Raw genomic sequence first — 57,671 nt, 5'->3', positions numbered from 1 at the left:
ATGGGCCCTGGCGATCCAAGAGGCATGAATGCACGGATTTGGGCCGTAAACTGTGCAACGCCAGCATCTTTCGTGCCGACTGCCTGTGTTTATGGAAGGGCTGGAAGATCTTTTGGACGAAGAGCTTGTCTGATCACGCACAGGAACTCAACCCGCTAAGCCAAAGCAGGGACTGGATCGCCAGCGGGCGCGTCTCGACACATCCTTTTCATTGTCGCCCACAGATCCGTCGGCACGGAGCGTTCTCGGCTGGCCGCATGATTGGCATCGGCAAAGATTGCGACAGCGCGACAATGACAGCAGACCGTGAAAGTGCACTCAATGTGGGGTTGCGATCGGGAGTGTCACACGAAATGACGCGCCGCCGCTCGCGCTCTCGCCGACCGTCACCGAGCCATTATGGCGAGCGACGATCTGCTTGACCAGATTAAGGCCTAGACCAACGCCGCGATCGGTTAATTGCACACGATGGAACGGTTCGAAAATGCGCTCACGCTCCCCGTCCGGAACCCCTGGGCCCTCGTCGGATACTTCGATGAGGCCTGGACCGCTTGTTTTGACCCAGATTGTTCCCCGTCTCCCAGCATGCTGGATTGCGTTCTGAACGAGGTTTGTTAACACCCGTTGCAGAGCACCTTCGTCTCCCATGACATGCGAACGGTTGTCCCTTGCGAGCAAAGCCAGTTGGTATCCGCCGGCGATGGCGATCGGCGCGAGATCCGCGACTACTGTTTCGCATAAGCTGGTTAGATCGACCGGCTTAAACGTCGTCGTCGTCTTATCAATGCGCTGCAGATCAAGCAGTTGCTCGGAGAGGGCGGATATCCGCGCTGCATCGGCGAGCACGCGGCTTCGGAAATCGCTTTCCGGCATGCCCTCGATCCGGGTCTGCAGGATTGCAACAGGGGTTCTCAACTCATGCGCTGCATCTAGAATAAATCTTTGCTGTCGCTCATAGCCTTCATCCAGGCGCCGCAATGCTCTGTTGATTGCTTCTACAAGGGGGCGAACTTCAGCCGGAACGCCCTGATCGGACAAGCGCCTGCCGCGACTGTCGATATCGATCAGTTCCGCCTGTGCCGCCACATTTGATATGTCGGCAAAACCACGCTTGACGATGAACGGAATGGCAAACACCGTAATCAGCGCAAGCACGCCCAGAATGGGAATAGTGAGAAGGTTTGAAAGGACGACCACGACAAATGTCATGCTCAACAAATTCCCTTTGCCCATCACCGTCAAATTTCCGGCATTGCTTTTAACGTTTCGGATGACGGCGGAGAGAAAATAGGAATTCAGATTGTCGCGAATATCAGCGAAAGTGATGCGATCAAGAATGTCGCCAAAATTCTTGTAAAGCGCGGGCACCGGGCCATATTGCACCACTTCCCCCTTGTCACTGCGGGCAACGAACCAAAGATCAGGCGCAGAGGCACGCATAGCCACAAGCTCCGACGTCTCGACGATCGCAAGGTTTCCGGTATCGTCTCGGGTGATGGCCCGGGCGGCGATTTCGGTGATTTCAGGATCAACCAGGGCGCCGCCATCCTTCGCACCTATGAGATAGGCTACGAAGGCGACCACGAAGAGCACCAGAAAACCCGCCTGAAACAGCAGCAATTGCCAAATCAACCGTCGACGCAAGGAGTTGCGTTGAAGCCGGATCATTGCAGCGCTCGCAACAGATAACCGACCCCTCGGATACCGTGGATCTCGACGCCCGCCTTTGCCTCGCTCAGTTTCTTTCGCAAACGGCAAATATGAGAATCCAATGCATTGGACTGGATTTCGTCATCGAAGCTGTAAACGGCTTCTTCAAGAACACGTCTGAGCACAGTTCTTCCCTGCCGTCGCATCAGCGTTTCCAAGACCAGCAATTCGCGCCGTGGCAAGTCCAGGATTTGACCCTGAACGCGCGCCTCTCGATCGCCAGGCAAATAGAGCAGAGCGCCGACTCTGAGAACCAATGGAGCGATCACCGGTGGTCTTCGCAGAAGCGCGCGCAAACGCGCCACCAGTTCTTCAACAGCGAATGGTTTTCCCAGATAGTCGTCAGCGCCCTGATCCAAACCGTCTACCCGTTCCTCCATCGCACTGCGGGCGGTCACCACGATGACCGGAATATTGAAAGACTTCTTGCGGAGATAGTGTAAAAGATTCAAGCCATCATCATTGGCCAACTGACGATCAAGCACAATTGCATCATGGACATGGTCATCCACCGCGTTCTCGGCGCTCTCCAAATTGGTGACGTGATCCACAACCATATCGTAGCGCGACAAAGCCACGCGGAGCGCTTCCGCCATCTGTATTTCATCTTCGACCAGCAACAGACGCACGCAACAGTCCTCAATCGTTTCTCTTCTACGGTTTGCTCGGTGTGGATTGCAGGAAGATTACGACCTTTTATTGCTTATGTTACAGATCGGTGTCGCGGTCAGTTCGGCGTTTCTTTGGCCAGCCCCGCGTTCGCTGGAGTGCTGGGTTGGGCCACTGACTTGCGGCGACAATCGGGCCCAAACATATCTTGTCCGGGCACCGTCCTGGCACTATTTATGATGGGAGATAGCTGACTGTCACACCGCGCTGGCGAAAATAAGCCTGAAGAAGTTTGCGGCCCGAACGATTATTCTGGACCAGTTTGTCGGGATCGAGAACAACTTCTTTCATGCCTGCCAGCGCCAAAGCAGCCTTCAAACCGGCTATATGGAGATCAATATCCACATTATCCGCCGCAAGTGATTCATAAACCCGCTGTGTTGCTTGTTCAATCGCGCTGTCGGTCATGATCAATTTCCCTGTCCTTGTCTTGAATTCAATCTCTGGTCGGGGTCATTACCCTGCCGAGATATGTGATAGTGGTCGACCGTAAATCTGTGTGCGCCTCAACAGACTGACGCTTGAACCTGTTAGGGCAAAGCCGTCCGGTCAGCAATGCTCGTTTTATGAAGCGGAACACATCAGGTTGCTACCGATCAAATTAACCGGAGCGAAAACAAATAAAGTGAACAACAGTTCTGACAAACAGCCAGCGGTGCGTTGCCATTGAGTTTGACATTTGCACCACCGCATTGCGACGGTTTCTGTCTACGTCTTTATCTGGCGCTTAGGTTCCTGGTCGTCCTCATAAACCGATCCATTAGAAAGAAATAGACGCGCTGTAGCCGGTCGTAGCAAGGCTCTTTAGCGACGTCGCGCAGGAAGCGGCGCATTCAGTCAGATAATCTTCGGACAAGTTGTCATATTCTGCAGGCGCTCGCCGGGATTGAAAGCAGCGGCTATGTTTCTTTCAACTTCCGCTCTTTTCTTCATCCGCGCTTGCTTGTCGGCGGCAAGCCAGCGCGCCAGTAAAATCCAGTCACCACGGCAGAGGTCGAGGGAGTATTTGGCTTCTGACCACTTGCGACTGCTGCTGATCCTTGCACTGGTGTCGATCAAAGACTCACCAAACAGAACACGGTCGAATATGCTATCCTTATCGCGAAGGGCCTGGATAAAAAAGTGAAGCCGGCGGCCATTGAAATTGATGCGGCCCTTCGTTTTGGAACGTGGACCGTAATATACGCAGCAACGCCTGTGGCACACCCAGGCTATTTCTTCTTCGACAGTTCAACCCGGGAACAGGTGTTCAAAGATGTCTGGGGTGGCTTGGCTGACGACGGAGACGGACCTATTGTGATAAAATGGGTGCGCAAACTGGGGTGCGAACAAGGAAATTGCTGCGTGCTTTTCGCATGTCGTGATTGGTGACTGATGTTTTGCGTCGATCTATTTTGAGGCGCGTTGAGATAGCGCGCGTCAGGTTTGACAACCGGTAGGCAGCCACCGCGCTTTCGGCGTTTTAGCTGCGGATCCTGCATTGGTCACCGAGGTCGCTCGCATCAGCCCTGTGGCTCTTGCAGTTTCAACTACAGCAAGTCACTGTAGATTGCTGTTATCCAGACCACGTCGAAGAAGAGCCATACCACCCCCAGCCATAAAATTGTGCGGCTGTCATCGGACCGCATGGCCACACGCGCGACGTGTCGATCAGAACAAAAATGTATATCCAGAAATGCCAGTTTTTAATCTCCCTTAGGCGCAAATTCCCACCACCAAAAATGAACTGCCCTAAGTAGCAAAGCAATCGACCAGACGATCTGCGCGTGCATCCGATCGGTTTTCAGGGGCTGCTGAAGCCTTTTGGAGAGACCGGAAAGAACGCGGGTTATGGACAGGCCGAGGATGAGGCTAACCAATATCCGCAGATGACCGTACGCATCCATTTCAAAGCTCCGTGATCGCTCAATTATTCGCTGCAGGTTACGCTGAAAGCCGCTGGCTTTTCAAAGTGCGGACGCCATCCCTGTGCCCCGCTTGAAACGTGGCCAAGTCACGCTCGAATTTGAACGACATTGTTCACCTTGTTCCAGGCAGGAGGCGTCGATCGTTTGCGAAATCGCATCACAGGAGCTGCTCGCTGAGAAGCGCTTCGAGCCAATCGGCGAAGACCTGAAGTCGTCTCGAAATGTGCTGGCGATGCGGGTAAAGGAACGTCATCGGCAGGTCGTCCGCACGGTGCTCTGGCATCACCTCCACCAGTTCACCGGTTTCTAAATGCTCTTTAACATCGTAAGCCGGAATCTGGATCAGTCCAATACCGGCAAGACAGCAGGCAATATAAGCTTCGGCGCTGTTGACCGTCACTCGACTGCGCAACGCGGCAGTGCGAAGGTCACCATCCTCCACCCACTCCCATTGCTCGATGCGGCCGCTGGACGGGGACGCATAGTTTACTGCCCAGTGATTGCCAAGCTCCTCTGGTGATTTTGGTGTTCCGTGCTTGTCGATATAAGCGCGGCTTGCGACGTTGATCAGCCGCAACTTGCCGATCTGCCTGGCGATCAACCCCGAATCTGAAAGCGGCCCGACACGAAGCACACAGTCAACGCCATCCTGTACAAGGTCGACGGCGCGATCGGTGACACCGAGTTCGATGTCGATTTGGGGATAGTATTCCAGAAAGCCGGGCAAGGCGGGCGCGATGACCAGTCGACCGATGCGCCCCGGCACGTCTATTCGCAACCTCCCGGAGGGTTTTGCCGAAGTCTGCCGGAACAAGTTTTCTGCGTCCTCGACATCGGCGATGACCCGTCCACAGCGCTCATAAAAGGCAGCGCCGTCTTGTGTGAGGGACACCCTACGCGTCGTGCGATGAAGCAGCCGTGCTCCGACACGCGCCTCCAGTTCGATAATGGCGGCAGATACAGAGGATCTGGGAATGCCCAGAGTGGCGGCTGCTTTTGTAAAACTCGCGCATTCGACGACGCGTGTGAAGATGCAAAACAGATCAATGCGGTCCAATCGGTTATACCCCCTATTAGCCTGATTTCCTGACAAGTGATGTCAGAATGATCGTCTTTATCAAAAAATTCCAGACGATTAGCTTTCTTTGTAAGCGACCGCCATTTCGGTCGTAAAACCGGCAAAGGAGGCGAACCATGACCGACCACAGCATCAAGGGAAAAACCGTCATCATCGCGGGCGGAGGGAAAAACCTTGGCGGGCTGATTGCCCGGGATTTGGCCAATTCTGGCGCGAAGGCCATTGCGATCCACTATAACAGCTCCTCCTCCCAAGTCGACGCCGATGCGACGATGGCTGCCGTTAAGGCTGCCGGAGCCGAAGCAGTCGCATTTCAGGCAGACCTGACAACGGCCGGAGCAGTCGAGAAGCTGTTCGCCGACGCTATCGCCGTGATTGGCAAACCAGACATCGCCATCAACACGGTCGGCAAGGTCCTGAAGAAACCTATCCTCGACATCGACGAAGCCGAATATGACAAGATGACCGCGGTCAACGCCAAGACCGCCTTCTTCTTTATCAAGGAAGCGGGAAGGCATCTAAATGACAACGGCAAGATTTGCACGCTGGTGACGTCGCTGCTTGGCGCCTTTACGCCATTCTATGCTGCCTATGCGGGTACCAAAGCACCGGTTGAGCATTTCACGCGCGCGGCGTCGAAGGAGTTCGGCGAGCGAGGCATCTCGGTAACGGCGATTGGTCCGGGACCGATGGACACACCGTTCTTCTATCCGGCCGAAGGCGAGGATGCGGTTGCCTATCACAAGACGGCAGCTGCACTCTCAAGCTTCTCCAAGACCGGCCTCACCGATATAGAGGATATCGTTCCTTACATTCGCTTCATGGTTTCGGAAGGTTGGTGGATGACCGGCCAAACCATACTGGTCAACGGCGGCTACACCACCAAGTGAAAATGCGCTCCGGCAATCGCGAGGCCGCCGGGCCTCGCCAGGACCAATCCGTTCGCACCGGTGTTCGACGTGCGGTGCCAGCATTTCCTGTGCGATGGAAGCAATCGCAACGCGTGCCTATCGGTCAGCCGACCAAATGCCGCCACTTCTCACCGAACACAGGGATGTACTTTTCGACACGAACGGAACGCCGGTCTATACTTCCCATGGCGAGCTGGATATCGTCCTTTCAACGCAACCAAAGACATGGAAACAGCCCCAGTGCGTTTTTTAAAAGGGAGATCCATTCATGCATATGGCGATGGTAATCGCCGGCGGCTTTGTCCTGCTCGGCCTGTTTCTCCTGTTTGGCCGGCTATGGGGCGAGCCCGATCTCGCCATAGCGGCTAAGCTCTTCATCCCGGCGTGGCTCGTCGTCTCGCTTGTAAACATGTGGGTGGGCGTGGCGAAGGCCGGTTATTCGGTGCGTGACGAATTGCCAATCCTGGCGGCTGTCTTTCTCGCGCCGGCGGCGATTGCCGGCGTCATCATCTGGCGTTTGGCGCGGTGAGGAGCAACCATGTCTGACCACGCTTCTTACCATCATCCGCTGCTTCGCCGGCGCGACGGCCACCATGCCAAGGTCAGCTACGCCGAGTTGTTCTTCGATCTCGTCTATGTCTTCGCGGTTACGCAACTCAGTCATGAGCTTCTCAATGATCTGACGCCGGCCGGCGTGATTCAGGCGTTGATCCTGTGGTTCGCGGTCTGGCTCGGCTGGCAATATACTTGCTGGGTCACCAACTGGTTCGACCCGGAGACCCCGCGCATCCGCTCGTTGCTGTTCGCGGTCATGCTGGCGGGTCTCGTCATGGCTTCGGCCATTCCAAGCGCCTTCGACGAACGCGGGCTGGTCTTCGCGCTCGCTTATGTCGCGATTCAGGTCGGGCGAACAGCCTATATCGTCTTCGAACTCGGCAAGTCTCATCCGCTCGCAGCCAATTATCGCCGCATGCTCGGATGGCTTACGATTGCGGCTCTGTTCTGGATCACCGGTGCGTTTTTTGAAGGCTGGACCCGCGCATGTTTATGGGCAATCGCGGTCCTTTGCGAATATGTTTCGCCAATGTTCGGGTTTGCGCTTCCCGGTCTCGGTCGCTCCAAAACCAGCGATTGGACCATCGATGGTGGCCATCTCGCCGAGCGGTGTCAGCTTTTCGTGATTGTCGCGCTGGGCGAGACGGTGCTCGCCACGGGAGCGACGCTGGCCAAAGCGGAAAGCTGGAACGCAGCCATCCTCTCCGCGCTGCTCGCCACCTTCCTCGGCACGCTCGCGATGTGGTGGCTCTATTTCGGAACGTCGAGCGAGGACGCGACCGAGACCATCACCCACGCGGACGATCCGGGACGCATCGGTGCTTATTTCCACTATCTCCACGCAATTCTTATCGCCGGCATTATCGCCACCGCCGTCGGTAACGACCTCGTGCTCGCTCACCCACACGACCCGGTGAAGGGGACATATGCGCTCGTCTTGGCCGCCGGCCCGGCGATCTACTTGCTCGGCAGCGCCATCTACAAGAAGATCGTCTACAGCGTCGTGCCCATATCCCACATCGCCGGGGTGGTTCTCCTTGCTGCGCTTGTTCCCCTCGCACACCACTTGGATTTGCTCAGCATGGGGTGGCTGACAACAATCGCCATGCTGGCAGTGAGCGTTTGGGAGGGGCGTCTGCTGCGCAAGCACCGCGTGGGTCGGTTCACGCGTCACCCAGTGCAATGAGAGGAAAAGCAACAAGAAGCTGTCGATGGAGAGGGCAGGGGCGGAGGTGGCTGGATATATCTGGGGCATGGGCCCGCACGCCTTTCCCCTTCTGCTCCAGCAGCCGGGAAAAGAAGCCATGCGTGCCAGGCTCCGGCTATCGTGCTTTCGCACGCGCCAAATCTGGGAGTTCATTCATCTCTGGGTCCCGAGCGCCATTGCTCGCGGCGTTGAGAACGGCCTTAACCGAAGCCGTGGCGATGTCGTCGTCGATGCCGATCCCGAACACCTTGCGACCATCACGAGTTCGGCATTCAAGATAGGCGACCGCTTGCGAGTCTGTGCCGCATTTCAGGGCATGTTCGTGATAGTCGAGGACGTCCAGCGCAACGCCACAACCGTCCTCAAGCGCCGAGACCGCACTTGAGATCAGGCCATTCCCGCGACCCGTGACCGCAAACTCGCGCCCCTTGTGGCGGATGCGACCAACAAAGACGCGCTGTTTCCCGGCGTTGCGCGGGTTTCCACCCCGATAACCGACCAGTTCGAACGGTTGCGGACCGGTCAAATTGTAAGCTTTTTCGAAGATCGACCAGATCATAGCCGCGGTGATTTCCTTGCCGGTGCTATCAGCGAATTCCTGGACACGCCGGCTGAGATCGATCTGTAGCGACCGGGGCAGTTTCAGACCCTTGTCATGCTCGACCAGCCAGGCGATCCCCCCTTGCCGGACTGGCTATTGACACGAATGACGGCCTCATATGTCTCTCCTATATCCGCCGGATCGACTGGCAGATAGGGCATCTCCCAAATACCATCATTTCGCTGCCCATGGGCAGCGAAACCCTTGCGGATTGCATCCTGATGCGACCCGGAAAAGGCCGTGTGCACCAGCTCACCCGCATAGGGATGACGCGGGTGCACTGGCAGTCCATTGCAATGCTCGACTGTCTTCACCACACCGCGGATCGCGGGAAAATAGAGCTTCGGATCGATCCCTTGCGTATAGAAATTCATTGCCAACGTCACCAGGTCAACGTTGCCGGTCCGCTCGCCGTTGCCGAACAGACAGCCCTCGACACGATCGGCTCCAGCCAGCAATGCCTGCTCAGCGGCAGCCACGGCGGTGCCGCGGTCATTGTGCGGATGGACGCTAATCACCACGGCGTCACGGCGCGAGAGAGTGCGGCAGAACCACTCGATCTGATCGGCATAAACGTTGGGCGACGCCACCTCAACAGTCGCCGGCAGGTTGAGGATCGCCGGTCGCTCGGGCGTCGGCTGCCAAACGTCAAGCACACGTTCACAAATTTCGAGCGCGAAATCAGGCTCGGTAAAGCAGAACGTCTCGGGCGAATATTGAAAGGTCCAGTCGGTGCCGGGCCGTCTCAGGCTCTCCTCCAGCATCGCAGTGACGCCGGTAACGGCCAGATCCACGATCTCATGCCGCTCCATCCCAAAGACAACCCGTCGGAACAACGGCGCCGTTGCGTTATAGAGATGGACGATCGCTTGTTTCGCGCCATCCAGGGAGGCGAACGTACGGGCAATCAGATCCTTCCGCGATTGGGTAAGGACCTGGATCCTCACGTCATCGGGTATCCGCGCGTCTTCGATCAGAGCGCGGACGAAGTCAAATTCGGTCTGCGATGCCGATGGGAACGCGATCTCGATTTCCTTGAAGCCGATGGCGAGCAGCATGTCGTAAAAGCGCAGCTTGCGTTCGACGTCCATGGGATCGGCAAGCGCCTGATTGCCGTCGCGCAGATCGGTGGACAGCCATCGGGGCGCTTTCGTGAGGTGGTTGGACGGCCACGTCCGATCCAGCAATTCGATGGGCGATACGAAAGGACGATATTTGGTTCCGGGATTGGTCAACATGGCGTGATCCATTTCAGTGCGATGCAGGAGGATTCGACACGGCAGAATACGATCGTCGGGAAGCCGTCAGGCCCGACGACCGCCGGTAAGTCGCAGCACACGGGAAATCACCGCACAAGGAAGCGTGCGGGCCACGCGCGCAAAGATCACGTCAAAGACCATAGATTGCGGCTCTTCGATGCGGCCAAGCAGACGGTTGCGGGTGAACACCTGACGAAGGACTTTCTGTTGTTGGATGACCTAGCCTAGTGATCCCACAGATGATATTCTAGCGCCGGATGATCAATAATCATCGCAAAAGGATCAAAATTTGAGGAACGGCATAACCATCACGAACGAGATCGCCGTCATTTCGCACGACGAACATCGATTTTCGGGGCCCAAGCACAGCCACGCGGAGGCTCAGCTTCTCTATGCAGTCAGCGGGGTTATATCGATCACAACCGGTGAGGGCACTTGGGTCGTCCCGCCCAGCCGGGCCGTCTGGCTTCCACCCGGGTTGGAGCACGAAACCTCTAGCCATGCGGGTGTACAATTCCGCTCACTTCTGATTGACACAAGCGAAATGCAGGGGCTCCCTGACGAATGCGTTGTCGTGGCAATCACACCGCTCCTCCGGGAATTGATCCTGAAGCTTGCCAGCCTTGCCGATAACCCGGCAAGTCGTGACAGGACGAACGCCGTCGTCAGGTTGCTCCTGATGGAACTTTCCTTTCAATCCGCGCAGCCACTCAGTTTGCCGACGCCGAAGCATTCCCAGCTTGCGCAACTGTGCGAGCAATTCCGCAATGATGTGGCAGAAAACCTCTCCATTGAAGATGCCGCAGCTCGGATTCACATGAGCAGAGCGACCTTTATGCGGCTGTTTAAGCGTGAAACCGGCATGGGTTTCGGGCATTGGCGCCAACAAGCCCGGCTGCTCGATGCGTTGACGATGCTGGCTGAAGGAAAGAGTATCCTGGATGTCGCTTTTGAGTGCGGTTATAGCAGCCCGAGCGCCTTTTCCGCCATGTTCCGCCGGTCACTCGGATGCTCGCCCAGCGCTTATTTCTAACGGTACTCCTACGCGCGTCTGCTCGTCACTTTATTGAGCGCAGGGGTTGCGCTTCTGCATCCGGGGTTTCGCTATCTGAAAGCAGAGTGTCCGCTTTCCTTGAACAATCCCGGCGCCGGTAAGCGTACAAAGCCTCCGAGGAAGGAACCCGCCGACCACAGGTTGCGGCTATGGAGATTCTATTGACGGCTGATGGGAGCGTTGACGCGCCCGCAGCCAGAATGGATAACTATGCCCACGGTCGGTCTCTTCCTCGTTTTCGATCAGAGCCGGACGGTGAGGTCACACCCCGCATTGGTTATTCCGAGAGCACAAAACCGAAGTCAGCTCCCAAGTTATGTCAGGGCAATGGCATTATAAACGAGATCGCTTCTGGTTCGCGTCCAACCAAGACCGCGAAGCGTGTGACGCGAGGTCAGCTTTGCGCGCAATTGCCGTCATCTGGCCCCTAATCGCCTTTGCCTCCAGGCTGAGCAACCTCAGTCCTGTGAGCTTCGCGACGCCTAGAGGGGCTGAACGAGCCAAATTAGAGAGACACCAACTCGCACCAAAATTCGCTCTACTGGAAGCCATCACTGCCGAACAGTGACAAAGGCAATGTTCCAGAGACGATACTGAAGAGACCATTTCAGAAGCCCAAAAGACACGCGAAGGTTATCCTCGCAATATTGGAGGAGCCCCGAATAGCAGAACAATGAGGGCTATGCTCATCGAGGAGGCCGAGATTACTGCCAGACTGATTGGCGCGAGGTGCTCGCCGCCGAGCAAATTGACCAGGCGACTGGCTACCTGAGATGGTCCAAATATCGCGCAAATAAAAGCTGCAGAACCTGAAAGACCGAGCGCACCCAGCATCGGCACCATATGGACCAGAATGGCGGTCGCAATGAGAGCCTGTAAAGAGAATGCTACGAGGACCAGCACCAATCCCTTGCGTTTTTGATGGGCTGGCAGATCACCTGAAAAGGCGGTTGTGACTGTTCCATTCGTTGATCGCTTCCGACCACTCTTTGCAATAGAACGCGCGAGCAAAAGGTGTACCGGCACGCAGAGAAACAAGTGGAGGCAAGCCAACAGTAAATAGGTCTGTTGCCAGGTGAGCCAATGCTAAAGGGTTATTGTAATGGGCCAGAAAATTGTCGAGGCAAAGCCTGCAATCCGTGTCAGATAGAGGATGCTACGCTGGGCAACATTTGGCGCTAATTGCCCAATAATGCGAAGGCAGCTCCATATTGGACGAGGTTCGCGGCGATTTCGATGATCGTCAGCGTGCCAGTAAACACCAAAACACTTGAAGAAAACGAACACAGTATGAGAGCGACTGTGGCCAGTATCGAACCTATCGTCATCATGCGACCTGCACCGTACTGATCAATGCATTTGGCTAACCAGGGAGCCAGGAATCCTCCTGCCAGCAGGGCAACTGACAGCGCTCCGAAAATCCATTCGTTTTAAACGGAGAAGTCCCGCGCCATGGACGGTCCGAGAAGGCTCAAGGAAACCGATATTCTGCGTCAGTCCGAGTCCAGCAATGGCCACAATGGGAAGTCGTTCAACGCTCATATTGATTTCAACGAAACACGCTTTTCGACTTTGGCCGCTTCTTCCTTGCGCTCGCTATAACGGTCTGTGAGATGATCCGAGATGCCACGCGTCAGAAGTGTAAACTTCATTAGTTCTTCCATCACATCGACCACGCGATCATAAAATGATGAGGGTTTCATCCGTCCAGCGTCATCAAATTCCTGCCATGCTTTTGCGACGGATGACTGGTTTGGAATGGTGATCATTCGCATCCAGCGCCCAAGAATGCGCATCTGATTGACCGCGTTGAAGCTCTGCGATCCGCCTGATACCTGCATCAATGCCAGAGTTCGGCCCTGCGTCGGACGAATTGCTCCACCCGGCAAAGGAATCCAGTCGATCTGCGATTTCATGACAGCGGTCATGGCTCCATGCCGTTCAGGACTGGTCCAGACTTGCCCTTCTGACCAAAGCATTGCCTCACGCAATTCTTGTACCTTCGGATGCTCTGCTGAACCGTCGTCTGGCAAAGGAAGGCCATTGGCATGAAAGATACGCGTTTCGGCACCCATCGCATCGAGAAGGCGCTGCGCTTCCAGCGTCAGAAACCGACTATAGGAACGGTCACGAAGTGAGCCATAGAGCAAAAGGACACGAGGCTTTTGCTTTGGAAAGTCAGCGCGTAGTGCATCCAGGTTGGGCAATGCGAAGGAATTCTGATCGAGGTTCGGCAGGTCCATGTCAGCGCGACTTTCTTTCATAGGTGATGACTTCTCCGTCCTCTTTGGTGAATGACGACACCGGGTTTTCCAGAATGTTGAGAACCAGTTCTGACGGACGGCACAGTTTGGTGCCAAGTGGCGTTTCCACGATAGGACGATTGATCAGGATAGGATGCGCCATCATGAAGTCGACGAGTTCATCATCGGTCCAGTTGAGATCGGACAATCCCAACTCGGCATAGGGTGTGCCTTTCTCGCGAAGGAGTTGGCGAGGCGTCATCTGCATTGCTCGAAGCAGTTTGACCAGTTGTTCTCGCGAAGGCGGATGTTGCACATATTCGATGACGAGAGGCTCTTCGCCGCTGACACGGATCAAGGCCAATGTGTTGCGAGACGTGCCACAATTCGGATTGTGATAGATCGTAACTGACATCAGAGTTTTCCTGTTTCGGTGACTGGCTTTTGATTGGCGCCGCGTTCGTACCAGCCCTTGGACCGGTTCACGATCCAGACGACCGAGAGCATGACCGGCACTTCAACAAGAACGCCAACCACTGTTGCGAGCGCCGCGCCAGATGAGAAGCCGAAAAGGCTGATTGCGGCTGCTACTGCCAGTTCGAAGAAGTTTGAAGCACCAATCAAAGCCGAGGGACCGGCGACGCAATGTTGCTCGCCTGAAATGCGATTCAACAGATAAGCGAGGCCAGAGTTGAAATAGACCTGGATGAGGATCGGGACGGCCAGCATCGCAATGATCATGGGCTGTGCGATGATCTGCTCTCCTTGAAATCCGAATAGCAGAACAAGTGTCGCCAAAAGCGCAATCAGAGACAGCGGCTGAAGCGTTCTGAGCATTGCGTCGAAAGCTCGTTCTCCACCGCTGGCGAGAATGCTTCTGCGCAGGAATTGCGCGATAATCACCGGAATGACGATATAGAGGACAACCGACAGAACGAGTGTTGCCCACGGGACAGTAATCGCAGACAGTCCGAGCAGTAGCCCGACGACAGGGGCAAATGCCACAACCATGATCGCATCGTTCAGTGCGACCTGGGATAGCGTGAAATGCGGATCACCCTTGGTCAGGTTCGACCAGACAAACACCATTGCCGTGCAAGGGGCGGTCGCCAGAATAATCAGCCCAGCGATGTAGGAATCGATCTGGCCTGAAGGCAGATAAGGGCGAAACAGCCAGCCGATAAATAGCCAACCGAGAAGCGCCATAGAGAATGGTTTGACGGCCCAATTGATAAAGAGCGTGACGCCAATGCCACGCCAGTGCTCCGTGACCTGTCTCAAGGCGCTGAAATCGATCTTCAACAACATCGGAATGATCATGAGCCAGATGAGAATGGCGACCGGAATGTTGACCTTGGCGATTTCAGCCGAGCCTATGGCGTGAAACACCGTCGGAAAGAAATGACCAAGAGCTACGCCAGAGACAATGCAAAGAGCCACCCAGACAGTCAGATAACGTTCGAAACTGGACATCAATCCTTCTCCACTATCGTGATTTCCTGGCCCAATATTGAACGTGCAAGGTTGTCCGTGCCCCAGAAGAGCACGCTATAGATCCGATCTCTCATTTTATCAGTCCGTTTGGTGGAAGTCTGGATTCAGGCCCTATGTTATTGTGTCGCCGCGTTCGGTTCGCAACAGGGCGCCAGGCTTTGTAGGAGGGGAGCGCAGAGTTCAGCACTTCCGCCACAGCAGTCCTTGATCATAAAAAGTGTCAGCTCGCGAAACCGGTCGAGATCAGCTCGATAGATAATCGAACGGCTCTGACGTTCGCTGCTGACGAGACCTGCGCGAGACAATGTCGCCAGGTGCGCAGACATCGTGTTCTGCGGAACATCCAGCATGCGCGCCAATGCACCGGCGGGAATCCCCGCAGGTTCGTGTTTCACCAACAGCCGAAATGTATCCAATCGCGTCGGTTGGGCCAAAGCGGCAAAAGCCGTAATCGCTTCATCGTTTTCCATATATCCAGAATAATGGATGCAAAGGGACTGTCAAGAGGCGAAATGTCTTGATTACATTGTCGCTGGTCCGTGTTCATTTTTGGCCGGAAGCTAAGGCAAATTACTTAAACTCTCTGTTTGTTGATTTGAAGATTGACCGAAATGCCCTTGCCGTCGTCGGGGATAGCCGTGGCGATATTCCTATGCTCAATCTTGCCTGCCGAAGCTATTTCGCAGGCGAGCATCTGCCGTCCGAATTGAGCCATGCGAAACATTGGCGTGACGCAAGCATCGAAGCCATCGTCTCAGATATGCCCGACTAATTTACACATGGGCTGTTCCCTTCGCGCCGCGGGTTGCCATCGCCCGCCGGGACAGCGGGCGTCTGGAACCGGCACTTAGCCGTCTGCCGGGATTGCGCGCAATTCCATTCCTTCCGATGCTGCGGATGAAAACCTGAAAGCGGACTTTCCACGGCGACGCAATCGCGATGCAAATGAGAAGAGAAATCGCATCGATGAGGCGGAAATCCCCCCGCTGTTAACGAGGGGAATATCAGAGCACAGCAAGAATTCACTCGTGATTACTTGTAGGCGGAAACGACAATCTCAATCAACGTATCGCCACCCAGATCCGCAACGCCAACGGTTGCTCGGGTTGGCAACAGTGATGGATCGATCCAATCCTTCCAGACCTTATCCATTTCGGGCTTCTTGCTAAGATCCGTTACGAAGATGGTGACCGCTAACAGCTTGCTCTTGTCCGTGCCCGCCTGTGCCAGGTAGCTGTCGAGCTTGGCGAGGATTTCGCGGGTCTGACCAGCCATGTCCAGGCTTTCGTCATCACAGGTGGTTCCACCAACATAGACGATGCCGTTGTGCTCGACGGCGCGATGCATAATCGGCGTTTGGATGAAACGCTCAGCCATAATTTAATCCTTTCAAATGGTTGAGGAATTTTCCGGTTGCTCGCCGGTCACTGCAAAAACCGCTTCGGGGGTTTGAGGGAGTGCCGCGATTTCGCTCAGTGACACCGGTTTGACCGGAGCGCGAAGACGATAGTAGCCGACGGCTTCCGGCGCACGGTTTTGCACCTCGGCTAGGATTTCCGTAACGGTAGAACTGCATAGACGACCCTGACAAGGTCCCATACCGCAGCGAAACATAGTTTTAAGCTGGTTGGGGCCGGCAATATTCAAAGCCGCCGCGTCGCGGATCGTTCCTGCGGTCACTTCTTCGCAACGACAGACAATTGTATCCATATCCGTCGGCGCGCGGAACGCCTGTGCCGGTTGATAAAGCGCATCAATAAAGGACCTGCCGCGTTCGAAACGTCGCGCTTGTGCATGCAGCTCTGCAATTTTTGACGTCAACGGTGCAGCCAATGTGACAAAAAGATCCTGACAGGCCGCAAGTGCTGCGATACGGCCACTGTGTTCAGCAACCAATGCACCACCGATACCGCCACCGTCTCCGGCGATATAGATGCTGGGAACAGACGAACGGCCGCTGTCCTCAAGCTGTGGTTGAAAGCATTTCTGAGTGTCGTTCCAGACAAGCGCGCAGCCGGAGGCATTGGCGAGGTTATTGTTCGGGATTACACCCTGGTGCAGGAATACACTATCGACAGCAATGCGGTGCGTCTGGCCTCTTGCCGAAAAGCAGATTGCTTCGGCTTCCTCGCTTCCTTCTATGGCGATGTTGTTCACACCGGAATAAACGGGCAGCGATTTGTGGATCTTTAAAATGAGCGAGAGCCCTTTCAAGGCATAGGGCGAGAAAAGAAACGAAAGCAGGTTCGGCGCCGCTTTCGCATAATTTGCGCCAGGCGTCGTATCGATCAATGCTTCAACCTTGCCTCCCGCTTGCAAGAGTTGCGCGGCGAACATATAGAGCAGCGGGCCGGACCCAGCCAGAACGACACGTCCAGCAGGAACGAGACCGGAAGCCTTCAGTGCAATCTGCGCCGCACCAACCGTCATCACACCCGGCAATGTCCAACCCCGGACAGGCATCGGTCGCTCCATCGCACCGGTCGCGAAGATCACGCGGCGCGCAGAGACAATCCCGCTCTTGCCCCCCAGCGATACGTGCAGATCGACACGGTTGCTGTTGTCGCCATCCTGTGGTTCCACACTCCAGACAAGCGCCTGCGGCACGTAGGTGACATTGCTGGCGATGAAAGCTTTCAGGAGGTCTTTGCCCCGCCAGTACTCGGCACCCAGAAATGGCCTGCCGGTACTCGTGTTGTGTTGGATGCCGCGGTAAATTTGGCCGCCGGCGGCAGGGTTTTCGTCAAACAGGACCACGCTTGCGCCTACGGCGCTTGCCTCAGCGGCTGCCGACATGCCTGCCGGTCCCGCACCGATGATGGCGAGATCGTAAAACGCATCGAGTGCATGAATATCGGAAATTCTTTCAAGCATGCTCGTCACGCTTCCAGCCGACGTGCGCCGGACTGGGAGGAGATGATCATCCCGTCCGCTACTGGCGTCATGCAGGCTTGGCGGTTTTGCACACCATCGATGGTCACCAGACACTCAAAACAAATACCCATCAGGCAATAGGGTGCTCTGGGCTGACCGCCCACGACGCTGTATCTCAGCCGGTTGACACCCTCACCAAGCAGCGCCGCAGCGACAGTTGCATTGGCAGGCACCGTGAAGGTGTGCGTATCGAATGTGATCGTCACTGTATCCTCCGGTGTTTCAGTTTTATGGAACATTTCAGGAGACATGAAACCTCCGACCGGAGAACGCATCGCCAGCAAGTTGTTTGGCATCCGTCGCTATTTCTTGCGCTACGATCAAGGCATGACTGGCTGCGAGCGTGACGCCAGAATGGCACATAATCGCGTAAGCGCCCGGGTGGCTCTCGGATTGTTGGTAAACAGGCAGACCGTCCGGTGTCTTAACCCGAAACCCGGCCCAACTGCGAATGACATTGACATCGGCCAGATGCGGGAACGTCCGCACGGCCCTCTTGGCCAGAACCGCGCTGATATCCTGTTTGGTGGTGATCCGATCTGTATGCGTTTCGTGACTGTCGCCGATCATGACGCCGCCTTCATCCGCCTGCCGAAGGGTTGCAGATGTATAGGGAAAGAACGGCGCGCATTTTTCCGTGACAAGGATTTGACCTTTGCTGCGCACGACTGGGGCATGAAGACCGACAGTCTTGGCAAGCTCTGCATTGCCGTTGCCAGCGGCGAGAACGACGCGCTCGGCGAAGACCTCACCCCATGTGCCCCGCAGGAGAAAACCGCCGTTTTGCGGCACAATCGATCCGACTTCACAATGCGGCTCGTAAGCAGCGCCGAGTTTAATGATGCCTTCATGCAATGCGCGAAATAGGCGCAGCGAATTCACATCACCGTCCATCGGCGAATAGATGGAACCGATCACATCCCGACCGATGCAAGGAATCATTCTTGCGGTTTCCAGATTGTCGAGTATCGCATGTTCAGGGGCGTCATTGCCCAGATCCCGCGCCACCCTATCGACGTCGACCGCAAACATTTCAAGCTCGTGCTCGTCGAGGCAAAAGGTGAAAGCGCCGGTCTGCTTCAACGCTACATCAAGTCTGGTGACATCGCGTAACTCCTCTGCAAAAGCCGGCCAAAGCCGCGCAGACTGCATTGTCCAACGGGCATAGTGTGGGGAGCCTAAACCTTTGCCCTGTACCCAGATGAGTGCGAAATTGGCACGCGATGCGCGCAAAGACAGGTCTTCTCCATCGAGAAGCATTGGACGCCAGCCGGACCGTGCGAGACCCCAGGCAATGGCAGCGCCCACCAATCCCGCTCCGACAATGACTATGCTCTGATCCGGCAATCTGCGCATTCGTAAATTCAATCTTTTGTCACAGTGTCATGTGGGGGCCTGGCGAGGCTCAGGCCCCATGGTTTGGGCTCAATTTTGCGGGCTTACGTCGACCTTGAACCACTTTTCGGAAAGCTTCTTTACAGTTCCATCGGCAATCGCTGCCTCAATGGCTGTATCGAAGCGGCCCTTCAGGGCAGTATCGTCCTTTCTCAAGCCGACGCCGATCATGCCAAAGACCTTGCCGGAAAACAGCGGGCCAGCCAGCTTGGCGCCTTTCATGTCGTCCTTTTCGAGCGCAGCAGCCAGAACAGTGGCGTTAGCGACAACCGCATCGACGCGACCGCTCGTCAGGTCGAAGTTATGTTCTTCGGAAGTCTTGTACTCACGGACATCCGCACCATCCTTGAAATATTGTTCCATGAAGGCCGAAGCGGTCGTGGACCCCTGAACGCCGACCGTCTTGCCGTTGATCCGCCGGGCAATTTCCGCGAGTAGTGGCTTGGCCGCATCAGAATCGACATTTATCGGCTTTCCGTCTTCCGGAAGATCACCAATGCTGCTGTCTTCCATGACAGCGAAGGAATTGATGGCTGCCGCGTAGGGCGACGAAAACGCGATCACTTCCTCACGCTTGGGTGTGATGCTCATGCCGGCCATAATCGCGTCATACTTGCCCGCCGTCAGGGACGGGATGATGCCGTCCCAGTTCTGAGCGGTGATGTCGCAGTTCGCTTTCATGCGCTCGCAGAGGTCCCTGGCGAGATCGATCTCGAAACCTTCCAGCACACCGTTCGGTCCGGAAAAATTCCATGGCGCATAAGCACCTTCGGTCGCGATGCGCACAACATCTTCTGCTTGGGCGCTCGGCGCCACGACGAGAAGGCTAAGAACGGAAAGGACGTATTTCAGTTTCATATGTTCACCTCTGTTGGAGAACCGATTGATCGGTTCATTTGTTTTATTTGGAAATGAATTGCCGGAATTTTTGGCTTTTGGGGTTGCCAAAAACCTCGTCAGGCGTGCCTTCTTCTTCAATCACACCTTGACGCAGAAACACCACACGGCTTGAAACATCGCGGGCAAAAGCCATTTCATGGGTAACGACCAGCATGGTACGGCCCTCTGCGGCGAGATCGCGCATGACCTTCAGCACCTCTGCCACCAACTCGGGGTCGAGCGCGGAGGTAGGTTCGTCGAACAGCATGATTTTCGGTCGCATCGCAAGGGCGCGGGCAATCGCTGCGCGCTGTTGCTGCCCCCCCGAAAGATGTGCGGGGTAGAAGTTGCGCTTATCGGCAATGCCAACACGCTCCAGCAGCGCTTCGGCCTCAGCAACACACTCCCGGGGGCTGCGCTTCTGCACATGAACAGGTGCTTCGATCAGATTCTCGAGGATGGTCAGATGCGACCAAAGGTTGAACGACTGAAAAACCATAGTCGCCTGACCGCGCAGTCGCTGAACCTGCTTCCTATCAGTTGGACGAGGAATGTGTCCCGGCTTTTGGTCGAGTTTGTACGCCTCACCATGAATAGCCACACTGCCTGCATCCGGCACTTCGAGCATGTTGATGCAACGCAGCAACGTGGATTTCCCAGAGCCCGATGCACCCAGAATGGAAATGACTTCACCTTGATGGGCCTGCAGCGAAACAGAGTGCAGAACCTTGTGCGCGCCATAGCATTTCTCGAGATCGTTGATCTCGACCGCAGGCGATTCCATATGATGCATCATGAGTTTACTCCGGCGGCATCCAAGATGGCAGGCTGACGCTGGGCCGCCGATAGGCGGAATTCCAGCAGTTTGAAGATTCTGGTGATGACGAAATTCATGAGGAGATAGATTGCCCCGGCGCAGATAAAGACCTCGACCGGGCGATAAGTGGCGGAAATCAGCTTGGCCGCCAGACCTGTGACTTCCATCATGGTGATGGTTGATGCCAGCGCTGTGGACTTGACCATCAAGATGACTTCGTTCGAATAAGCGGGCAGCATCTGTCTGAGAGCCTGCGGGACCAGAATGCGATGGATGAGGGCAAAACCGCTCATGCCGTAAGCGCGCGCCGCTTCAACCTGCCCGGTTGCGACCGAGAGAACACCACCACGAATGATCTCTGCGCTATAGGCGGCCGTATTGAGGGCGAGAGCCAGCACTGCGCACCAATAGGGCTCGCGTAGAAATGGCCAGAGAAAGCTCCTGCGCAGATCGGGAAACTGGCTGAGGCCGTAATAGAGAATATAGAGTTGCACCAGCAGCGGTGTGCCGCGAAACACGAAGATGTACCCCCGCGCAATGAGGTCTAAGAACAGGCTGTCGGAAAGGCGCATCGTTGCCAGGATCGTTGCCAGCACGGCGCCACTGATAACCGATAGCGCCACCAGTTGAAGCGTCAGCGGGATACCGCGACAGAGCTGAACGAAACTGTCGAACATAAACGGGAGGTCGAGAAAACTCATACGGCCCTCCGGATGCCACGCATGGCGCGTTTTTCGGCTCTCTTGAACAACAGGCCAGATGTGAAAGTGATGACCAGATAAAGCATTCCAGCAGTGAGAAAGAATGTGAACGGCTTGCGCGTTGATCCAGCGCCGATTTGTGCCTGGCGCATCAACTCAACCAATCCAACGACCGATATGAGGGCGGATTCCTTTAAAACGAGCTGCCACACATTGCCGATGCCTGGGATGGCAAAGCGTGCCGCCTGCGGAACCATGATACGGCGGAACAGCAAATGTGATGGCATTCCATAGGCTTTGGCAGCTTCGATCTCGCCTTTGGGGAGTGCTAGGACTGCGCCGCGATAGACTTCGGCCTGATAAGCGCCTGATACGACGCCTATGGCCAGCGCACCGGTGATGAAAATAGGTGCGCTGACAAAACCTTGCGCGCCAAACAATGCACCAACCTGACTTAACAAAGCGCTGCTGCCGAAATAGAATAGATAAATGATCAGTAGGTCCGGGATGCCGCGCAGCACTGTGGAATAGCCATCAGCTGCAATTCTGAGAATACGCTGTGATGAAAATGACGCAGCGGTGGCCATCATACCAAACACCGCGCCAGCCGCGAAACCGCAGAATGCGACTGCAAGCGTCATGCCGGCGGCGCGGAGCATGTCGTAACCCCAGCCATCCTTAGAAAAGCCCATGAGATCCAGATATGCGCTGACCGCACTCACTTGAATTGTCCCCTTTTTATGTCCGCTGCTTTCATCGCGACGGTACGATTATGGGAACGGTTTGACAGCAGGGCTCAATACAGTCAAATTCGAAATTAAGCCTAGAGCATAACCAAATATTATGGTGAACCATGAACCTCCGTCAGGTCGAAGCATTCCGAACTGTCATGCTCACCGGGAAAATGACCGCTGCAGCAGAATTAATGTCGATCACCCAACCCGCCGTAAGCCGACTGATCCGCGATTTCGAAATCGACACGAAACTCAAACTCTTCAACCGGCGCGGAAATCAGTTGATCCCCACACAGGCTGCGATGACGTTGTTACAGGAAGTGGAGCGCGCTTATGTCGGTCTTAATCGCATACGGAGTTTCGCCGACGAGATTAGTCGTCAGAACGCAGGCATGTTGCGTATCGCGGCCATGCCTGCGCTCGCAAATGGGATCATGCCGCGCTTCCTTGCGCGCTTCCTCAAGCCCCGGCCCAATATTCACGCTTCCCTGAACGGCATTTCATCCGCTCTGGTTGTGGAGGCTGTTGCATCAGGGCAGGCCGACATCGGATTTGCCGACGGCCCGCTGGACAGACCCGGTTTCGATATCGAAACGCGCGCTATAGCGGCGGTCGTTGCTGTCCCGGTAGGGCATCGGCTAGCAAATTATCCGGACGTTTCTCCTGACGATCTCGCGGACGAACGCATGATCACACTTGAACCGGGATCGCTTTTTGCTATGCGGGTTGAAGTCGCGCTTGCGCGTATACCACGCTCGGCAACCATTGAGACCCGTCTTTCGCACACAGCGCTGACACTCGTTGCCGAAGGTGCCGGTATAACAATCATCGATCCATCCTCGGCTACGGATTTTCGTGGGCGCGGTGTGGTGATACGACCATTTAATAGCTTCGTTGATGCAGGGTTTCTGGTCATTCGTCGTAGCAACGGCCCTGACAACAGCCTGGCGCAACGGTTCATCGATGAGTTCTGGGCCTATCATGAGATGCTGCTGGCGCATGAATGAACGGTTCATGACATTTCCGTCGGTGTGCGGGTGTCCTCTATTTGTGCACCTCAAATAATTGCGGGCTAAGCAGCGGACATATTCGAGTAGGTCCATGGACCAATGAGCGACACGGAGGCCGAAAGGCAGGAAAAAGATCTGTTGCTTGAATATGAACTCGACGCACCGCCGGAGAAGGTCTGGCGGGCCGTCAATATTCCCGCCTTTCAGGACAAAAGGTCACCTAAGCAGGATTTGGCCGAGACCGAGCCTGTCTCCACGGCACAGGGCGAGGAAGGCAGCTACAGGATGTGGGATGATGAGCCGCCTTTCCTTGAAAGCATCGTCACGTTTGAGGTCAGGCCCGATGCCAAGGGTTGCACGATATTCAGGATCGTGCACGGGATGGCGGTTTCGAGAGTGCAGACCTCAATCGTTGGCGAGAGCGTGGCGTGGGCGCCATGATGCTCGTTTGGTTCGTCGCAGCATCGCTCGGTGGCTTTGTGGTGACGTTTGGAAAAAAGATATGGGCGGCCATCGTCGGATAAATCAATTCTGCAAATATTTGCAGGGGCAATTAAATCCGCGAAACGAGGGCTTCTCCAATCTTATCAAACTTGTAATTATCCCAAAACAGCGCTTCGATTATTGAATAATGCACGTCCCCGGCCAAGCGCGGCATGATCTGTCGTCGCAGCCAGCAATCGCAGTGGCAAATACGATTAAGCATATGACAGTCGTTATTGCTTTCATGTGACTTGCCCCTTGATCACTTCCCGCGCTGCCCCAGCATAGATCTGCTTCAGGGGTTGAGCGCGTCGCCATCATTACACCCAATAAAATGCCCCGGGCGTCTCCCAACGTCACGGGGCAGCGCACGTGGTTGCGACCCATCTTCCTCCACGGTGCGCGTCAAATATTGTACCAAAAAGTCCGGTGTTGAAAAGTCAGATATTACTTATCCGGATCGACACCCGCATAACCTTTCGCCATTCCCACTGCTACGACCTTGATAGCGTTCGCTACCTCACCTTCTTTCGAGCCTGCTGACTTTGCGCTTTCAATCAGGTCGCGAATGCCGGGAGCGTTCTTCCCCGCAATTGCGGCTGCCGGGACTGCTTGGGAAATTCCGCTCTTGGATACAAATCGTCGATCCAGTTGAGACCACGAACCGTAAATTAGTCCCAGAAGCTCTCCACTAAATCAGATTAAGTCCATTGGGCACCCATACGTATTTTGTGGACCTGCATAAGCGCCGATGAGAACGGCCGACGCTCGGCTCGGTCTCTACGATCAGATCTCGCGGAGACTCTCAGTTTCCAGGTGGGGCACCGCGTGTTTCGAGCGGGTCGGTTTGGCGTGCTGCTGCACGAAATATTGCGCTGGCGTCCTTCCAAGCGCCTTCTTAAACATAGTTATGAAAGCGTTGACCGATTCATAGCCGAGTTCCCCTGCAACAGTCTGCACAGTTGCGCCACTGGCCAGTTGCCGAAGCGCCACAACAAGATGCAACTGCTGGCGCCAGCGCCCGAATGTCAGTCCTGTTTCCTGCAGCATCAGACGAGCCAAAGATCGCTCGCTCATGGCGACCTGTTTCGCCCATTCACCAAGCGTGCTTCGATCTGCGGGATTGATCGTCAGACCAGCCGCAATCGTTCTGATCTTGGTATGGCTGGAAACCGGCAGGTTGAAATGTTCTCGTGGCATCAAAGCCAATTCCTCAAGCACCACACGCGCAATGCGGGCGGCGTGGCTCTCTGAACTATAATCCGCTTTTTCCCGTGCCAGCCGATGCACCATTTCCCGGATCATGGGAGAAATGGACAGCGTGCAGCATTCCTTCGGCAGATCTGCCGCGTCAGGCTCGACGAACAGATAATTGAGCCGGGCATTGGCAGTCGCTCTCGCACTATGCGGCACCCGTCCCGGTATCCACACCCCACAACTGGGCGGCACAATCCATATTTCGCTGTCTGTGGTGCAGGTGACGGCACCATGCAGCGCGATTATCAGCTGTCCTTTGCGGTGGCTATGGATCGGGACTTCCGCCTGGTAGTCGGCGAAGTCGAGTTCACGCGCAAGCGCTGGCAGATCGCTGAGATCAGGATCATAGGAAAGAAAGGCGGGTTGCAAGCGTTCCATCATTGGCAGGATTTAGATATTTTTTGTCAGGATAACGAATTTATTTGGCTTTGCAATGCGGCGATATTCACCCGCATGAACGCAGTTCCTCATTCTCACCAACGGTTTGTAAGCTTCGCCACCGCCTTGCCGCCAAAGGTTTCGAGCTTCCTCCGCTCCCCCGCCATCAAGGCTGACGCCAAAACGCTCGTCTTCTCGCTCAAGAGTTTTGCTGCGGCAATGCTCGCCTATTACATATCGCTGCGCATCGGGCTTTCGAAACCGTCCTGGGCCATCGTCACCGTCTATATCGTTTCGCAACCCTCTGCCGGCGCATCGCTTAGCCGCGGCATCTATCGTCTGATTGGAACGATGATCGGGGCGATCGTAACCGTTCTGATTGTTCCGAATTTCGTCGATGACCCAATCCTGTGCAGTATTGTTCTCGCCTGTTGGATCGGATTATGTCTCTATGTCTCGCTTCTCGACCGCAAGCCCCGCTCTTACGCCTTCGTGCTTGCCGGATACACGGCGAGCCTCATCGGATTTCCCAGCCTGCACGATCCGGGGACGATATTCGATGTGGCTTCCATGCGCCTGCAAGAAATTTCGGTTGGCATGCTCTGCGCCGTTCTTGTGCACCGCTTCATCTTGCCAACACGCATCAGGGACCAGTTTACCGGCAAGCTCAAGGCGACATTAAACGATGCGCGGCAACTGGCGGTACAGGCGCTCGGCGGAAGGACAGCAACTCTTCGCGACAGCAAATTGCTGGCCGTCGATCTTCTCGTGCTGCAAGGGATGGTGGCGCATCTGCCTTACGATCCCGCATCAGCCAGGCAGGAGCGAAAAAAAATGCGGCTTTTGCACGATCGCCTGGCCCGCTTGCTCCCGCTTTCCGCGGATATTGCAGACCGGCTTCATGTCCTGAAGAATGATGGTGGACCATCACCGGGTGATCTGACTGATCTGCTGCATGAGATCACGGCTTGGATACAAACACCCGCCATATCCAAACAGCCTGATCCGACACGCGGGCTCATCGACAAGGCTTTGTCGTTGAAACAATACCCTGAAGAAGGAGCCCAGCCGCTTGATCGGCGGATCGCCGCCAATCTCGGTGGTCATCTCGCTGAACTGGTTGCGCTGCTTTCCGACTGCAATAGGCTCGAACTCAACCTCATAGCCGGGGGGCGCCTTTCTGGCCTTCACGAACCTCACTTTGCGACAGGATACGTCTATCACCGCGACCGGTGGATGGCAGCCCGCGCGGCCATCGGGGCGATGCTCGCGATCCTGATCGGCTGCGCTTTCTGGATTGGCTCCGCCTGGCCGGAAGGTGGCATGGCCCTTTCCATTGTTGGGGTATGCTGCACCTTGTTTGGAAATTTCGATGCACCCGCACCCTTCGTCATCAAATATATGAACGGCCTGGTCTATGGCGTTGCTATCAGTCTTCTTTATAGTTTCGTTGTCTTGCCGCGGGTCGACGATTTCATCACATTGATGGCCGTGCTTGGACCTGCATTTCTGCTTGCCGGCTCATTGCAGGCGCGTCCGCCCACCACGTTCATGGCACTTGGTATCACCCTGACCATCCCGATATTGGGGGGGCTCAACCCAGCCTATAGCGCTGATTTCGCCCAGTCTCTCAATGCGGTAATTGCAGTGTTTGCCGCCACCGGCTTCGCAGTGGTGAGCATGACACTGTTTCAAACGGTCGGAGCTGACCGCGCAATCAAGCGTCTGCTTCAGATAAGCCGCAGGGATGTCCGCCGCAGGGCTCTGCGCCAAAAACCGCAGGCCGGAGATGGCTGTTCTTCGAACTGGACCAGCCTGATGATCGACAGGACCGCTTTGCTGCTGCCGCGCTTTCCAGCCTCAAAAAATTCCTATGTGCACGTGCTTGACGATACGCTCCATCATCTCCGCATCGGGCATGCCGTCATGCAGATTGGTCAGGCCAAGACACAATTTCACGGGCAAACCGGCGCCGAGATAAACGAACTTTTGTCGGAGATCGCCAGATATTTCGATGACAGGCAGCGTTCTGCCAGCACACAAGCCTTTGATCTGGAAGACCGCATCGACAAGCTGATGGCTGCAAATGCAAAGCCTGCCGATAAAAATCAGGTCTTGCTGGTTGACCGCCTCATTGATCTTCGCTTCGCGCTCGGAATTACACGCAGGATGAAGGCGGAGCCATCATGATCGCCGATGTCAACAGTGGTGGTGTCCTGCTTCCCGGCCTTCTGGTGCTGGCTATTGCCGCGCTTGTCGTTACCATTGGCGTTGTCCGGTTGCTGGCCACTATTGGTTTCTTGCGTGCGCTCGCCCATCGTCCGCTCATCGAACTTGCCGCTTTCATCTTCATCTATGCTCTGCTCGTGCAGGCCTTTACCGCTTCCGGTCCTTTCTCATGAAATCCCTCCTATCCTTGTTAACCCGTTATCTGTTGACGCTCTGCGTTGTTGTTCTCGCTGCTTTCGTCGCTTTCCAGCTCTGGCAACGATACGAAAGCATGGCCTGGACGCGGAACGCGCGTGTGAGCGTGGATGTTGTGCAGATCGCACCGGAAGTTTCGGGCACAATCAGTTCCGTTTTCGTCCACGACAATCAATATGTCCATCGCGGCGATATCCTCTATGCAATCGACCCCGAGCGTTTTCGCCTCGCGGTGATCAATGCCGAGGCGGATGCTGAGGCCAAACGTCAGGATATGCTTTTAAGACAGGCGACCGCCAAAAGACGAAGCCGGCTTGGCAACATCGCCTCACAAGAGGTCATAGAGCAAGCGGCGGGTGAGGCGGCGCAGGCAGCTGCAGCTTATCAGGGCGCCAAAGCGGCGCTCGAACTTGCGAAACTCAATCTCCACCGCTCCACGATCCTGTCTCCTGTCGAGGGTTATGTGACCAACCTGCGTTTGCGCGGCGGTGACTACGCCAATGCCGGCGAGACCAAGATTGCGATCATTGATGCAGCCAGTTTTTGGATCACAGGCTATTTCGAGGAAACAAGGCTCGGGCAGATCCATGTCGGTCGGCCTGCACGCATGAAACTCATGGGGTTCGATCAGCCGGTGACCGGCCATGTCGAGAGCATTGCCCGGGGTATTGAAGACGATAATGGGGCGCCCGGCCATCTGGGGCTTCCCAATGTTGAAGCGACTTTTTCCTGGGTGCGCCTTGCGCAGCGCATCCCCGTTCGTATTCATATCGATACTGTCCCTGCCGGGGTTCTGCTCGTCGCCGGGATGACCGCACAAGTGGAAATCGTTGCAACGGATGCTGACGGCTCCGCCTTCATAAAGCGCTAGCAGGCAGAATTATGGAGAGGGCCATGCGTGCCTATCCCAGTCGCAGAGCAGGAAGCGGATGACGCGCTGCTCTTGAAAGCTAGATCCGCAGGACAACCGATCCGCCTGCCAATCCTGCGCCGGCTGCGGTCAGAAGCAAGGTTTCGCCTTGGGCAAACGCACGCTCACGGTGCGCAATGGAGAGCGAGAGTGGGATCGTAGCAGCCGATGAATTGCCGTAGTCTTCGATCGTTTGCACCATTTTGTGGCGCGGGATGCTAAGATCACCGCAGACTGCGTTGAACAATCGCGCATTCGCCTGGTGCGGAATGAACCGATCAACACCATCTGCCGTCATCGCGGCACGGCGCATGGCCCGCCGTGCAGTGGCGGTCATGAGCGCTGCAGCCCGCGCAAAGACTTCGCGACCCTCTCGCATCGTCATCAGAAACGCTTCCGCTTCAATTTCGCTCGAATAAGGCCGGGTGCTGCCGCCCGCCGGTATCTGGATCAGATCATAGCCGCTCCCGTCCGATACAAGATCGAGCGAAAGGAGTCCGCGCTGCGGATCATGATCGGGCGCCAGCACGACCGCACCGGCCGCATCTGCAAACAGGATCGCGGTGCTGCGATCGTTCGGATTGATGCGTCGGCTGAGAATGTTTGCTGCAACGATCAGGACGGAGCGGCCATGAAGCCTGACGAAACCATCGGCCAGCGCCAACGCATAGAGAAACCCTGAGCAGGCGCCTGCCAGATCGACTGCTCCGGATTTCCCAAGATCAAGCCTATGGCTCAATAATGGCGCGGAGGGCGGCAGGACATGATCTGGCGTCGAGGTCGCGAGCAGCGTAAGCGCGATTTCCTGTGGCCGGATTCCGGCATCGTCGATCGCCATCCGACCCGCCCTTTCGGCGAGGCCGGTCAGCGTGTCGTTATCATCGGCCCAATAACGGCTTCGAATTCCGGTCCGTCGCTCGATCCAACCGGCCTCAAGGCCCAGCATGGTCTCGATTTCGGCGCTAAAGACACATCGTTGCGGCACCGCGTGGCCCAATCCGATGATGCGAGATGAACGGGCAGGGCTCATCCTGCGCGTTCTACAATTATCGATGCGACCTCATCCATCGCGTCATAGGTCTGGCTTAGCTCACCCGCGGTCATACAGTAGGGTGGCATCAAATAGAGAACATTGCCAAGCGGGCGAATGAGGATCCCGCGATCGCGAAACAATTGCCGCATTCGAGGGGCTGCTTCCGAGAGATAGCCGTTTCCTTGTACCGCAAGGTCGAGGGCGGCGAGCGTGCCGCGCTGACGGATATTGGCGAAGCGCGGGTCGTTGTCGAAGCGGGCCAGATTAAGCCGTTGCGCGGATTCAAGCGCGCGAATGCGCTCGAGCACTGGCTCGTTCTGCCAGATTGCCAGATTGGCGACACCCGCCATACAGGCGATCGGATTGGCTGTATAGGAACTGGAATGAAAGAATGTCTTACGCCGATCCTTTGACAAATGCGCCTCATAGACTTTGCCAACACAAAGCGTGGCAGCAAGCGGTAAAGCGCCGCCGGTCAGACCTTTCGATGTGCAGAGGATATCCGGGGTGATCGCGGCCTGCTCGCAGGCAAACATCGTTCCCGTTCGCCCCCACCCGGTCATCACTTCGTCGGCTATAAGCAGACATTCATACTGCTCAGCAATTCTCTTCAACCCGGCAAGTGTGGCGGGGCCGTACATCTTCATGCCGCCGGCGCCAAGCACCAGAGGCTCTATCAAAAGCGCTGCAATCCGCCCGCTGCGGCAAAGCCTCTCAAACGCATCCAGCGTTTGCTGTTCCAACCCGGTTTGCGGAAACGCAATTCGGTCAACCCCAAACAGCAGCGCTTGATAGGCAGCGTTGAAAACGCCACGCGCGCCTGCAGACATCGTGCCGATCGTATCGCCGTGATAGCCCGCTTCCATCACAACAATACGATCGCGGGGCTCGCCCCGATTGTGAAAATATCCAAGAGCCATCTTGATCGCCACTTCGACGCAGGTCGAACCGCTGTCCGAATAAAAGACATGCGCAAGGCCTGGGGGCGCCACCGCGATCAGACCCTCGGCGAGCCGCTCTGCCGCCTGGTGCGAGAACTCGGCAAAAATGATCTGGTCATAGCATTCTGTCGCCTCGCGGATCGCCTGCATGATCGTCGGGTGCCGATGACCGTGGGTGATCACCCACCAGGAGGAAATGGCATCGAGGATTTTCCTGCCAGTCTCATCCACAAGATAGCAGCCATCGGTGGACGCAATGCGTGTCATTGGCGGCTCAAGCCCATGCTGGGTAAACGGGTGCCATACACATGAACGCATCACTTAAGGCCTCCGCTCAAATGTGCCAGATCGAAATTCTGAGAGAACGCATCACGCAGCGCTGCTGCGTTGAGCTCGGCGAGCCAGGGCAGCCGACCGAGTACAGCCACGCAGCCCATCTTGGCAATGGCCCGTTGCGTCTCGCGGTTCTCGTCGCCGATGAATGCAATTCCGGCGACGGGAATGCTGCGATGCCGCAGCGCCTCAAGCGACAGCAATGTGTGGTTGATGGTGCCCAGCGAGGTCCGTGCGCAAAGGATGACGGGGATCTGCCAGTGGGCGAAGATATCGGCGAAAACGATCTCCTCCGTGATCGGCACAAGAAGCCCGCCCGCGCCTTCGATGACCAACGGGCCATGCGTCTCAGGCGGATTAAGTCGAGCGGGATCGATTGTAATACCGGCGCGGCCTGCGGAAAGATGGGGCGATGCTGGCGTCTGAAGGCGATAGGCCTCCGGCAGGATCTGTTCGCGCTCCAGAGCGCCCAGTCGCAACACGACAGCACTATCCGTCTCGTCAACAAGACCCGATTGGATCGCCTTCCAGTAACAGCCGCCTATGGCGCCAGCAAGCCCTGCGGAGAAAACCGTTTTGCCGACGCCGGTATCGGTACCGCTCACAACGTAACGTGGGATCATGTCGCGACCTCCTCAAGAATCGATGCCAGCCGCTCGGTCATGGCGGTGACTTGCGCCTCATCAACATTGAGCGTGATGGTGATTCGCAGGCGTGCTGTGCCTATCGCAACAGTCGGCGAACGGATTGCACGGATGTCGAACCCTTCTTCCCGCATACGTTCGGCGATCCGCAGAGCCCGGGCATTGTCCCCAATCAACACCGGCTGAATGTGCGAATGACTGGGCGTGATGCCCAGCGTCGACGCCATTGTGTTGCCGGCATAACGGCAGAGGGCTTCCAGTCTGTCGCGGCGCTCGGGCTCATCCTTTACGATCCGCAGCGCCGCGTGAACGCCAACTGCAATTAATGGGGAGGGCGCTGTCGAGTAGATGAAGCTGCGTGCGTGGTTGACAAGATAACCTGCCAGCGTCAAAGGCAGGCAAAGAAGAGCCCCGGAGACGCCGAGCGCCTTCCCGCAACTCTGCAGCGTGATCAGGTTTGCGCTACCTTTTAAGGAGAAAGCGAGACCCCGCCCGTCCGGGCCGAAAACGCCGGTGGCATGCGCCTCATCGACGACGAGAAAACCGTCATGGCGGATTGCAAGCTGAAGCAGGTCGGCGAGCGGCGCACGGTCGCCATCCATGGAATAAAGGCTCTCAACCGCGATCCAAGGGGCTCCTTTGCCGCCGCCTTCTCGCCAGCGGCGAATGGCTCGTTCGACCGCCTCGACATTGTTGTGTGGCACCGCAACAGCGCGCGCCCGGCTGGCGAGGATACCGTCATGGACACTCGCATGGATCAATGCGTCAAAGACAATCAAATCGTCCCTTTGCGGCAAAGTGGAATAGAGCGCCACATTCGCAGCGAAGCCATTGCTGAAATAAAGGGCACTTTCTGCACCGAAAAAGCTTGCCGCTTCGGCTTCCAGCGTCTCGTGCACACAGTGATTGCCGCGCAACAGCCGCGAGCCTGCAGCGCCCTGCGGTATGCCTTGATCGATTGCGGCTGCGATAAAAGCCGCGAGCCGCGGCGCTGTCGCAAGGCTAAGATAATCATTGGAGGTGAAATCAACGCCACGCGTTTGGCTAAGCACACGAAACCGCGACCTGCGCATGAGGCCGGCGAGTTTGGTCTGGTAGCGATCGAGGGCCGGAAAACTCACGCTGCTGCCTCCGGCTGCATTGGTTTTAATCCAAGCCGTCGGAAAAGAGCGGCATCGTGATCTTCGCCCGGATTGTCTGCCGTCAGCAGCGTCTCCCCGATGAAGATGGAATTGGCACCGGCAAAGAAGCAAAGCGCTTGCAGCGCGTCGCTCATATCGCTGCGCCCCGCTGACAGGCGGACAACGGAACGGGGCATCACAATCCGTGCCAGCGCGATCATGCGCACGAAATCGACAGGGTCAATCGGTGCGGCATGCTCGAGTTTTGAACCGGGGATCGGGATCAGCATATTGATTGGCACGCTTTCGGGCGGTGAGGGCAGATTGGCCAATGTCAGCAACATCGAAATGCGATCTTCAGCCGTTTCGCCCATGCCGAGAATGCCACCGGCACAAACCTTGATCCCAGCCTTGCGAACACGTTCGAGCGTTTGCAGCCTGTCTTGAAACCCACGGGTGGTGATGATCTGGGCATAGTAGCGCTCGGACGTATCAAGATTGTGATTGTAGTAATCGAGTCCGGCCTCAGCGAGCCGCAGTGACTGCTCCGGCGTCAGCATACCAAGCGTCATGCAGGTCTCCATTCCAAGCGCCCGCACGCCTTCGACCATGGCGACCAGGACATCCATGTCTCGATCCTTTGGGCTGCGCCACGCAGCCCCCATGCAATAGCGTGTCGCGCCGCCATCGCGCGCTTTGCGCGCTTGCGCAAGGACACGCTCAACCTCCATGAGTTTGGTTGCCTTGAGGCCGGTGGGATAATGCGCGGACTGGCTGCAATAGCCGCAATCCTCAGAACATCCCCCTGTCTTTATCGACAGAAGCCGGCTCAGCTGGATGGCATTCGGATCAAAGTGCGCGCGATGCACCCGCTGGGCGCGAAACAGCAGATCATTGAATGGCAAATTATAGATAATATTGGCATCATCGAGCGTGATGGCTGACGGGGTCGCATCAATGTCTGGCGCTGTGTCGTTGCGCAAGAACGGGTTTTGGCTCATTTATTGCTCCTCTAAGACGCATATCTCCAACAACTTAGGCGTCAACGCGCGGTTCGCTGTAGTGAGAGCGGCTTCATATTGCGATTTTCGGTCAACCGGTCGGACAGAAACGCGCTGTCGAATAATAGATAAAGTCGAATCACTATAGATAATATTAGCCTATGAACGATTATAGGCGCAAGATCCGCCAGGCGCGTGCTGCGGGGCGCGAGCCAGGCTGCACCACGTCCAGTGTCGGTCAGTCTCGGCGACCGTTGCCAAAACGGTCAGGCGAGCAGCGTCGGGGCACCGCGGCTCCACGCTGCAACACAGCCCCCCGTGTGCGGGGCGCGGCTGCGGCACTTGCGTGGATCATCAGCGCGGCGATGCGGCAACCTTGACCGGGCTGGTTACCCTTAACAATGCTTGTCACCAAGCCAACTGCTGCCTGCGGTGCCGCCACCAGTCCGGCTCCCCCAAAAAACAGCCTTGTGCGTTGCAGGGCCAGCAAGCTGGATCCGAACCAAGCGACCGCACCGCCGCAGCCTTCTTATCGCTGCCTGTTGCGCGCTGAAACGGCGGTGGCTCCGCGGTGAGAACCAAGATCGAAGTCGCGCGCCTGATGCGCGAACTGATCTACGAAATGCCGTCCGGTTTCTGGGAGGATAAATGACAGTCAAGCGCGACCTTGCCGAATACGCGACAGCGATCAATCCGAATGAGATGGAGGGCCACTCGCACATCAGCACGCGCGGACCGCAATGAACGTCACCAGGAAAACATGGCTTCCGGCTCACGAACACGCCTTACACGCGAGCCTGGTTCAGTGTCAGTACAATGTGACTAAACGTCTGAATTTCGCCCAATGGCCGACCGACTTTGGCGAAGCCAAACGCTCAACCGCACTTTTGATCGGCTGAGGCAGGCTTGCGTCATTGTTAAGACAGGCAAAGTTCATGAGGCTCTAAAAGCCGCTCTGATGGTCGAGCCGTAAGAGATTATTGCCCGCACCTGGCCGCCCTTTGCAACCCGGCCAGCGCCGGGCGTGCCTCGTGCTTATCCCTCATGCACGCCGTGAATATTGCGCACCGTTTGACAATTGCTTCTTCCAATCAGCTCACTGTATCGATTGCTGAGTTGAGCGGCGTGACTGGCGCGGTGGTGTCGGCATCATCTCAGACTGATCTTTGCTCACTGGCCTTGGATTTCGGTTTCCACTCTTTCACTTCATGGCAGACTTCATGCTGCCTGATTGACGGTAATTGCGATCATGTGAAGAATGTCATCGGCGCTGCATCCGCGCGAGAGGTCGTTGGCGGGTTTGGCGAGGCCTTGCAAAACCGGGCCGATGGCTTGGGCTCCACCGATACGCTGCGCAATCTTGTAGCCTATATTGGCGGCGTCCAGATTGGGAAACACCAAGACATTTGCATTGCCCTTGAGCGGAGAAGCGGGTGATTTCGCGTGACTGATGGATTCAACAAATGCAGTGTCGAATTGCAGTTCCCCATCCACACAAAGATCCGGTCTTCTTGCACGCACAGTGTTGGTGGCCTCAATAACCTTAGATACACGTTCATGGGCGGCGCTGCCGCCAGTCGAGAATGAAAGCATCGCAACCGCCGGGTCTTTCCCGGTTAGCTGGGCATAAGAGTCAGCTGACTGCATGGCAATATCTGCCAGTTGGCCGGAATCCGGCTCGACCACAAGGCCACAATCCGCAAAAATGAAAGCCCCTTTTTTCTGATGATGCGATTGGCACAACAACATCAGAAAAAAGCTCGAAACAAGCGATGCGCCTTCCGCCTTTCCGATAATCTGCAACGCGTGGCGGACAACATCGGCTGTTGTTGCAACCGCACCGGCAACAGTTCCATCCGCGTCCCCCGCACGCACCATCATGGCTGCGAAACCAAGCGGTGTTTTCGCCATCGCTAAGGCCTGCTCTTCCGTCATGCCTTTTGTCTGACGCAACTGATAAAGGCGATGCGCGTAATTCGCAGTCATCTTTGATTGACTGGGGTCAATGATCGTGATCTGTGACCCCTCACTTTGTTTGGCAATAATGCTTTCAGAACCCAGCAGTGTAACATGGGCAATGGCTTGTCGTTCGGCTTGGAGTGCCGCTTGAATAACGCGTGTGTCTTCACCTTCCGCCAGAACAATGTGACGGGGCCGGCTTCGCGCCTTTTCGAAAATCTTTTCCAATAAAAGCATGGCAAATCTCTTGAGAACGCATTTCAAACAGGGAACCGAATGTCGGTCGGAGATGGGTGATAAAACAGCGGCCGGGGCGCGCAGTTGCGACAATCGGTTCGGCATTGCGCGGAGAGAAACCGGGAGGAAAACCTCCCGGTATCATCGTCAAACAGGCATTTGCTCGCGCATATCCATTTTATCAATACCGGCTACCACAACCGGCTTCTTCATCGCGTCGCGACGGAACGGTTCGCCCAATTCCTGATTGAGAATGACCTCAATAAAGGTCGTGACACCCTTGGACTGATCATCAATTGCCTTCTGCAAGGCTTCAGTGAGCGATTGCGGGGTATCAACAGTGACGCCTTGGAGGCCACACCCATCCGCCACTTTGGCGTAGCTCAGGTTTGGATTGAGCTCGGTTCCAACGAAATTATTGTCGTACCAAAGCGTTGTATTGCGCTTTTCCGCACCCCACTGGTAGTTGCGGAAGATGACCATCGTAATTGCTGGCCAGCCTTTGCGACCAATGGACGTCATTTCGTTCATCGAGATACCAAAAGCGCCATCCCCTGCAAAACCCACGACCGGTGTATCGGGTTGGCCGATCTTGGCGCCGACGATGGCCGGAAAGCCGTATCCACATGGGCCGAACATGCCTGGAGCCAGATATTTGCGTCCGGTTTCAAATGTTGGATAGGCATTGCCGATCGCACAGTTGTTTCCGATATCAGTGGACACAATGGCATTCTTCGGCATTCCGGCCTGAATGGCGCGCCAAGCTTGCCGTGGAGACATGCGTTGTTTTTCGCGTTCGCGCGCATCTGCATTCCATTGTGTGCCTGGATCATCATCTTCATGATCCATCGATGACAACTGCTGCAACCACGCTGATTTGCGCTGATGGGTGAGTTGTTTGCGCTCGTCACGACCAACATCGCCTGCATTGGCCCCAAGTTGATCGTTGATCTGCTGCGCGACGTGTTTCGCATCCCCACAAATGCCCACCGTAATCTTCTTGGTAAGGCCAATACGGTCTGGATTGATATCGACCTGAATGATCTTTGCGTCTTTTGGCCAATAATCGATCCCATAGCCCGGTAGTGTCGAAAACGGATTAAGACGGGTGCCAAGTGCCAGAATCACATCGGCCTGGGCGATCAACTCCATCGCTGCTTTCGAGCCATTATAACCAAGCGGCCCGACTGAGAGTGGATGGCTGCCTGGAAAGGCATCATTGTGTTGGTAGCCACAGCAAACGGGTGCGTCGAGTTTCTCGGCCAGAGCGATGGATTCCGCGATGGCACTGCCGATAACAACACCCGCGCCGTTGAGAATAACGGGAAATTTTGCATCTGTCAGAAGCTTTGCAGCCTCCGAAATTGCATCGCGTCCGCCACTCGGGCGCTCAAGCCGCACGATTTGCGGCAGGTCGACATCGATCACATGGGTCCAGAAATCCCGCGGAATATTGATCTGTGCTGGGGCACAACCGCGCCAGGCCTTCTCAATGACACGGTTTAGCACTTCCGGGATGCGGGATGGGTCACGGACCTCTTCCTGATAGCAAACCATATCCTCGAACAAGGCCATCTGTTCCACTTCCTGGAAGCCGCCCTGGCCAATGGTCTTGTTGGCCGCTTGCGGCGTTACGAGCAGCATTGGTGTGTGGTTCCAATAGGCCGTTTTGATAGAGGTCACAAAGCCAGTAATCCCTGGTCCATTTTGGGCAATAGCCATGCCCATCTTGCCGGTCACGCGCGTATAGCCGTCGCAGATCAGGGCCGCATTGGTCTCATGCGCGCAATCCCAAAAGGCAATGCCCGCCTTTGGAAACAGGTCGGAAACCGGCATCATCGCAGAGCCGATAATCCCAAATGCATGTTCAATTCCATGCATTTGCAGGACCTTTACGAACGCTTCTTCCGTCGTCATCTTCATTTCAGTCAAGTCTCCTACGCTACTTTTTCATATGAACTGGTGCGGGCAGCCATCTGCATTGTGCTGGCGGCTCGCTTGTCCTTGAGAACCATTTCAGCGATTTTCGCGCCGATCATCATCGCCGGGGCATTGGTGTTGCCGGAAACAATTTCCGGCATGATTGAGCAGTCCGCGACGCGCAAACCCGCAACACCTCGAACCCGTAAACAAGGATCGACAACCGCGTTTTGATCTGCGCCCATCCGGCACGTGCCCGTCGGGTGGTAAATTGTGGTGGAGTTGTCGCGCGCCCAACCCAGCAACTCGTCATCGCTTTGAAGATCAGCGGTCGGGCGATATTCCTCGGCAATGGCCGAAAGAAGCGGTTGGGTGCGGGCGATCCGGCGGGCAATGCGGATACCGTCAACAAGTGTCTGCTGATCATGGCGCGTCGCCAGATAGTTTGGCCGAATGAGCGGATAGTCGAACGCATTTGCTGATTGCAGCGCGATGGTCCCGCGGCTCTGCGGACGCAACTGGCAGACCGATTGGGTGAACGCGGAAAATGGATGAACGCCTTCGCCTGGGCTGTCGGCCGACCAGGGCTGGATATGGAATTGTACATCGGGTGTGGCGAGTTCTGGTCTTGTTTTGACGAAACCGAAAACCAAACTCGCCGCCATGGTCATCGGACCGGTCCGGAAGAGTGCATATTGAAGACCGATCGCTGCTTTTTTGAAAAGACTGCGAACCTCGTCGTTCAGGGTCGGCTCGTTGCATTTATAGACCATGCGCGCCTGCAGGTGATCCTGCAGATTCTGCCCGACTTCCGGCGCATCCCGATGCACCACGATCCCGTGGTCTTTCAAATGCTGCGCGGGACCAATCCCTGACATGAGCAGGATGTGTGGCGAACCGATCGCGCCCGCACACAGGATCACCTCCCGATTGGCGTCAATCGTGTCGATAGTCCCATCGCGCCGGCGAACTTCAACACCACACGCCCGACCCGCCTTGATCAGCACACGCGTGATCTGGCAATCGGTTTGCACAATCAGATTCTGGCGGTGGCGCACAGGGGCGAGGAAAGCTTTCGCCGAAGAACAACGGCGGCCATTATGCATGGTCAATTGGAAATGCCCGACCCCTTCCTGCGTTGGACCGTTATAGTCGGCATTGTAGGGGTAGCCATTGGCCTGGGCTGCCTCGAGCCATTTCTCACAAATTGCTCGCTTCAGACGCGGATCGGAAACCTGCAATTCTCCCTGCTGACCGCGACCGACAGCACCTGGCCGATGAAATGTCTCGAAACTCTCGAAGATCGGACCAACGTCCTGCCACGACCAACCATGATTGCCAAGTTGGGCCCAATGATCATAGTCCTGTTGCTGGCCGCGGACATAAAGCAGACCATTGAGCGATGATGAGCCACCCAGCACCTTTCCGCGCGGCCAGTTCAATACCCGACCGTTGAGCCCGGGATCCGGCTCGGTTGCATAACACCAGTCATATTTGGGGTCGTGCATGGTCCGAAAATAGCCGACCGGAACGTGGATCCAGGGATTGGTATCTTTGCTTCCAGCCTCCAGCAATTGAACCGTTACCGACGGATCTGCACTGATCCGGTTGGCCGCGATGCAGCCTGCGGATCCAGCCCCGACGATAATGTAATCTGCAACTTCATTCATAAAGATCTTCCTCATCACGGGGTCCGCTTACAGGCGTCAAGTGGCCCCTCTCTATCGCCCTCAGACTCCGGCCAATCCTTGCGCTGTCCGTCGGCGCCGTCTTTCCATCGCCAAGGCGCATGCCAGGGAAACCACCGCGGCAAAGACCACGTAGACACACACCCAGAAAGGATCATTGTTATCGATGGCCATGAGATAGGTGGCGATCATCGGGGTGAGACCAGATGCGAGAATTCCCGAGAATTGATAGACAAATGAGATCCCGGTGTATCGCACCGTCGGATCAAAAAGATCCGCAAACAGCGCCGCTTCCGGACCGTAACACATGGGATAAATCACCCCGAAAGGCAGCACGATACCCAGAATAATCAACAGGGGCTCACCGGTCGACATCAGCCAGAAAGCCGGGAACACGCTCAGTCCGAGCAGCAATGATCCCCAGGCATAGGTGAGGGGGCGACCGATCCGATCAGACAGATGTCCGAACAATGGGATGAACCCCACCATGACCACAGCCGCCGCGCAAACGGTCCAAAGCGCTGTTGTCCGGTCAATTCCCGCATAGCGCGTGAGATAGAGAATTGAGAACACCGCGAAGATATTGAAGAAGACACCGTCGATGTAGCGCGCGCCCATGCCCAGAATGACATTGCCCGGATAGCGTTTGATCATGGTTGTGAACGGCAACCCTTGATCGCGATTGCGGGACGCCGCCTTGGCTTTCACAAATTCGGGGCTCTCGTGAATGTTCGATCGGATCCAGGTGCCCAGAAATACCAGGATGATCGATCCGATGAAGGCCGCGCGCCAGCCCCATGCCATGAATTGATCGTCGGGAAGCAGGGACAGCAGCGCCATCACGCCTGATGACAGGAACAGACCCAGCGACAGGCCGATCTGCGGAAGCGAAGCGTAGAAGCCACGCTTATTGTCAGGGGCATATTCATAAGCCATCAGAACCGCACCGCCCCATTCGCCGCCGATACCAATCCCCTGCAGGATGCGCAGGAAAAGAAGGGCGATCGGGGCCATGATGCCGATCGTCTGATAGCCAGGCAGCAAACCAATCGCGACAGTCGCGCCGCCCATCATCAGCAAGCTTATGATCAGCATCGCCTTGCGACCGACCAAGTCCCCAAAATGCCCAAAAATCAGGCCACCCAACGGGCGTGCGACGAAACCAACGGCAAATGTCGCATAGGCCAACATGATGGAAACAGTTTCATTGTCAGATGGAAAATACAGGTGGTTGAACACAATGCCGGCCACCACACCGTAAAGAAAAAAGTCATACCACTCGATTGTCGAGCCGATCAGACTGGCGAAAACAACTTTTCTGACATCGCTTGTCTGGCTGCAGCTCCTCACCGCATGCACGGTTGTGTCCGACATGACGCCCTCCTCGCGTTTGACGGTTATCACCCGATCCACACTCCTCTTATGGATCGCAGTGCCTCAAGCTTTTGCGCAAAGCGATGCGGAGTCAACCGAAAATTGAGACGAAACGTCTCGAAAAAAATAACTTGTTGAATTTGCCGGATATATTTCTCTTGGATAGCCGCCGCAGCTGCGCTAGACCTTAGAGACTTTGGTTCTAAATGTAGTTTTTTGATGAAGAACGATCCTGACAATCTGGTAAGCAGTCCAAGTATCCGAAACTTGCAAATCCTTGAATTGCTGGGGTCTCGACGCCGCGCCATGACCCCTGCGGAAATCATTGAAGAACTCAGACTGCCCAAGCCGACCGTGCACCGCTTGCTTGCCTATCTCGAAGATCAGGGTTTTCTCGCCAAGAACATCGATGGAAAAAGCTATTTGCCGGGCGCGCGTTTTCGCGAAATGGCAATTGGGGCAATGCATGCGTCCTTGAGCAACCTTCCCAGCAGGAACGTGCTCGTGTGGCTCAATCAGCAAATCGGGGAAACCTGCAACCTTGCCGTGCCTGACAAAGACGAAATGGTCTATGTCGATCGGGTCGAAACCCACTGGCCGTTGCGCATCGCACTGCATATCGGATCGCGTGTGCCCTTGCATGCAACCGCCGCTGGGAAGGTGACGCTCGCATTTCTTTCCACGGATGCGTTGCAACGCTACCTGCTGACGGGCACCAGGCAAGCGATCACCGCCAAGACGATCATTGAGCCGGAGGCGCTGCGCGCGGAGATCGATCTGGTGAAGGCACAGGGTTTTGCCACCGATCAGGAGGAGCTCGTCGAGGGAATGATCGCGGTGGCGGTTCCCGTGCTCGACAGCAGGAACAATTTTTGTGCTACGCTGTCCTTCCATGCGCCAACGCAACGGCTTTCCCTGCCGCAAGGGCTTGCCCATCTCGATGATCTTCGTCAGGCCGCAGAGAAATTGGGCCAGATGATCTGAAAACGAGTCTCCGGGCGTCCCGATGCTTGCTGGCGCGTCCCACTGACGGACGGCGCGCTGCACGCTGCACTGCATGGCGGCTCGTCTCACCCTGGCACGCAGCGAAGATCATGACGGAACTTTTCGCAGCCTGGCGCATTGCCGCCATGGATAAATGGGCGATGAGGGGCTATGAGCGAAGATCAATTGCTGCGTCCCGGCATGAATTGCTGGCGGGTTGAAACTGCGGAGCGCTTCGCGTTCATTGTCGATGGTGCAGACTATTTCGTTTCCTTGCGCAAGGCGCTGCTCAAGGCCCGCCACTCGATCATGCTGGTCGGTTGGGATTTCGACACACGCATCGACATTGGGGAGTGCAATGACGGCGGACCACAACAATTGGGGGATTTCATCCTCTGGTTGGCCGATCGCACGCCTTCCCTCGAAATCCGTTTGTTGCGCTGGGACACCGGCGCCTTCAAGGCATTGCTGCGTGGCAATATGCTTTGGACGATCCTGCGCTGGAAAGCCCATCCGCGCATTACCCTGAAATTCGATGCCAAACATCCTGTCGCCGGCTCACACCATCAAAAGATTGTGGCAATTGACGACAGTCTGGCATTTTGCGGCGGCATCGATCTGACAATGCGTCGCTGGGATACGCGGGAGCATCTCGACAATGATCCACGCCGCGTCAGCCCCAGCGGTAGCCCCGAGGATCCATGGCATGATGCCACCAGCGCCTTTGATGGAGACGCGGCACGTGCCATTGGCGATCTGGGCCGCATGCGGTGGCAAGCGGCGACCGGTGAGACCTTGCCGCGCTGTCAGCAACCGCATGATTGCTGGCCTGAGGGTTTGAAAGCAACCTTCACCCATATGCGGCTTGGTATTGCGCGCACAATTCCCAAGATGGCCAATCAGCAGCCGGTCCACGAGATCGAAACTGCATGGTTGGACATGATCCGCAGGGCCAAGCGCCATATCTATGCAGAGAGCCAGTATTTTGCCTCCCGCAAAATCGCCCGGGCGATTGCCGAGCGTCTTTGCGAGGCGGATCCCCCTGAAATCGTCATCGTCACACCGGAATCGGCCCAGGGTTGGCTGGAGCCGCTGGCGATGGATTCTGCACGCGCAAGGCTGGTGCAGGCGCTTGAACGCATCGATCACCGTCGACGTCTGAGGATCTGGCATCCCCGGACCGCGGGCGGTCAACCCATCTATGTGCATGCCAAGGTCATGGTGGTGGACGACACAGTGCTGCGGGTGGGCTCATCGAATTTCAACAACCGTTCAATGCGCCTCGACAGTGAATGCGATGTCATCCTTTGGGCGGAAGCGGCCGACGATGGCCTGCGTCTGCAGATCGCGCGGCTGCGCGATGATCTTGTTGCTGAGCATTTGGGCGTTGAACCGACGCGGGTCGCCGCCAAATTTGCAGAAACCGGATCCTTGATTGCCACCATCGAACGTTTGTGCGGCGACGGGCGCAGCCTCTATCCATATTGGATTCCAGACCTGTCGGATATTGAAACATGGCTGGCCGAAAATGAAATTCTTGACCCAAACGGTCCCGACGAGATCTTCGAAGCCACCGACAAACGCGGATTGTTCAAAGGCTGGGACAGGCTCAAAGCCAAGTTTCACCATCGCCAGAAACTTTGACATAAGGCTGTTTCGGGAAGGGCAGATCCCTGTGCCAGGCTGCGACAGTGCATGGTGCGGTCCGATCTACGCTTTCAGCCGCCTTCGCTTGATCACGCCTCCGCATTGCAGTTATAGGGTTCAGGCAAAGGCGTGTCAGCCCGATGGTGACGCCCCAACGACGATGCTATAGACGGCGAGGGGGCTTCGATTTGATGTTCCGCCATCAGGACGGAGGGGCTGTGGCGCGTGCTGATCCCCGGATGCACCAGCAAACCAGAATGGCCGCACCAAGACTGCGCGTACGGCCAGCGACAACACAAGCATTCCGGCAAGCGGCGCATAGAAACCCGCGCGCACCGCCGCCTGAAGCAGCGACTCACGCGCGATCAGGCTTCATCCCTGTCAGCAGCAGTTGTCGCCAAAAACGCAACAGCAGCCGCGCTGTCAGATCAGACCGGCAATAGCTTTGATCATGGATCACCCTAAGTCGCAAAAGCCGTGAGCTCAACAAAGATCATGGCTGTGTCGCCTAACCTGTCGCATGGGGGCTTGCGAGAGGTGCTCGGCGCATGGCCAGCTCTTAAACATAGCGTTGCCTCGATCAGATAGGCGCCGGATGATGCGGTGCCGGCGGCGCGCGATGGGCACTGGGAGGCGCGCCGGTAATCCGCTTATAGGCACGGCTGAATGAGGCTTCTGACTCATAACCAAGCCTATGGGCGACAATCGCCACCCGCTGGCCCTGCTTCAGCCATTGATGCGCCTGCTGCATGCGGGTTCGCCCGACATAGCGCGCCGGTGTCTCGCCGACAATGTCGAGAAACCGCTGCGCGAAGCTTGATCGCGATGCGCCCATGATCTGCGCGAGATCCTCAACGCTCCAGTGGCGCACCGGATCCAAATGCACAGCCGCCAGCACGCGGCCAATCTCGTTGTTGCGCAATGCGGCCAGCCAGCCTTTTTCCGTGCCGCAACCATGTTCGACCCAGCTGCGGATCATGGTTGCCGTTAATACGTCGGCTAGCCGCGCAACAATTCCGCACGCGCCGACACGATTCATCTCAACCTCCCGCGCCATGCTCTCCAACAGTGCTGGAAGAGAGGGCTCTCTGGCCGCAAAATCATTTGCCCTGATAAAATCCGGCATCAATTGCAGCAAGGGGTGGTTGCGCTCGAGATTGAACGTCATGACAGCGAAGAACAACAGATTACGACTGTCTGCATTCGGGCATTCAACATCGATAATGCCACCGACCGACTTTCTCGGAAATGCTCCAATCGGGACCGGGCTGACCCCCGGTGCGCTGGCAATGACATGCGCGTCGCCACGCGGCAGCAACACCGCATCTCCGGGCTTGAGTGGATGCCACTCGCCATCCGGCGACTGGATGAAGGCTGAGCCGGAAGCCAGAAAATGAAAGCGCGCCGGCTCCCCGGCCGGGAAAGCCGTCGCCCACGGAGCGCAAGGCTGACATCGCCCATATTCGACGCCATCCAGCCTCAGACTGCGGAGAATTTCGGTCAGCGGATCTTGCATGGTGACACCGGTGAGAGAGCAGAATTATTGGAGGAAATGGTACGTTATTCGGATTTACTATCATAGAAACAACGAAACGTCACCCTTATCTTGGCCCGTGGAAGCAAAATGGAGCGCGTCATGGACATGAAAATCAACGCAGAAAATCGCGCGCAGACCGGCCCCGACAAGGCGGCCTGGCCGGCGATCTTCTCCCTGTCTCTGGGGGTATTTGGACTGGTGACGGCCGAATTTTTACCGGTCAGTCTGCTGACGCCGATTTCTGCGGATCTGGGCGTCAGTGTTGGCGCCGCCGGGCAGTCAATGACAATGACCGCCATTGTTGCAGCTTTTGCCGGACCGGGCATTGTCATCTATTCAAAGAGGCTTGATCGTCGCCACGTTCTGCTAGGTCTCACGCTGATGCTGGTGGTTTCCAGCATCCTCTCAGCGCTGGCCCCCAATCTTGCGGTGCTTTATGCGGCACGAATTCTGCTCGGGGTCGGGCTGGGTGGCTTCTGGGCCTTGTCGCTGGCGCTTGCGATGCGTCTGGCACCCGATGCGATACTTCCCCGCGCCATGGCTGTTATCATGACCGGTGTTTCGCTGGCAACCGTCTGCGCAGCACCACTGGGTGCCTGGATTGGCGCCACTTTTGGTTGGCGCTACGCGTTCCTGCTGGCCGCAGCTATTGGCATGCTCACGTTATTCCTGCAGTTTGTGACTGTCCCATCGTTGCCGGCAAAGGCGGGCGCCTCGCTTGCCAGCCTCATTGGCATCCTCCGCCGACCGATCATTCGTGTTGGCCTGACAACCATCCTGCTGGTCGTTGCCGCACATTTTGCGAGTTTCACCTATATCCGGCCATTTCTGGAAACCGTGCCGCAATTTGGCATCACAGAGATCTCCGCGATCCTGCTGGTCTTTGGCATAGGGGGCTTTTTTGGTAATATTCTGGGTGGCCTTCTCGCCGAGCGCAGCACGCGTGTGGCGCTTGCCACGGCCGCCTCGGCGCTGAGCCTTGCAACCCTCGCCCTGTTTGCTTTCGGCACAGTACCGTCCTTGGCCATTCTGGGAACTGTTGTCTGGGGCGTGGCATTCGGTGCAGTCCCGGTCGCCGCCCAGAGCTTCACCACGCGCGCGGCGGGCGATGAAGCGGAAAGCGCCGGTGCGCTCATGCTCACCACGTTCCAGATTGCCATATCGGGCGGGGCAGTTCTTGGCGGCCTGTTGGTCGAAATGCAAGGGGCGGCGGGCAGCCTGATTTTCTCCGCCGTCGCAGCCCTGGCCGCTGCGAGCCTGATCGCGACGAGCGGGGTAGCAAAAAACCATGCGGCTTCTTCGCCATCCCGTTCCGATCTCGCCGGATCAGATATCGCATGATGAGCATGCTGTGTCGGTTCCTCCAAACCGACACAGGCCAAACTTAGTGATCCAGCTGTCTGCCGACATCCCCGCATTGCAGTTTCTCGGAAACCACCTTGATAGCCTGCGCTGCCTCTTCAGTCCGAACAGCCCGCACCAACTGCCTGGGTTATCAGAGCGCTCATGCCCGGCATAGACGTTCCTTCAACAACGCTTGCGGCAGCATCTTGCGAGCGTCCGCCCAGCGTCGCCTGCTTCATGATAGCGGTGAGAAGCGGCACAACCGCCTGTTGGCAGTCGGCGGGACGACCCGGATAGTTGTCAGCGGATTTGGGACTCAAATGGTTCTTATCCCTGCTATTATCGCGACCGATCCGGATAGGGCTCCAACGGTTTCTTTTTCTTTTGGCTGCCGGGCGCATTGCTCTGTTCATGGGTTGGCTTCTGTTGATGATCCCTCTGCTCGACTTTGGACGGGTCGGCGGACTGATCGTCTCTGTGAAGGTCTGGATCGGACCATGGATTCTTTTTTTCTACCATTTTTATCTCCTCTCAATCTTCCAGGGCAGCATCGCGGTTCTCAAGCAGCCTGGTCGCAACAATCTTTATGGCAAGCGCCGTTTCGATCTCATCCCAGCCCGCATTGACTGCTGAAGCGATCAACCCTTTGACCTCATTGGCAACAGCGTTCTGACAATCGATATCTCGATCGGGATAATGTCCAGGATGGGTGGGTTTGAGCATGCATCGACTCCTCATATGAAAGTAGAACTCCCAAAACCACAAAAAGCTCCATGCAATTCGCAGGCTCCGCTTGAATTATTAAGAGGCGATCGATTGGTCCTGATGGCCATTGGTCTCGCAACGAGGGCGAGGACCCTCCAGGAATTATTCGAGGTTTCAATCAGGCTCGATGGGGGCTGCAAGCAGGCTCTGTACGTGCGGCAAGCGCGTGGGGGCTCTGCGATCACGCCAACCAGGCTTGCATAAAAATCTACCGCCGACGGGAACCAAGTAGTGGTCTTCATCATTGTGTGGTCGTGCTGATTACCAGCGTTTATTTTGGAGAATTAATATGCGTCGTCTTATTTTGGCAACTGCTGCAACCCTGGCTCTTGGATCAATGGCCTTCGCTCAAACCGCAACAAATGTCGAAACCGAGGTCTTTGTCACCGCCAAGCCGACCGATGTGATCTCCAGCAATATCCTCAATCTGGATATTACCAATTCCAAGGATGAGTCGATCGGCAAAATTCAGGATCTCATCATCTCTGAAGGTGCCCTGACCGGCTATATCGTGTCTGTTGGCGGTTTCCTGGGCATCGGCGAAAAATACGTGATCGTCGCGCCGCAATCGGTCGAGATCCTTTATGCGGAAAACGACAAGAAGTGGTCCGCCAAGATGGACACCACCAAGGAAGCTTTGGAAAAGGCCCCGGAATTCAAATATGACGGTCGTTGGGCCAAGTAGGATCTCTCGTGCCCAGAGGAGCGGTTAAATCCATTCCTCTGGGCGCAGAGCGTAAGGCATGACCAGATCATCCCGTTCGCGGCGCTCGCCCGACTATAACAGTCCCGTGACAATCGTTCCAAGACTTTTAAAAGTATATGACTTGGAACAAACAATCAAAGCAAACGTTTACAAGTATAGGCCATTGGATACGATGAATATGGCTTGCAAACTTTCCAGCCGAAAGAAAAGTTTGCTGTTTCTGTAGACCACATGAGAGGAGACCTATGATGGATTGGGATCGCGTTGAAGGCAACTGGAAACAGTTCAAGGGCAAGGTCAAGGAAAAGTGGGGCGACCTCACCGATGACGACCTTGACAAGATCAACGGCAAGCGTGATCAGCTCGAGGGCAAGATCCAGGAGCGCTATGGGATTGAAAAAGACGCTGTGCGCAAGGATGTCGATGACTGGTATAACAGCCAGAAATTCTAGCCGCGTCTAGTTGTTTTGAAAAAGCCACGCATTCTGCGTGGCTTTTTGCTGTTTCACAATGGCAGGCGCATGCTGACCGCAATCGGACCCCGCTCCGCTGCCGGATGAGCTGCGTCCGCGGCAGCAATGCGCGCATTGCGGCAAACCATATTTGTGTCTACTAATGGACAGACATTGCGTCTGCTTTAAGCTATTGATCTATCTTTGAGATTGGGTCGGGGAGAATCATGTTGTCATTGTGCGTAAGCTCCTGCCGGTTCCCGGAACCGGTCGCGACGTCGCCACTTGCCGTCTCCTCCACACGCGATGATCGCGTTCCTTTCCTCCCATCATTCCTAAGCAAGAGTTCTTCATGACCATGCGCGAAACTGCCAACCGTTCCGGCAAGCTGTTGGGAATCGATTTCAGTGTGGCGATGGGACTGGCCGCAGCCCTCGTGTTTTTCATGGTCAGCGGACTAGTCACCTATGTCAATTTTCAGGGGCTGCGGGTTGCCAATCAACGCATTGTCGAAACCCACCGCGCCATTGTCTCTCTCCAGAGCCTGCTGTCCAAGCTTCAGGACGCGGAAACCGGACAGCGCGGCTATCTGCTGACCGGCGAAGAAAGCTATCTTGCCCCCTATCGGACCGCTCTTGCGGCCGTGAACGCTCAGCTCGAAAAGGTTTCCGAGCGCACCAGGGATAATCCGGGACAAAGCGATCGCCTTGAGACGCTGCGCCAGCATGTCGATGCCAAGCTTGAGGAGATGGCTGAAGCGATCGCTTTGCGCAAAGAACAAGGATTGGAGCGTGCCCTGACGCTTGTGCGCTCCGATCGCGGCAAGCTGGAGATGGACGCCATCCGCGAAACCATTGATGCCATGACGCAGGTGGAAAACGACATGCGGTCCGTGCGGCTCGCGGAAATGGAGCGGGCGCAGAGCCAGGCGCTGATCAGTACAATTCTCGCCGCTCTGCTGGGCATTATCCTGACGCTGATCATCGGATATCTGCTGCGCAAGGCAGCCCTCAACAGGGCCCGCGAAGAATGGCTGCAAAGCGGTGAAATCGGTCTGGCTGCGGCAATGGCCGGTGATCAGGCAATTGAGGAACTTGGCGCCAGCATTCTCGATTACCTTACAGGCTATACCGGGGCGGTGGCCGGCGCGTTCTTCTCTGGCACCCGCGATCAGTACAGGCGCTCCGCTGTCTATGGCGTACCCGATGATCACGCTGTTCCCAGACAATTTGCCAATCGGGAAGGATTGCTTGGAGAAGCTGCCGCCAAAGCAGCCCCTGTCCTGCTCAACGATGTTCCGGATGGTTATCTGAGCTTTGGTTCGGCACTGGGTCGCGACAAGCCCAAGCATCTGGTGATCCTGCCCGCCTCCGTGCATGGAAATGTCAATGCGGTGATGGAACTGGGCTTTCTGCAGCCGACCGACCCGGCCGTTCTATCCCTGCTCACCACCGTGGCAGAAGCCATCGCGCTCAGCGTTCAGGCTGCAACCTATCGCGACGAGTTGCAGAACCTGGTTGAGGAAACGCAACAGCAGTCCGAGGAATTACAGGCCCAGGGCGAAGAACTGCGCGTGTCCAATGAGGAGCTCGAAGAACAAAGCCGCGTCCTCAAGGAATCCCAGTCCCGTCTTGAACAGCAGCAGATCGAACTCGAGCAAACCAACAGTCAGCTCGAGGAACAGGCCAACCAGCTGGAGATGCAACGCACGGACCTTGAGCGCGCTCACGCTTCCGTACAACTCAAGGCGCAGCAACTTGAGCGATCAAGCCAGTATAAGAGCGACTTCCTCGCCAATATGTCACACGAGCTAAGGACCCCGTTGAACTCCTCGCTCATTCTCGCCAAGCTTCTTGCCGATAATCCGGATGAAAATCTCACGCAGGAACAGGTCAAATATGCTCGCACCATCCAGTCTTCCGGCAATGATCTTCTCAATCTGATCAATGACATTCTCGATTTGTCAAAGATCGAGGCGGGTCATGTCGAAATCCACCCCGAAGTCACCCCTTTGGCGCGGCTGGCGACAGGGCTGCGACAGCTGTTTGATCCTGTTGCGCAGGAAAAGAAACTCGACTTCGAGATTACGATCGATGCGGTGATCCCCAGATCGTTTGAGACCGATCCACAACGCCTGGAGCAGATTCTCAAAAATCTGATTTCCAACGCCATCAAATTCACCGATCGCGGCAAGGTCGTTCTCGCCATTGCCGCCCAAGCCGACGACGAGATCCTGTTCTCGGTCAGCGATACCGGCATCGGGATTTCCGCAGAGCAGCAAAAAAGCATTTTCGAAGCCTTCCATCAGGCTGACAGCACCATCAGCCGCCGCTATGGCGGAACCGGGCTTGGCCTGTCGATATCGCGCCAGCTCGCCCGGCTGCTCGGCGGTAGCATCCGTGTCGAAAGCACACCCGGCCAGGGCAGTTGCTTTACCCTGACGCTTCCTCTCAAACATGGCCGCGGCGATGCGGCGGTTGCGCCGGTTCCTTTCGAACAATCGCAGGCCCCAGAACAATCGCTGGCTGCACAGCAACCGACCATCGCGCTGCCACGCCGACTTGACGATGATCGCGATGCCATCACCGGTGACAAGCGCGTTCTGCTCGTCATCGAAGATGATGAGACATTCGCCACCATCGTGCGCGATCTGTCACGCGAGATGGGTTTCCAAGCGGTGGTTGCGCGTACAGCAGAGGAGGCCGTGCGGGTCGCGCGCGAGTTCTCGCCCAATGCGATCGTTCTTGATGTCGGCCTTCCCGACCAATCCGGTCTCTCGGTGCTGGATCGACTGAAAAACGATGTTCAGACCCGACACATCCCTATCCATGTCATATCGGCGGGCGATCATACCCGCACCGCGTTTTCGCTCGGAGCCGTGGGATACCTGACCAAGCCCGTCAGTCGCGAGCAGCTGGTCGGTGTTCTCACCAAGTTGGAGGCCAAGCTGGAACAGCGAATGCACCGGGTTCTGATCGTCGAGGACGACCAACGCCAGCGCGAGGCCGTGGCCAAGCTGTTGGGATCACGCGAAGTCGAGACCGTCACAGCCGGCAATGCGGCCGAGTGCCTTGATCTGCTGCGTGAACAGACCTTTGACTGCATGGTGCTCGATCTGTCGCTGCCCGATGCCTCCGGCTTTTCTTTGCTTGAAACGCTCAGCAGTGAAAGTGCCTATGCCTTCCCGCCGGTGATCGTCTATACCGGACGTGAGCTTTCCTCTGAAAGCGAGCAGAAACTACGGCGCTATTCAAAATCGATCATCATAAAGGGCGCGAAATCCCCTGAACGGCTGCTTGATGAGGTCAGTCTCTTCCTGCATCAGATTATTTCGGAATTGCCGCCCGAGCAGCAGAAGATGATCCGCAAGGCTCGCCATCGCGACGCCTTGTTGGAAGGCCGCCGTATCCTGGTGGTCGAAGATGACATCCGCAATGTCTATGCATTGACCAATATTCTGGAGCCCCGGGGCGCACAGGTGATGATTGCCCGCAATGGCCAGGAGGCGCTCGATGCGCTTGAGCGCTCAACAAGCAACGCCGACGCCGCCATCGATCTGGTGCTGATGGATGTGATGATGCCGGTGATGGATGGTTTGACCGCGACACGGCACATCCGCCAGAATCCGAGCTTCAAAAAATTGCCGATCATCACGCTCACCGCAAAGGCGATGCCGGATGACCAGCAGCGCTGCATCGAAGCGGGTGCCAATGATTACATGGCCAAGCCGCTTGATGTCGACAAGCTGCTGTCGCTTGTGCGGGTCTGGATGCCCAAATGACCAGCGGGAACAAGCCAGGTTCGCCTGAGGAAATCGAGATCCGATTGCTGTTGGAGGCGCTCTATCTGCGCTACCATTATGATTTCCGCAATTACGCGATGAGTTCGATCCGGCGCCGGTTGCGCCAGGCCCGCGATCAGTTGGAGTTTCCGAGTTTCTCGGCCATGCAGGATCGTCTGTTGCGCGATCCGGCTATGCTGCCACAGCTGCTGCGCTTCCTGACCGTTCAGGTCAGCGACATGTTCCGCGATCCGGATTACTTCCGCGCCATTCGTGAGCGCGTCATACCCCATCTGCGAACCTATCCCTCATTGAAGGTTTGGATTGCCGGCTGCAGCAGCGGCGAAGAACTCTATTCCATGGTCATCCTGTTTCGCGAAGAGGGGCTGGAAGATCGCACGATTTTTTACGCGACCGATATCAATCAGGAGGCGTTGCAGGCGGCAGAAGCCGGTGTCTATGCCATTGAACGGGTTCAGTCCTTCACCACCAATCATCAGCGTTCGGGCGGCAAGACATCGCTGTCCGACTATTATCAGGCTGCTTATGGACGGGTGTCGTTTGACAAGTCGCTGCGCCGCAATGTGGTGTTTTCCGACCACAGTTTGGTCACTGACGCGGTGTTTGGCGAGATGAACCTGATTTCCTGCCGCAATGTGCTGATTTATTTCGACAATGATCTGAAGGATCGTGTGCTCGGCTTGTTCCGGGATTCGCTTGCCCATCGCGGCTTTTTGGGCCTGGGTGCCAAGGAGAGCGTGCGCTTTTCCGCCGAGGCCGCGACATTTGCGGATTTTGTGCGCGACGAAAAGATCTATCAGAGGCTGACGCCATGATGGCTTCGCCTGCGCAGGCTGTGGTGATCGGTGCTTCGGCGGGCGCTTTCGATGCCCTGTCGGCAATCCTGCCGCTGCTCAAGCCGGGCTTTCGGCTGCCGGTGCTTATTGTCGTGCATCTTCCGCCCGATAGGCGCAGCCTGATGGCCGAACTGTTCCGGCAAAAATGCAGTCTGATGGTTGAGGAAGTCGAGGACCGCCAGCCGCTGGAGCCAGGCACCATCTATTTCGCGCCGCCCGATTACCATCTGCTGGTGGAAACTCACCTCAGCCTGTCACTGTCCAAGGACGATCCTGTCCTGTTTTCGAGGCCCTCCATCGACGTGTTGTTTGAAAGTGCTGCCGAGGTGTTCGGCGCTGAGTTGATCGCCGTGGTCCTGTCGGGTGCAAATGACGACGGTGCGCGGGGGGCCGCCGTCATTCAAGCCTGTGGCGGGACCGTGCTCGTTCAGGACCCCAAACAGGCGATGGTGCCCGTTATGCCGGAAGCGGCCTTGCGCAGCTGCCCCGACGCAAAAATTCTGTCGCTTGCCGCGATAGCTCAATATTTAAGAGAGGTTTAAGTCAACATGAAACCCATTTCGTTTCTCCTCGTTGACGATCTTGAGGAAAATCTTATCGCTTTGGAAGCTCTCTTGCGCCGCGATGGCTTGCAGTTGCTCAAAGCCACTTCCGGTGACCAGGCACTTGAACTTCTGCTCGAGCATGATGTGGCGCTGGCACTTGTCGATGTCCAGATGCCAGGGCTCGACGGTTTTCAGCTGGCAGAACTGATGCGGGGCAACGAACGGACGCGCCATGTCCCGATCATTTTTGTCACCGCCGGCAGCGCCGGACAACGCCGCTTTCAGGGCTACGAGGCTGGTGCGGTGGATTTCATTCAAAAGCCCATCGAACCGGATATCCTGCGCAGCAAGTCCGCGGTTTTCTTCGAGCTCTATCGTCAGCGACAGCAGCTCGCTCTGCAACGCGATGAACTGGCGGCACAGGCGCAGGCGCTGCGTGAGGCTGCGCAACAGAAAGATATTCTGCTTCAGGAAATCAATCATCGCATCAAAAACCTGTTCGGTCTCACATCAGGACTGATATCGTTGAGCGCACGCTCAGCAGAAACCATCGAAGATCTTGTCGCGGACTTGCGTTCAAGGCTGCAGGCGCTGGCACGCGCCCATGAACTCACCTTGCCCGTGCTTGGCAAGAACAGCCCGGCAGATCGTGCCACGTCGGTGGTGGCATTGATCGAGGCGATTGTCGCACCGCATAAGGGCGAGCAGCGCTCTCCTGTGAAAATCACTGGCACCGACGTTGCGGTCGCAGGCAATGGCCTCACCTCCTTCGCACTTTTGCTGCATGAACTGACCACCAACTCCGCCAAATATGGCGCTCTGTCATCCCCGCAGGGTCAGCTGGCGATCAATATTGGTCTGGATGACGAACTGCTGTCCTTGAACTGGAAGGAAACCGGTGGGGAGATCCTGCAACACCCACCCGAGCGCAAGGGATTTGGTGCCGCTCTTGAAAAGGCGACGGTACAGGGGCTGAATGCGGTGATCGCGCGCGACTGGCAGCCCGAAGGTCTGTCGCTTTCCCTCAAAATACCCGCAGAGCGCCTAGTCTATCGCGATAGCCATCCCGACTGAACAACCCCCGCAACAAACAGGCCCCGCTTTCACGATGCAGGCCTGTGGCTTTGCATCCGTCTCATTTGGCCAGCCCTTGTTGTTTTTTCGCGCAACCAACTGTGTCCGAATAGGGACCACAACCCGTCTGATCATTATTGCGCGTGTTCGGGAACCATCTCTGGTCAGGGGGGTTAGTTAACATACCAACCAGAAAATGAGAGGAAATGCTATGAAGTTCGCAACACTCCTTATCGCAGGTGCGATGGCCCTTTCACCAGCCCTTGCTGGCGCCCAGGCAACCCAGACCCCAAATAGTGACGTGCCTGGTGCCACCGACACACCCACTCATGATGATAAGACCCCTGATGCCGGTCAGAACAGCCTGACCGAAGCCCAGGCGACCGAACTGTTCAACAAGGCCGGCTATACCGACCTCAAAAATCTCAAGCTCAACCAGCAGGGCCTATGGGAAGCATCGTCAATGAAGGATGGCAAAACTGTCATGCTGACATTGGATGCCGAGGGCAAGGTTTCCGAGCATATGATGTAATCATCGTTGCCTGTTGAAAGAAAAAGCCGCGTCAGCGGCTTTTTTTACGCGCGCGTAGAAAGCACGGACGGGTTGAAGCACCATTCCGGAAGCGCCCACAAACGATCAAAAGCGCCCCGAACTCACCCAGCAGTGACGATGAGAACGCATCCCGAAAAGCCGTAGCCAAGGCCACAACATCATTCCATTGCACTGAGCAACCGTCGCCGCATATCCCCGGTCTCCTATCGGAAAAAGGCGGGGCCATGCTGGCAAAATTTTAATCCTGCCCGGGCGGCGTCAGTGCTTTGAGCGCGTCGAGAAATTGGTTCAGGGTCGGGGACAGGTTTCGACCCTCCATGGTCAGAATATGCAGGGCACTGGTCGCCAGGATGGGATCTTCGATCGGCACCAGAGCAAGACTGTGCTCGGTGCCGCGCGCCAGGTCCGGGGAACCAGTGATCGAGGTCGTTCCCGAGGAGAAACTGTAAGCACGCAGCATCGCCATGGAATTGGTGGAGAAGACTGGGTTGAAAGCAATTCCCTTGGCCGCCAGGGCTGCCTGCAGCAGTAGCCGCTGGGTCCGGTCCTCGTCGGGAACCGCCCATTGTTCGCCGCGCAGATCACTCAATGTGACAGAGGACCTGCCCGCCAGGGGATGATCGCTGCGTAGCGCGGCGAAGATCGGTCGCAAGGCAATATGCTGAATAGCAATATCGGGCGGCGGCGGATAGCTGTAGGTGATACCAATATCTGCTGCCCCATTCTTGATGCGTGCACAGATATCAGGCGAGGTGCCGACCCAGACATGAAAATGCACCGCCGGGTGCTGCCGGCGAAACGATTCGATGGCGTAGCCAAGGCAATCAAGGGCGAAACCTTCATAGCTCGCAATCCGAATGAGCCCATGCGATTTTCCGGCAAGCGCGCGCAATTCCGACAGCGCTTCTTCCATGCCGATTGCCAATCGCTGCGTGCGTTGCAGCAGCAATTCTCCCGCAGCGGTCAACGCCATGCCGCGAGGCCGCCGCTCGAACAGCACAATGCCCAGCGACTCCTCGAGTTTGGCAATCTGCCGGCTGATAGCCGAGGTCGAAATATGCAGTCGTGCCGAGGCTTCATGCAGGGAACCTGTCTGGGCGACTTCGCGAAAATAAACCAACGATCGATGTTGCATGGACGCCCTGTTGCATAAAACACAACAGGGTGTCCACTTTAAAGCAATTGTTGCAATCCGTTACGGCTGATAATTGCGTTCAGGACCGGTTTTGCGGCGCATCTGCCTCGCCCAGACCAGCCTGCGGGCGATGATAACCCGTTCATCGCAGCGGTTGGGTGAAGCTCTGGATGCCAGCAGACCTGCACAGCACCGACCGACCATCCTGGAGGAAATGATGAACCCGTTCCTGGACTATCTCACCACCCATGCAGACGACATGCTCAACGACCTCAAGGCGCTTGTCGAGCACCAGTCGCCAACCCAAGACAAGGCTCTGGTCGATGCCTGCGGCGCTTTTCTCTCCGAACTGTTTGCGCGCCATTTGCATGTGCGGCCTGAACGCTTCGCGCAGACGCAGGTCGGTGATCATCTGTTGTTCAAGATCGGTCAGGGAGATCGCCGCAGTTTGCTGTTGACGCATTTCGACACGGTCTGGGATCTCGACCGCCTTGGTACCCGTATCGAAGATGGAAAATACTACGGACCGGGCGCTTTCGACATGAAGGGGGGCGTCATTCAAGGTCTGTGGGCGTTGAAGGCGTTGATCGCCGCAAAGGCGCTCGACAATCACGAGGTCTGGTTCCTGTGCACCAGCGATGAGGAGACCGGCAGCTGGCATTCGCGCGCGCTGATTGAGGAAACCGCCCGGCAATGTGATCAGGTGCTGGTGCTTGAACCGTCGGAGGAGGGGACCGGAAACCTCAAGATTGCCCGCAAGGGAACCGGCCAATTTCAGATGCTCATCAAGGGAAAAGCCGCTCATGCCGGCAACAACCCGCTCGGCGGTATCAGTGCAGCCGAGGAAATGGCCCGGCAGATTCTCAGGCTCCATGCCCTGCAGGACCTCTCCAAAGGGACCACGGTCAATGTCGGTATCGCTCAGGCGGGAAACCGTATCAATGTCATCCCCGATCATGCCAGCCTGTCGATCGACGTGCGCGTGAGCTCGCTTGACGAAGCGGAACGGGTGGAAGCGGAAATCCGCACGTGCCCGGTTTTTCTCGATGGCGCCCAGATCGAGGTTTCCGGGGGGCTGAACCGTCCGCCGATGGAGGTCAATGCGCGCAACAAAGCCCTGTTCGAACAGGCGACCCGTGCAGGAATTGCCCTGGGCATGACCGTTTCTGGCAGTGCTGTCGGGGGTGGAAGCGATGGAAATTTCACCTCGGCGCTTGCTATTGCGACACTGGATGGTCTGGGTGCGGAGGGTGGTGGCCCGCATGCCGAATACGAGCATGTGACCATAGCCGGACTTCCGCGCCGCGCCGCGCTGATCAGCCAGATCATCGCCAATGTCAATGCTGGGTAGAGATGCGACACCGGTGGCCAGATAGAAATGCGACACTTCTTGATGAAGGACGCAGCGCCAAGCCCCCGATCTGACCGGC

At 56.4% G+C, this 57,671-nt stretch carries 55 protein-coding genes and 1 pseudogene; 22 read left to right on the top strand and 34 right to left on the bottom strand.

Features of this window, described 5'->3' with window-relative positions; genetic code table 11:
- Positions 1–318 precede the first annotated feature (318 nt).
- From QBD00_RS20960 to QBD00_RS20940, 5 genes are all read right to left on the bottom strand, one after another.
- The gene (locus tag QBD00_RS20960; RefSeq protein WP_151094111.1) at positions 319–1,668 is read right to left on the bottom strand and encodes a sensor histidine kinase; all 1,350 of its coding nucleotides are present in this window, start codon (positions 1,666–1,668) and stop codon (positions 319–321) included.
- Positions 1,665–2,339, bottom strand: a complete 675-nt coding sequence (locus QBD00_RS20955; RefSeq protein WP_151094113.1) for a response regulator transcription factor — start codon at positions 2,337–2,339, stop codon at positions 1,665–1,667. The genes QBD00_RS20960 and QBD00_RS20955 overlap by 4 nt, the downstream gene beginning before the upstream one ends.
- Positions 2,340–2,553: 214 nt before the next feature.
- Entirely contained in the window at positions 2,554–2,787 is a 234-nt protein-coding gene (locus QBD00_RS20950; protein ID WP_151094115.1) for a hypothetical protein, read from the bottom strand.
- A gap of 429 nt (positions 2,788–3,216) precedes the next feature.
- Positions 3,217–3,438 carry a hypothetical protein gene (locus QBD00_RS20945; RefSeq protein WP_191793609.1) on the bottom strand — a complete coding sequence of 74 codons (222 nt, stop codon included), beginning with the start codon at positions 3,436–3,438 and terminating at the stop codon, positions 3,217–3,219.
- A 1,005-nt stretch (positions 3,439–4,443) separates the two neighbouring features.
- A complete protein-coding gene (locus QBD00_RS20940; protein ID WP_191793608.1) occupies positions 4,444–5,343 on the bottom strand; it encodes a LysR family transcriptional regulator in 900 nt (299 codons plus the stop codon).
- 137 nt (positions 5,344–5,480) lie between these two features.
- On the opposite strand from QBD00_RS20940, the gene QBD00_RS20935 reads away from it, so the two are divergent.
- From QBD00_RS20935 to QBD00_RS20925, 3 genes are all read left to right on the top strand, one after another.
- Positions 5,481–6,254, top strand: coding sequence for an SDR family oxidoreductase (locus QBD00_RS20935; RefSeq protein WP_151094119.1), 774 nt, complete (start codon positions 5,481–5,483; stop codon positions 6,252–6,254).
- 289 nt (positions 6,255–6,543) lie between these two features.
- Positions 6,544–6,804, top strand: coding sequence for a hypothetical protein (locus QBD00_RS20930; RefSeq protein WP_151094121.1), 261 nt, complete (start codon positions 6,544–6,546; stop codon positions 6,802–6,804).
- Between the two features lie 9 nt (positions 6,805–6,813).
- Positions 6,814–8,016 carry a low temperature requirement protein A gene (locus tag QBD00_RS20925; RefSeq protein WP_151094123.1) on the top strand — a complete coding sequence of 401 codons (1,203 nt, stop codon included), beginning with the start codon at positions 6,814–6,816 and terminating at the stop codon, positions 8,014–8,016.
- Positions 8,017–8,152: 136 nt separating this feature from the next.
- Here the strand turns inward: QBD00_RS20925 and leuA are convergent.
- Positions 8,153–9,876: pseudogene (leuA, locus tag QBD00_RS20920) on the bottom strand (2-isopropylmalate synthase).
- Between the two features lie 3 nt (positions 9,877–9,879).
- Here leuA and QBD00_RS20915 point away from each other — a divergent pair.
- Together QBD00_RS20915 and QBD00_RS20910 are read left to right on the top strand one after the other, a co-directional pair.
- Positions 9,880–10,125, top strand: a complete 246-nt coding sequence (locus tag QBD00_RS20915; protein WP_151094127.1) for a hypothetical protein — start codon at positions 9,880–9,882, stop codon at positions 10,123–10,125.
- Between the two features lie 61 nt (positions 10,126–10,186).
- A complete protein-coding gene (locus QBD00_RS20910) occupies positions 10,187–10,930 on the top strand; it encodes a helix-turn-helix transcriptional regulator (protein ID WP_318580440.1) in 744 nt (247 codons plus the stop codon).
- A 654-nt stretch (positions 10,931–11,584) separates the two neighbouring features.
- Here QBD00_RS20910 and QBD00_RS20905 read toward each other — a convergent pair.
- From QBD00_RS20905 to QBD00_RS20885, 5 genes are all read right to left on the bottom strand, one after another.
- Positions 11,585–11,962, bottom strand: coding sequence for a hypothetical protein (locus QBD00_RS20905; RefSeq protein ID WP_191907293.1), 378 nt, complete (start codon positions 11,960–11,962; stop codon positions 11,585–11,587).
- 527 nt (positions 11,963–12,489) lie between these two features.
- Entirely contained in the window at positions 12,490–13,215 is a 726-nt protein-coding gene (gene arsH / locus QBD00_RS20900) for an arsenical resistance protein ArsH (protein WP_318580439.1), read from the bottom strand.
- Positions 13,196–13,609: an arsenate reductase (glutaredoxin) gene (gene arsC / locus QBD00_RS20895; RefSeq protein WP_191793604.1), complete on the bottom strand. Its 414-nt coding sequence runs from the start codon at positions 13,607–13,609 to the stop codon at positions 13,196–13,198. The genes arsH and arsC overlap by 20 nt, the downstream gene beginning before the upstream one ends.
- On the bottom strand, positions 13,609–14,667 hold the full coding sequence (arsB, locus tag QBD00_RS20890; protein ID WP_318580438.1) for an ACR3 family arsenite efflux transporter: 1,059 nt from the start codon (positions 14,665–14,667) through the stop codon (positions 13,609–13,611). The genes arsC and arsB overlap by 1 nt, the downstream gene beginning before the upstream one ends.
- Positions 14,668–14,804: 137 nt before the next feature.
- Positions 14,805–15,158 carry an ArsR/SmtB family transcription factor gene (locus QBD00_RS20885; protein ID WP_151094138.1) on the bottom strand — a complete coding sequence of 118 codons (354 nt, stop codon included), beginning with the start codon at positions 15,156–15,158 and terminating at the stop codon, positions 14,805–14,807.
- Between the two features lie 47 nt (positions 15,159–15,205).
- On the opposite strand from QBD00_RS20885, the gene QBD00_RS20880 reads away from it, so the two are divergent.
- A complete protein-coding gene (locus QBD00_RS20880; protein WP_191793602.1) occupies positions 15,206–15,460 on the top strand; it encodes an HAD hydrolase family protein in 255 nt (84 codons plus the stop codon).
- 260 nt (positions 15,461–15,720) lie between these two features.
- On the opposite strand, the gene QBD00_RS20875 is transcribed toward QBD00_RS20880, so the two are convergent.
- The 8 genes from QBD00_RS20875 to QBD00_RS20840 form a co-directional block, all read right to left on the bottom strand.
- Complete coding sequence (locus tag QBD00_RS20875) at positions 15,721–16,065, bottom strand: RidA family protein (RefSeq protein WP_151094142.1); 345 nt, start codon at positions 16,063–16,065, stop codon at positions 15,721–15,723.
- A 12-nt stretch (positions 16,066–16,077) separates the two neighbouring features.
- A complete protein-coding gene (locus QBD00_RS20870; protein WP_235901895.1) occupies positions 16,078–17,562 on the bottom strand; it encodes an NAD(P)/FAD-dependent oxidoreductase in 1,485 nt (494 codons plus the stop codon).
- Between the two features lie 5 nt (positions 17,563–17,567).
- Positions 17,568–17,861 (bottom strand): (2Fe-2S)-binding protein, encoded by a 294-nt coding sequence (locus QBD00_RS20865; RefSeq protein WP_151094272.1) that lies wholly within the window; start codon positions 17,859–17,861, stop codon positions 17,568–17,570.
- Between the two features lies 1 nt (position 17,862).
- Positions 17,863–18,978, bottom strand: a complete 1,116-nt coding sequence (locus QBD00_RS20860) for an FAD-dependent oxidoreductase (protein ID WP_318580437.1) — start codon at positions 18,976–18,978, stop codon at positions 17,863–17,865.
- 69 nt (positions 18,979–19,047) lie between these two features.
- The gene (locus QBD00_RS20855; RefSeq protein WP_318580436.1) at positions 19,048–19,875 is read right to left on the bottom strand and encodes a lysine/arginine/ornithine ABC transporter substrate-binding protein; all 828 of its coding nucleotides are present in this window, start codon (positions 19,873–19,875) and stop codon (positions 19,048–19,050) included.
- A 43-nt stretch (positions 19,876–19,918) separates the two neighbouring features.
- Positions 19,919–20,689 (bottom strand): ABC transporter ATP-binding protein, encoded by a 771-nt coding sequence (locus QBD00_RS20850; protein ID WP_318580465.1) that lies wholly within the window; start codon positions 20,687–20,689, stop codon positions 19,919–19,921.
- A complete protein-coding gene (locus tag QBD00_RS20845; RefSeq protein WP_191793598.1) occupies positions 20,689–21,414 on the bottom strand; it encodes an ABC transporter permease in 726 nt (241 codons plus the stop codon). Before QBD00_RS20845 ends, QBD00_RS20850 begins: the two co-directional genes overlap by 1 nt.
- Entirely contained in the window at positions 21,411–22,106 is a 696-nt protein-coding gene (locus QBD00_RS20840; RefSeq protein WP_151094276.1) for an ABC transporter permease, read from the bottom strand. Before QBD00_RS20840 ends, QBD00_RS20845 begins: the two co-directional genes overlap by 4 nt.
- 161 nt (positions 22,107–22,267) lie before the next feature.
- Here QBD00_RS20840 and QBD00_RS20835 point away from each other — a divergent pair, with 161 nt between their 5' ends.
- Complete coding sequence (locus QBD00_RS20835) at positions 22,268–23,155, top strand: LysR substrate-binding domain-containing protein (RefSeq protein WP_318580435.1); 888 nt, start codon at positions 22,268–22,270, stop codon at positions 23,153–23,155.
- A 102-nt stretch (positions 23,156–23,257) separates the two neighbouring features.
- Positions 23,258–23,599 (top strand): polyketide cyclase, encoded by a 342-nt coding sequence (locus QBD00_RS20830; protein WP_318580434.1) that lies wholly within the window; start codon positions 23,258–23,260, stop codon positions 23,597–23,599.
- An 828-nt stretch (positions 23,600–24,427) separates the two neighbouring features.
- On the opposite strand, the gene QBD00_RS20825 is transcribed toward QBD00_RS20830, so the two are convergent.
- Positions 24,428–25,276, bottom strand: a complete 849-nt coding sequence (locus tag QBD00_RS20825) for a helix-turn-helix transcriptional regulator (RefSeq protein WP_318285397.1) — start codon at positions 25,274–25,276, stop codon at positions 24,428–24,430.
- Positions 25,277–25,351: 75 nt separating this feature from the next.
- On the opposite strand from QBD00_RS20825, the gene QBD00_RS20820 reads away from it, so the two are divergent.
- From QBD00_RS20820 to QBD00_RS20810, 3 genes are read left to right on the top strand one after another with little or no spacing between them, the layout of a single operon-like run.
- A complete protein-coding gene (locus tag QBD00_RS20820) occupies positions 25,352–27,466 on the top strand; it encodes an FUSC family protein (protein WP_318580433.1) in 2,115 nt (704 codons plus the stop codon).
- Positions 27,463–27,678, top strand: coding sequence for a DUF1656 domain-containing protein (locus QBD00_RS20815; RefSeq protein ID WP_151094158.1), 216 nt, complete (start codon positions 27,463–27,465; stop codon positions 27,676–27,678). The genes QBD00_RS20820 and QBD00_RS20815 overlap by 4 nt, the downstream gene beginning before the upstream one ends.
- Positions 27,675–28,571 (top strand): HlyD family secretion protein, encoded by an 897-nt coding sequence (locus QBD00_RS20810; protein ID WP_151094160.1) that lies wholly within the window; start codon positions 27,675–27,677, stop codon positions 28,569–28,571. Before QBD00_RS20815 ends, QBD00_RS20810 begins: the two co-directional genes overlap by 4 nt.
- Before the next feature lie 79 nt (positions 28,572–28,650).
- On the opposite strand, the gene QBD00_RS20805 is transcribed toward QBD00_RS20810, so the two are convergent.
- From QBD00_RS20805 to QBD00_RS20765, 9 genes are all read right to left on the bottom strand, one after another.
- Positions 28,651–29,640: a beta-ketoacyl-ACP synthase III gene (locus QBD00_RS20805; RefSeq protein ID WP_318580432.1), complete on the bottom strand. Its 990-nt coding sequence runs from the start codon at positions 29,638–29,640 to the stop codon at positions 28,651–28,653.
- Positions 29,637–30,905 carry an adenosylmethionine--8-amino-7-oxononanoate transaminase gene (locus tag QBD00_RS20800; protein WP_151094164.1) on the bottom strand — a complete coding sequence of 423 codons (1,269 nt, stop codon included), beginning with the start codon at positions 30,903–30,905 and terminating at the stop codon, positions 29,637–29,639. Before QBD00_RS20800 ends, QBD00_RS20805 begins: the two co-directional genes overlap by 4 nt.
- Complete coding sequence (bioD, locus tag QBD00_RS20795) at positions 30,902–31,540, bottom strand: dethiobiotin synthase (protein ID WP_151094166.1); 639 nt, start codon at positions 31,538–31,540, stop codon at positions 30,902–30,904. The genes QBD00_RS20800 and bioD overlap by 4 nt, the downstream gene beginning before the upstream one ends.
- Complete coding sequence (locus tag QBD00_RS20790) at positions 31,537–32,682, bottom strand: 8-amino-7-oxononanoate synthase (RefSeq protein ID WP_151094168.1); 1,146 nt, start codon at positions 32,680–32,682, stop codon at positions 31,537–31,539. The genes bioD and QBD00_RS20790 overlap by 4 nt, the downstream gene beginning before the upstream one ends.
- Entirely contained in the window at positions 32,679–33,683 is a 1,005-nt protein-coding gene (bioB, locus tag QBD00_RS20785) for a biotin synthase BioB (RefSeq protein WP_318580431.1), read from the bottom strand. The genes QBD00_RS20790 and bioB overlap by 4 nt, the downstream gene beginning before the upstream one ends.
- Before the next feature lie 1,218 nt (positions 33,684–34,901).
- Positions 34,902–35,879 carry a phosphate acetyltransferase gene (gene pta / locus QBD00_RS20780; RefSeq protein WP_151094170.1) on the bottom strand — a complete coding sequence of 326 codons (978 nt, stop codon included), beginning with the start codon at positions 35,877–35,879 and terminating at the stop codon, positions 34,902–34,904.
- Between the two features lie 147 nt (positions 35,880–36,026).
- On the bottom strand, positions 36,027–37,802 hold the full coding sequence (xsc, locus tag QBD00_RS20775; RefSeq protein WP_318580430.1) for a sulfoacetaldehyde acetyltransferase: 1,776 nt from the start codon (positions 37,800–37,802) through the stop codon (positions 36,027–36,029).
- 14 nt (positions 37,803–37,816) lie between these two features.
- Entirely contained in the window at positions 37,817–39,469 is a 1,653-nt protein-coding gene (locus QBD00_RS20770) for a GMC family oxidoreductase (protein ID WP_151094174.1), read from the bottom strand.
- 60 nt (positions 39,470–39,529) lie between these two features.
- A complete protein-coding gene (locus QBD00_RS20765) occupies positions 39,530–40,861 on the bottom strand; it encodes an MFS transporter (RefSeq protein WP_191793590.1) in 1,332 nt (443 codons plus the stop codon).
- 219 nt (positions 40,862–41,080) lie between these two features.
- Between QBD00_RS20765 and QBD00_RS20760 the strand changes: the two genes are divergently transcribed.
- Positions 41,081–41,845 carry an IclR family transcriptional regulator gene (locus QBD00_RS20760; RefSeq protein ID WP_151094180.1) on the top strand — a complete coding sequence of 255 codons (765 nt, stop codon included), beginning with the start codon at positions 41,081–41,083 and terminating at the stop codon, positions 41,843–41,845.
- Between the two features lie 171 nt (positions 41,846–42,016).
- Positions 42,017–43,489 (top strand): phospholipase D-like domain-containing protein, encoded by a 1,473-nt coding sequence (locus tag QBD00_RS20755; protein ID WP_151094182.1) that lies wholly within the window; start codon positions 42,017–42,019, stop codon positions 43,487–43,489.
- Between the two features lie 583 nt (positions 43,490–44,072).
- Here QBD00_RS20755 and QBD00_RS20750 read toward each other — a convergent pair.
- The gene (locus tag QBD00_RS20750; RefSeq protein ID WP_151094184.1) at positions 44,073–45,008 is read right to left on the bottom strand and encodes an AraC family transcriptional regulator; all 936 of its coding nucleotides are present in this window, start codon (positions 45,006–45,008) and stop codon (positions 44,073–44,075) included.
- Positions 45,009–45,128: 120 nt separating this feature from the next.
- On the opposite strand from QBD00_RS20750, the gene QBD00_RS20745 reads away from it, so the two are divergent.
- Positions 45,129–46,370, top strand: a complete 1,242-nt coding sequence (locus QBD00_RS20745; protein ID WP_151094186.1) for an MFS transporter — start codon at positions 45,129–45,131, stop codon at positions 46,368–46,370.
- A 119-nt stretch (positions 46,371–46,489) separates the two neighbouring features.
- On the opposite strand, the gene QBD00_RS20740 is transcribed toward QBD00_RS20745, so the two are convergent.
- Genes QBD00_RS20740 through QBD00_RS20730 form a run of 3 tightly spaced genes read right to left on the bottom strand, consistent with a single transcriptional unit; the run spans position 46,490 to position 47,096 of the window.
- Positions 46,490–46,693 carry a hypothetical protein gene (locus QBD00_RS20740; RefSeq protein WP_191793588.1) on the bottom strand — a complete coding sequence of 68 codons (204 nt, stop codon included), beginning with the start codon at positions 46,691–46,693 and terminating at the stop codon, positions 46,490–46,492.
- 19 nt (positions 46,694–46,712) lie between these two features.
- On the bottom strand, positions 46,713–46,892 hold the full coding sequence (locus QBD00_RS20735; protein ID WP_151094190.1) for a hypothetical protein: 180 nt from the start codon (positions 46,890–46,892) through the stop codon (positions 46,713–46,715).
- Between the two features lie 12 nt (positions 46,893–46,904).
- The gene (locus tag QBD00_RS20730) at positions 46,905–47,096 is read right to left on the bottom strand and encodes a hypothetical protein (RefSeq protein ID WP_151094192.1); all 192 of its coding nucleotides are present in this window, start codon (positions 47,094–47,096) and stop codon (positions 46,905–46,907) included.
- A gap of 331 nt (positions 47,097–47,427) precedes the next feature.
- Between QBD00_RS20730 and QBD00_RS20725 the strand changes: the two genes are divergently transcribed.
- The 7 genes from QBD00_RS20725 (at position 47,428) to QBD00_RS20695 (ending at position 55,085) form a co-directional block, all read left to right on the top strand.
- On the top strand, positions 47,428–47,823 hold the full coding sequence (locus QBD00_RS20725) for a PRC-barrel domain-containing protein (RefSeq protein WP_064322587.1): 396 nt from the start codon (positions 47,428–47,430) through the stop codon (positions 47,821–47,823).
- Between the two features lie 269 nt (positions 47,824–48,092).
- Positions 48,093–48,296, top strand: a complete 204-nt coding sequence (locus QBD00_RS20720; protein WP_151094282.1) for a CsbD family protein — start codon at positions 48,093–48,095, stop codon at positions 48,294–48,296.
- 352 nt (positions 48,297–48,648) lie between these two features.
- Positions 48,649–52,077, top strand: a complete 3,429-nt coding sequence (locus QBD00_RS20715) for a response regulator (protein WP_151094194.1) — start codon at positions 48,649–48,651, stop codon at positions 52,075–52,077.
- Positions 52,074–52,913, top strand: a complete 840-nt coding sequence (locus tag QBD00_RS20710; protein ID WP_151094196.1) for a CheR family methyltransferase — start codon at positions 52,074–52,076, stop codon at positions 52,911–52,913. The genes QBD00_RS20715 and QBD00_RS20710 overlap by 4 nt, the downstream gene beginning before the upstream one ends.
- Positions 52,910–53,476 carry a chemotaxis protein CheB gene (locus tag QBD00_RS20705; RefSeq protein WP_151094198.1) on the top strand — a complete coding sequence of 189 codons (567 nt, stop codon included), beginning with the start codon at positions 52,910–52,912 and terminating at the stop codon, positions 53,474–53,476. Before QBD00_RS20710 ends, QBD00_RS20705 begins: the two co-directional genes overlap by 4 nt.
- 6 nt (positions 53,477–53,482) lie before the next feature.
- Positions 53,483–54,553, top strand: a complete 1,071-nt coding sequence (locus QBD00_RS20700; protein ID WP_151094200.1) for a response regulator — start codon at positions 53,483–53,485, stop codon at positions 54,551–54,553.
- A 211-nt stretch (positions 54,554–54,764) separates the two neighbouring features.
- Positions 54,765–55,085, top strand: coding sequence for a hypothetical protein (locus QBD00_RS20695; RefSeq protein WP_151094202.1), 321 nt, complete (start codon positions 54,765–54,767; stop codon positions 55,083–55,085).
- A gap of 259 nt (positions 55,086–55,344) precedes the next feature.
- On the opposite strand, the gene QBD00_RS20690 is transcribed toward QBD00_RS20695, so the two are convergent.
- Positions 55,345–56,241, bottom strand: coding sequence for a LysR family transcriptional regulator (locus QBD00_RS20690; protein WP_191793586.1), 897 nt, complete (start codon positions 56,239–56,241; stop codon positions 55,345–55,347).
- A 73-nt stretch (positions 56,242–56,314) separates the two neighbouring features.
- Here QBD00_RS20690 and QBD00_RS20685 point away from each other — a divergent pair, with 73 nt between their 5' ends.
- Positions 56,315–57,592 (top strand): M20 family metallopeptidase, encoded by a 1,278-nt coding sequence (locus tag QBD00_RS20685; RefSeq protein ID WP_318580429.1) that lies wholly within the window; start codon positions 56,315–56,317, stop codon positions 57,590–57,592.
- Positions 57,593–57,671: the final 79 nt, after the last annotated feature.

The sequence above is a fragment of the Ochrobactrum sp. AN78 genome (assembly GCF_029909885.1).
In the GTDB taxonomy this organism is placed as follows: domain Bacteria; phylum Pseudomonadota; class Alphaproteobacteria; order Rhizobiales; family Rhizobiaceae; genus Brucella; species Brucella quorumnocens.
This window is presented reverse-complemented; position numbering and strand designations above follow the sequence as displayed.

Bases quoted from the DNA above. Each gene is read 5' to 3' on its own strand.
- QBD00_RS20960 (WP_151094111.1), bottom strand. From the start codon at position 1,668: ATGATCCGGCTTCAACGCAACTCCTTGCGTCGACGGTTGATTTGGCAA.
- QBD00_RS20950 (WP_151094115.1), bottom strand. From the start codon at position 2,787: ATGACCGACAGCGCGATTGAACAAGCAACACAGCGGGTTTATGAATCA.
- QBD00_RS20935 (WP_151094119.1), top strand. From the start codon at position 5,481: ATGACCGACCACAGCATCAAGGGAAAAACCGTCATCATCGCGGGCGGA.
- QBD00_RS20930 (WP_151094121.1), top strand. From the start codon at position 6,544: ATGCATATGGCGATGGTAATCGCCGGCGGCTTTGTCCTGCTCGGCCTG.
- QBD00_RS20925 (WP_151094123.1), top strand. From the start codon at position 6,814: ATGTCTGACCACGCTTCTTACCATCATCCGCTGCTTCGCCGGCGCGAC.
- arsH (WP_318580439.1), bottom strand. From the start codon at position 13,215: ATGAAAGAAAGTCGCGCTGACATGGACCTGCCGAACCTCGATCAGAAT.
- arsC (WP_191793604.1), bottom strand. From the start codon at position 13,609: ATGTCAGTTACGATCTATCACAATCCGAATTGTGGCACGTCTCGCAAC.
- arsB (WP_318580438.1), bottom strand. From the start codon at position 14,667: ATGTCCAGTTTCGAACGTTATCTGACTGTCTGGGTGGCTCTTTGCATT.
- QBD00_RS20885 (WP_151094138.1), bottom strand. From the start codon at position 15,158: ATGGAAAACGATGAAGCGATTACGGCTTTTGCCGCTTTGGCCCAACCG.
- QBD00_RS20875 (WP_151094142.1), bottom strand. From the start codon at position 16,065: ATGGCTGAGCGTTTCATCCAAACGCCGATTATGCATCGCGCCGTCGAG.
- QBD00_RS20870 (WP_235901895.1), bottom strand. From the start codon at position 17,562: ATGCTTGAAAGAATTTCCGATATTCATGCACTCGATGCGTTTTACGAT.
- QBD00_RS20865 (WP_151094272.1), bottom strand. From the start codon at position 17,861: ATGTTCCATAAAACTGAAACACCGGAGGATACAGTGACGATCACATTC.
- QBD00_RS20860 (WP_318580437.1), bottom strand. From the start codon at position 18,978: ATGCGCAGATTGCCGGATCAGAGCATAGTCATTGTCGGAGCGGGATTG.
- QBD00_RS20855 (WP_318580436.1), bottom strand. From the start codon at position 19,875: ATGAAACTGAAATACGTCCTTTCCGTTCTTAGCCTTCTCGTCGTGGCG.
- QBD00_RS20850 (WP_318580465.1), bottom strand. From the start codon at position 20,689: ATGCATCATATGGAATCGCCTGCGGTCGAGATCAACGATCTCGAGAAA.
- QBD00_RS20845 (WP_191793598.1), bottom strand. From the start codon at position 21,414: ATGAGTTTTCTCGACCTCCCGTTTATGTTCGACAGTTTCGTTCAGCTC.
- QBD00_RS20840 (WP_151094276.1), bottom strand. From the start codon at position 22,106: ATGGGCTTTTCTAAGGATGGCTGGGGTTACGACATGCTCCGCGCCGCC.
- QBD00_RS20835 (WP_318580435.1), top strand. From the start codon at position 22,268: ATGAACCTCCGTCAGGTCGAAGCATTCCGAACTGTCATGCTCACCGGG.
- QBD00_RS20830 (WP_318580434.1), top strand. From the start codon at position 23,258: ATGAGCGACACGGAGGCCGAAAGGCAGGAAAAAGATCTGTTGCTTGAA.
- QBD00_RS20825 (WP_318285397.1), bottom strand. From the start codon at position 25,276: ATGGAACGCTTGCAACCCGCCTTTCTTTCCTATGATCCTGATCTCAGC.
- QBD00_RS20820 (WP_318580433.1), top strand. From the start codon at position 25,352: ATGAACGCAGTTCCTCATTCTCACCAACGGTTTGTAAGCTTCGCCACC.
- QBD00_RS20815 (WP_151094158.1), top strand. From the start codon at position 27,463: ATGATCGCCGATGTCAACAGTGGTGGTGTCCTGCTTCCCGGCCTTCTG.
- QBD00_RS20810 (WP_151094160.1), top strand. From the start codon at position 27,675: ATGAAATCCCTCCTATCCTTGTTAACCCGTTATCTGTTGACGCTCTGC.
- QBD00_RS20805 (WP_318580432.1), bottom strand. From the start codon at position 29,640: ATGAGCCCTGCCCGTTCATCTCGCATCATCGGATTGGGCCACGCGGTG.
- bioD (WP_151094166.1), bottom strand. From the start codon at position 31,540: ATGATCCCACGTTACGTTGTGAGCGGTACCGATACCGGCGTCGGCAAA.
- bioB (WP_318580431.1), bottom strand. From the start codon at position 33,683: ATGAGCCAAAACCCGTTCTTGCGCAACGACACAGCGCCAGACATTGAT.
- pta (WP_151094170.1), bottom strand. From the start codon at position 35,879: ATGCTTTTATTGGAAAAGATTTTCGAAAAGGCGCGAAGCCGGCCCCGT.
- xsc (WP_318580430.1), bottom strand. From the start codon at position 37,802: ATGAAGATGACGACGGAAGAAGCGTTCGTAAAGGTCCTGCAAATGCAT.
- QBD00_RS20770 (WP_151094174.1), bottom strand. From the start codon at position 39,469: ATGAATGAAGTTGCAGATTACATTATCGTCGGGGCTGGATCCGCAGGC.
- QBD00_RS20765 (WP_191793590.1), bottom strand. From the start codon at position 40,861: ATGTCGGACACAACCGTGCATGCGGTGAGGAGCTGCAGCCAGACAAGC.
- QBD00_RS20760 (WP_151094180.1), top strand. From the start codon at position 41,081: ATGAAGAACGATCCTGACAATCTGGTAAGCAGTCCAAGTATCCGAAAC.
- QBD00_RS20755 (WP_151094182.1), top strand. From the start codon at position 42,017: ATGAGCGAAGATCAATTGCTGCGTCCCGGCATGAATTGCTGGCGGGTT.
- QBD00_RS20750 (WP_151094184.1), bottom strand. From the start codon at position 45,008: ATGCAAGATCCGCTGACCGAAATTCTCCGCAGTCTGAGGCTGGATGGC.
- QBD00_RS20745 (WP_151094186.1), top strand. From the start codon at position 45,129: ATGGACATGAAAATCAACGCAGAAAATCGCGCGCAGACCGGCCCCGAC.
- QBD00_RS20735 (WP_151094190.1), bottom strand. From the start codon at position 46,892: ATGGTAGAAAAAAAGAATCCATGGTCCGATCCAGACCTTCACAGAGAC.
- QBD00_RS20730 (WP_151094192.1), bottom strand. From the start codon at position 47,096: ATGCTCAAACCCACCCATCCTGGACATTATCCCGATCGAGATATCGAT.
- QBD00_RS20725 (WP_064322587.1), top strand. From the start codon at position 47,428: ATGCGTCGTCTTATTTTGGCAACTGCTGCAACCCTGGCTCTTGGATCA.
- QBD00_RS20720 (WP_151094282.1), top strand. From the start codon at position 48,093: ATGGATTGGGATCGCGTTGAAGGCAACTGGAAACAGTTCAAGGGCAAG.
- QBD00_RS20715 (WP_151094194.1), top strand. From the start codon at position 48,649: ATGACCATGCGCGAAACTGCCAACCGTTCCGGCAAGCTGTTGGGAATC.
- QBD00_RS20710 (WP_151094196.1), top strand. From the start codon at position 52,074: ATGACCAGCGGGAACAAGCCAGGTTCGCCTGAGGAAATCGAGATCCGA.
- QBD00_RS20705 (WP_151094198.1), top strand. From the start codon at position 52,910: ATGATGGCTTCGCCTGCGCAGGCTGTGGTGATCGGTGCTTCGGCGGGC.
- QBD00_RS20700 (WP_151094200.1), top strand. From the start codon at position 53,483: ATGAAACCCATTTCGTTTCTCCTCGTTGACGATCTTGAGGAAAATCTT.
- QBD00_RS20695 (WP_151094202.1), top strand. From the start codon at position 54,765: ATGAAGTTCGCAACACTCCTTATCGCAGGTGCGATGGCCCTTTCACCA.
- QBD00_RS20690 (WP_191793586.1), bottom strand. From the start codon at position 56,241: ATGCAACATCGATCGTTGGTTTATTTTCGCGAAGTCGCCCAGACAGGT.